The following is a 57671-nucleotide window of genomic DNA, read 5'->3' on the forward strand; positions in this document are numbered from 1 at the left end:
TCGGCTGCTAGCCGAGTGACTGCGGGGTTGGGTAGACCTCTGGTCCGATGTTAGACAAAAAGTCTTTGTCTGGGAAAGATATTCTATGATCAGCTACAAGTTTGTACCCTACTGACTAGAGGTGAGTCCCTTAAACTCCATATAAATTCTGCTCTAGAAACTCATTTCTGAACTTCCCTTCCGGGTCATATTCCTTGATTAATTTCTTGAAGTCATCCAGCTTTTTATATTGCGACTGAAGTCTGGATGGCGACATAGTAAATAACTTAGCCCAGTGTGGACGAGCGTTAAAGGGAGCCATTTTTTCTTCAATCAAAGGTAATACCTGCTTCACCGCCATCCAGTCCTGCTTCCAGGTAAAGTGAATGGCCACGCAATCCTGCTGGTAACAGGGACTCATCCAAAGATCATCGGCAGCGATGGTTCGTACTTCTGAGATTAATAAATGCGGTGTAATTTTTTCATGTAATTCGAAAACAGCAGCCAGAGCTTCAGCTCCATTTTTATACGGAACAAAAAATTCTGATTGTAATTCCTCCCCGCTACTTGGCGTGAAGTTCATTTTAAAGTGCGGTAATCGCTCATGCCAGGGACCGGGAACCCCCATCTGTTCGGTGCAGTTTTCCGCCGAAATTTCTTCGATGGGATGCAGGTTTTTAGTCGCCAGTTTTGATCCGAACCAGTCCGTAACCAGATTCAGTTTCACGTCTCCCTCAACCTTCCGCTTGACCCACACCTGATTAATATTCTCTTTGGCGTAATTAGTAAATAAACTCACGCTATAACCCGCCGACATTACTTCATCAAAGTGTTTTTTCACCTCCACCAGCGGCATATTCTGGTATACATCCTGTCGTACCTGAAAAGAAGGCTGGATCTTAAGTGTAACTTTCGTAATTGCCCCCAGTGCCCCCAGAGCAACCACCATTCCAGGAAAAGTTTCCGGGCTTAAGGTTCGGGAAGCCCGAAGGAGTCTACCGGCTGCCGTAATCATTTCCAGAGCGACCACTTCCGAAGACAAATTTGCATTCTTTACCCCCGAACCATGCGTCGCCGTTGCACAGGAACCGGCCACTGAGATATGCGGCAGCGAGGCCATGTTGTGCAGGGCGTATCCCTCTGAATGCAGGTATTCGGCCAGATCGCCGTATTTTACATTTCCATCTACGGTAACGGTCCTATTCTCTTTATCAATTACATAAACCGGCTTGATCTTTTGCAGGGAAACGATCTCCTGCGTGCTATCTGCAATGCGATTGAACGAATGCCGCGTACCAAGAATTCTCAGGCTTTTACTTCCCTTAATGAGGCCCTGAATGTCTCGGGCGTATTCGGGATATTGAAAATTCTCCGTACTATATTCAAGGTTACGGGCCCAATTGTACTGTTTGCCACTCTGGGTATTTTCCCTTGATTCGGTTTGCTTGGTTTGGTTACAGCTCGTCATAGGCGAGAAAAGCGAACCCGTCAGAAAGACGGAAGATAATTTGATGAAAGTGCGTTTTTCCATAAGTATCAGGCTGAGTATCAAACTTCACAGGCTATTTACTTAAAATATGGAGAATATCCACGTTTCGCTGGAAAATCTGATGAACTAGAAAATAAAAGAGGTCGTCTCTGCTATGAAACGACCTCTTTTCCAGATGATGAATGGACTAGAATTCTTCTTCTTCTTCCTCAACGATTAACTCGGCTGCTTTAGGGGCCGTTTTGTCCTTGAGTTTTTCCTTATATTTTTTCACCGTCGTTTTAGCGGCATTCAATACTAAATCTGTAGCCTCTTCGAAAGTGGTTCCGCTTTCTTTAATAAAGATGGAATCGCCGGGTAAATAGAGCTTTAACTCAACGATTTTATTTTGGACCTTGCTCGATTCGCCTTTGTCTAGTTTCAGATAGACTTCGCCATTGGTAATCCGATCATAAAATTGATCTAATTTGTTGAATTTGGCTTGCACAAAGTCGAGCAGTTTGCTATCTGCATCGAAATGAACTGTTTGCACTTGCAGTTTCATACGCACACTCATTTTTAGGGTTTGACCATATTGGCTTGCGTAAAAAAACCATTCTATTCTTCACTAATCGTAGAAAACAGAATAGCTCTTAGCAAGAGTGAACCTAATGACCTCAACCCATAAAGTCAAGCATAAAGTGATTTATTTCATCGCACTTTTTAACTAGCTTTTACGTTCATAGAGGTATAAACCCATGAACTTGAGACAAAAACCATCCCTTTGGGGGCTACTATTTTTTCTTGTCGGATTACTAAATTCGGCCCAGGCTCAACGAACGCTTGAGCTACGATCAGAGTCTATTTCGCAATTACCCCATTTATACACAATTCAGGACATTGTAGACGAACGGCCCAATCGGTCCGGTATTGGTTCAATCATTCTGCCCTCGGGTCAGAGCTCTTCTCTTCGCTTTGTGGGAAGTTTGCCCACTACCTTTCAGCGTTTACTGAAGCAGTCGCCTCGGCAGGAACGGGATTATCCGGTTCGAATACGAGTAAAGCAATTCTGGTTTGAGGAGAGACCATCCAGTCGGATGATTCGCGGTACGTTTCGGGTACAGTTGGCTTTTGAACGTGAAATAGAAGGGCGGTACATTTTATTGACGGAATGCCAGGCAGGGTCTGATTATAATCGCTCGGCTGGCATGGATGGAAATTACGAGATTCAGATCCGGCAAACATTGCAACGCTGTTTGCATGAGTTTGGTAACTGGGTGAAGACGCATGAACTGAAAACCGAGAAACTTGCCCGTCGTGTACAGATTCGGTTTAAGGAGTATGAACCTAAAGGTCGCCTGGGTGATACCGTGTTTTATAGTCCGCAACGAAAGCTAACCTGGAATGATTTCCGAGGTCCGATCCGGCGAGTTAATCCCCGAACGGGAGCTCTGATTTACACCAGTTTTGGCTATGAAGCGATGACAAAAGTTGAAAACGGAACCGTGTTTATTGACATGACGGTCAAGGCATTTATGCTTCAAAATTCGTCCTGGACGGCCGAACCAGCCACAAATATGTACGCTCTGGCTCACGAGCAGTTACATTTTGACATTACGCATCTCATTACGGAACGATTTAAGAAAGCCTTATTAGCGGAAGAGTTGCCGCTGGAAGATTATGATAGCCGGATTCAGTACATTTTTCTGGAGTCTTTCCGGGAAATGAATCGCTATCAGGAATTATACGACGCCGAAACCCGCCACAGCATTAACCACGCCGAACAAGCCCGCTGGGCAGAAAAAGTGGCAACGGAACTAAAAGAATTGTAGGTGTGGATTGTTAAATGCAGGTAGATACGTGACTTTATAGCATTTGGTGGGTAGATGAAAAGAACGGACTAGTCCTAAAAACCGCCTCTTACCCAGACGCAACTTCATTGCGTCTCTACAATACTAGTGCTAATTTTCCCACTATGGCTGGTGAGGACATCAACCATGGCGGATGAAACGATTTTGTTACCTCTATATATGCTCTCATCTCCTCATCTCCCTGACGCAGTCGCTCGGCTCTGCCGAGTGACAACATAGCACAGAGGCCTCTGGCCGAGGTTATGGAAGATACTTCAAAGTAGACACGCGTTTGAGTATTCATTATTTTACCCACAAGACGGCCAGAGGCCTACAGTCAGGTAAGTCACTCGGCAGAGCCAAGCGACTGCGTCACGTAAAGACGAGACTTCATTGCGTCTTTCTGAGAAATGAAAATAATCTGAAGGTAACCCTCCCATGCTGGTGTCCTCACCAGCCATTCATAAAGGCCATAGTGGTTGGTGAAGACACCAACCATGGCGGATAAGGCAAAGAAATGGAAATAAGGCAAAACCGTCTCTACTGATCATATCCCCAAACGACGCGTAATACTTTGGAACGGATGCCTGTGGTTTCGAAGAAGCGTAACCAGTATAACTGCTGCGGCGAAAGGTGATCGGTGGGAGATTTTACTTCGATGAAATCATAACTCGTTTCATCCCACACAAACAGGTCGGGAAAGCCCCGCGTATGTTCACGTACGTTGGTGGCCATTTCGATGAGTAACTTCTTCAATAATTCCGCTGGAATCTTTTCTACCGCAATTTTTACCAGTGTTAATAGCTCTGGGAACCAAACCACAAGCGGATTGCTGATACCGTATTTTTCTTCAAAAACGGCTTCCAGAAAATGGAAAGTATCGGCTTTGTTTTCCAGTAAATCCAGACGATCCAGTAAAGCGGGACGGCGTTTTTCGAAGAAGGTAGGTTTATAAATATCCGATGGAGACCGCTGTAAGGGGTGATGAATGGCTGAACTTCCGGCATCAAAAATGATATCCCAGAACAGAAGCCCAAACAGGCCATCAAACAGAAAGTTTTCGGTATGTACCGCCTGTTTTCCTTGTGCCCGAAAATATTCAGCAACGCCCTCCTCTACCCGATACCGCCAGCTAACGTCAATCGTCACACTTTCTGATTTCAACAACCATTCCGTGGTCGATTTACGAGCCCTTTTTTTCTGGCCCTGAGCCGCTTGCTGGTTTTGAAAATCAATTGCAAAAAACTGCTCGTCCGCATTGAAAGGGTTAATCAACATCTCCTCAGCCAGAGCCGTAGCTGCCTCCGGGTCTTTCAACTTCATCAATAACCGAACCTGCCGCTCCCGCGACGGCGGTGCGGTAGTCATCCGAAACAGCACCAGGGCTTCTTCCAGTTTTTTCTGGCGTTCCATGAAACCCGCGATCTTCAGCATCAGGCGATCCAGCGAAGGCTGAGCAATTTCAGCTAGGGGGACATGATTCTCATACCAATCCAGAAACCAAGTATTAATTGCCAAAGGATCTGTTTCGGCGGTTTTCATCAAATGGAAATCTTCCGCCGCCAATGAAACTTTTAGCCGATCTTCGACTTCTTCCCTGGAGGTAAAATGTGGGACAAACCGATCTTCATCAAAGCGTTCAAACCGAATATGGCCGAGATCCCGCACCACAAATTCACTCATATCCGCATGCCGATTTCCAAAAAACAGAAACTTGAAAAGCATCGTCTGAGCCTCGTAGTTAACCTTGACTACGGGTTCGCTTTGATCAATATAACTGGCTAAGTCTGGAAAAGGTACGGATTCTAACAACCAGTCGCTTACCTCGTCTTTTTTGAGACTGGCTTTGCCTTTGGTATCCAACGCCAGTTGTTTGGCAAAACCTAGTACTTCCGGCTTACTGAAAATGTCAAGAATCTCCCCCGCCCGATTCTGGTGATAGTCAGACAAACGGGCGACAAAACCTTTGTTTTCCAATTCAAGCAAAGCCTCTGCCCAGTTATCAATTTCGGGATACTTGATTTTTCGAACCCGAAAAAAGGCCACTCTTCGGTTGGTAAACCGAATAAAAAGGCACTGAGCGTTTTCGCTCAACTGATCGAAATCCTGAAGAAATTCTTTTTCATCGTCGGTTAATAAGTCCAGGTAAAACCGACGCACAAAGGCGAGTAAATAGGTAAAGTAATCGAGGTAATATTTCGGTGGAAGTTCCAGACGTTCAGACATAAATAGCTACGTGGCTTAGAGCTATGATAAGTCTTTTTCTCAGGAAAAAGTTTGATTTGCTATTAGTTTCTGAATATCGTGGCCCGCGTGAACCGACCGGCTTTTTCACTGGTAACAATCCGTTTGATAGTGCCTCACAGGTTGGGTTACCATTATTTCAACTAGTTGCTGCCAGCGAAAAAGCTGGCAGCGGCAGGGCCTTTTATTATTTTCATCTAACAATTTTAGTCATGTCTATTCATTTTCTTTATTACTGGCAACAATCTTTTTGATAGCACCCTAAAAGACTGGTTTATTGTTATCCTAACTGGTTGCTGCCAGCGAAAAAGCTGCCCGGGCCACATTGGCAGCGGCATGGCTAGGGCCTTACTTTTTTGTTTCTTTATTTAGTAAGCTTACTCTAATGCCCTTGCCTCCTGCTGTAAATCCTGCAAACAATTCAGACACAAACAGCCGCTGTCATAATCCATGATCGAAATATCGCGGATGTATTGCATTTCCGACGGCGTTAATACGATCTGATTGCAGTCGCATTTTAAGCTTGCATTGAGTTTGCAGGTAAATAACTGCCCACAACGCGGACAGCCTTCAAGGGCATGTTTATTCATATGTTTAGAGTTAGGAGTTTAGGGTTTTGAGTTAATACTTGCGACGTAAATTCTTTTCTTATCAAAATAACTTCCTAACACTAAACTCAAAACCCTAAACATTACTCCAAAATTCGAATTGGTTTTTTATTTGCGTCTATGGCTACGAAAGTGAAGGTGCCGTGGATGGCTAGTTCGCGTCCTTCGGCGTACATGCTTTCTACATAAATCTCCACGCTCACCCGCATGCTGGTGTTCCCCACGTGTACGACGTTCCCAATCAATTCAACCAGCATCCCCGCCTGAATGGCCTGCCGAAAATCAATACGGTCGCTGGAGACGGTTACCATGGGTTTTCGGGATAAACGGGTCGCGGTAATGAAGGCGATTTCGTCCATCCACTGCATGGCCATACCGCCGTATAAAGTATCGTAATGGTTGGTTGTGTGCGGGAAAACGGCCTTAAACACGCGGGTCTCCGCCGCCTTAATTTTTTCTTCGAGTGACATGGAAAATGGTTTTGAGTTTTGGGTTTAGCGTTTAGAGTTCAATGTAACATTAACTCTAAACGCCAAACCCAAAACGCTAAACTCCTACGCTTTCACGGTTTGCTGCAATTGTTTAGCGGCAGCGACCATGTGGCGTAGAGCCTGATCAGTTTCGACCCAATGGCGGGTTTTTAGTCCGCAATCGGGATTGACCCACAAGTTACGAGCTGGAATGGTTCGAAGTGCTTTTTCCAGCAAATGTGCCATTTCTTCCACGCTGGGTACACGGGGCGAATGAATGTCATACACCCCCGGTCCGATTTCATTTGGGTACTGGAAGTTCGAAAACGCATCGAGTAACTCCATCTGCGAACGCGACGTTTCGATGGTAATGACATCGGCATCCATGCGGGCGATAGCCTCGATAATGTCATTAAATTCCGAGTAGCACATGTGGGTATGAATCTGCGTTTGATCGGTAACGCCGGCGGCACTAAGTCGGAACGCATCCACGGCCCAGGTCAGGTAAGTGCCCCAGTCGGCTTTGCGTAAGGGTAAGCCTTCGCGAATGGCAGGTTCGTCAATCTGGATGACTTTGATTCCTGCTTTTTCCAGATCCAGCACTTCATCCCGAATAGCCAAAGCGATCTGAAAAGCTGTATCCCTACGCGGCTGGTCATCCCGCACAAACGACCATTGCAGAATCGTTACTGGTCCCGTCAGCATGCCTTTCATTAATTGAGCCGTTTTAGATTGAGCAAACGTCGTCCAGCGAACCGTCATGGCTTCAGGTCGTTCGACATCTCCGTAAATAATGGGCGGTTTTACGCAACGGCTTCCGTAACTCTGTACCCAGCCCAATTGAGTAAACACATAACCCGAAAGCTGTTCGCCAAAATATTCAACCATGTCGTTTCTCTCGAATTCACCATGAACCAATACATCAAGCCCGACTTCTTCCTGCCAACGAATGGATTTTTCGATCTCTTCCTCCACAAAAGCCTCATACTCTGCTTTGGTAACATCACCTTTTTTGTACTTCGCCCGCCACTGACGAACCTCTTCGGTTTGGGGGAAAGAGCCAATCGTGGTGGTGGGAAACAGCGGTAACTGAAGGCTTGCTTCCTGAATTTTCTGACGAATCGTAAAGGCTTGCTTCCGTTTGAAATCGCTGGGTTGAACCGCTTGCACGCGGGATTTTACAATTGGTTTATGAATCAGCGAGCTCGTCCTTCGGCTTTCTATAGCCTGCTGATTTTCTGCTAATAGCTCCAGATTTTCGCCTTCGATTAACTGACCCAGCGTGGTTACTTCCTGCAATTTCTGTTTAGCAAATGCCATCCAGTTTTTGATTTCCGGTGTCAGTACCGCTTCGTTTTTCTCTAAATCCAGATCGTAAGGAGCATGCAATAACGAACAGGACGGAGCCACCCAGACGCGGGCTTTGCCTAGCTTGGCAATGGCTTCATTCAGCAATTGCAACGACTGGCTGAAATCATTTTTCCAGACATTACGCCCATCCACTACGCCGAGCGAGAGGATTTTAGTGGAAGTAACGAATTCGTGATCCGCCAGAATGGGAGTTAACTGTCCCGATCCACGCACCAGGTCAATATGTAAAGCAGAAACGGGTAATTGCAGGGCCAAAGACTGATTATCACCTAGTTTTTCGAAGTAAGTCGCCACCAGAAGCTGAACCTGAGGTAATGCTTTTTGAATAGCCTGGTACGCCTGCTGAAAAGCGATTTTTTCATTAGCTGACAAATCGAGCGTCAGGCAAGGTTCGTCAAGCTGTATCCAGGTTGCCCCCCGGTAACTCAGTTCGCGTAATACGTCAATATAAACGGGTAATAACCGATTGAGCAGATCAATTCGGTGGAAACCTTCTTCTTTTTCCTTACCCAATAACAGAAATGAAACCGGCCCCAGAATGACGGGCTTGGTAAGAATACCCATCTGCTTGGCATCTTCGAAGTCGTGAATGACCTTATCGGAATACCGTTTAAACTGCTGATCTTTCAAAAATTCGGGAACGATGTAGTGGTAGTTGGTATCAAACCACTTCGTCATTTCCATCGCCTTTATGTCCAGCTCGGCCTTCTGGATTCCGCGGGCCATGGCGAAGTAAATCTCCAGTTCCCGATTGTTTTTTCCATCAATAACCGCCTGATACCTTTCGGGCACGGCTCCCACCATTAATGCAGTATCCAGCACCTGATCGTAATAGGAAAAGTCATTGGAAGGAATCCATTGCAGACCTGCCTGTAATTGCGTCTGCCAGTTTTGTCGGCGAATTTGCCGACCCGCCCACAGAAGTTCGTCTTTCGAAATCTTTCCTGCCCAAAATTGTTCGCAGGCCCATTTCAGTTCGCGTTTGCTGCCCACGCGGGGGTAGCCCAGGTTGTGAGTAACCATGTGTTTTTGTGTTAAAAAGGGTTTATCAAAACGCCTTCGAAACACCCAACCCGCCAAAAACGGTGAATTGTTACGAATTACTGATTCCGCATTAGTAACGTACGAGCCGTCATCCGTTCACGCGAATGACGGAGTTAATGCCTCTGCGATAAGGGTATAGCTTTCCCGGCCCGACTTCGTTGGTTTCGAAATCAGCACAATTCAGGCACAACCGCAAACCTGCCAGTTTCGGGACTAGCAGTGAGCAGAGTTGGGTAATCAGAAATTTGTAAAATCAATGCGTGAATCAGACCCTATGCGTGAAGGTATGACCATTGAGAAGGCTGGCAAGTCTCCTGGCTTGTATCATGCGACTCCCCCCTTCTCATTCCTCAGGGAACAATGGGAAATCTGGGATGCACTTGTTTCGAGGTTCGAAACAGATACTTACAGTAGCACGTCTGCTCGTGATTTTCACACGATTCCTTTTTCATTCCTTTAGCAGCGAAGATCTGCTAATGAAACCAACCATCCGATTGACGGGCGTTACAAAGAACGGGGCAAATATAAAGGATTAAACCCTTTTCCGGTTCTGCCGTTATAATAAAGATGAAGAGGAACAGAGCTTTTCTACTTGGCAAAAGATAAACTAAAGAAGCAAAAATATAACTTATCAAATCTAAATTATCACTTAAAGGCTAAAAAGAAGGGAAGTTTAGGGAAGTTTGGCCGAATGTATAATTTTGTTCCTTTCTCGACCGACTCATCAACACGTATAATAAGAGTTGTCAAATCATTACTCATTTAAACATCTGATTCTTACTGATGAAGACGCTGAACCAGTACAATTTCGCCGGAAAAAAGGCTCTTGTCCGCGTTGATTTCAACGTTCCCCTGAATGACCGTTACGAAATCACCGATGATACCCGTATCAAAGCAACCATTCCGACGATTCAAAAAATTCTTAACGACGGCGGTTCGGTTATCCTGATGTCTCACCTGGGCCGTCCGAAAGATGGACCTACTGAAAAGTATTCGCTTAAGCACTTAGTAAACGCCCTGTCTGTTATCTTCAACCGTCCCGTGAAATTTGCGGATGATGCCATTGGACAACAGGCCATTGACCTGGCAGCCTCTCTGCAACCCGGTGAAATTCTGTTACTCGAAAACCTTCGTTTCTACAAAGAAGAAGAAAAAGGGGACGTAGCTTTCGCCGAAAAATTATCTAAACTGGGTGACGTTTGGGTAAACGATGCCTTCGGAACGGCTCACCGTGCTCACGCTTCTACGGCGGTTATCGGTCAATTCTTCACGGATAAAGTAAGCGGTTATGTTATGCAGGCCGAGCTGGATAATGCTCAACGCATTCTGGATAACGTAGAGCGTCCTTACACGGCCATTATGGGTGGTGCTAAGATTTCCGATAAAATTCTGGTGATCGAAAAACTGCTCGATAAAGTTGATAACCTCATCTTAGGTGGCGGTATGACGTATACCTTCACGAAAGCTCTGGGTGGTCAGATTGGTAACTCCATTCACGAAGATGACAAAATGGAGCTGGCTTTGGAACTGATTGAGAAGGCGAAAGAAAAAGGTGTAAACCTAGTTATGCCTCTGGATACAGTTATGGCCGATAAATTCTCGAACGATGCTTCCAAAACGACGGTTCCTTCCGGTCAGATTCCTGAAGGCTGGGAAGGTCTGGACATTGGACATCAGTCGATTGCCGTGTTCACGGAAATTATAGAACAATCGAAAACAATCCTCTGGAATGGTCCGATGGGCGTATTCGAATTCTCGAACTTCGCCGTTGGAACGAACGCCATTGCAGAAGCCGTAGTGAAAGCAACGGAAGAAAACGGAGCCTTCTCCCTCATTGGTGGCGGTGATTCTGCCGCTGCGGTTAATAACGCGGGTTACGGTGATCGCGTGAGCTACGTTTCTACTGGTGGTGGTGCTCTGTTGGAATACATGGAAGGCAAAACGCTTCCCGGAGTAGCTGCTCTGGAAGCTTAAGAATAAATGCTTAGAAAAAGCCGACTCTGTAAAAAGGGTCGGCTTTTTCTATTTCACACCTTTAATAAAAATCGCGGCAAGCTTTATTCATTCACTTGGAATCACTGAATTGTGGTATTTCCTGAAATCCATTTTAGCTGAACCTTTGTCACACCTTACTAATCAGGTAAACGCTTGTTCAACCTAAACCAATTTCAGAAAATGGCTACTAAAAATGGCACCTCCATTCTTTCCAATGACCCTTTTCAGGGTGAAACACTCACGCTCGAAGCTCCTCAAGTAACTGAAGATACACTCGAAAAAGTAGAGGGTTACTTCCCCGGTCGCACAGCTCAGGATGATGACGAAACCGCCAGCCCCAATAATCTCAAAGAATCTGTCTTTAGTACGGAGGAATCCGGCAGCCTGACAGGTCAGCAGGAACCCCTGAAAGATGCCTATTATGCCAGTTACCCCGAAGAAGAACTGCTGTCGGAAGTAGTGATTTACCCGGATGAACGTGTACGAATCACAGCCACCACGACTTACCCCTGGCGAGCTATTGTGGCTTTACGAATGACCGCTCAGGATGGTAGCCGCTGGATTGGTTCGGGCTATCTGGTTGGTCCGCGAACAGTCATTACAGCAGGTCACTGCGTATTCATGCACGAGCATGGAGGCTGGGCGAAAAGTATTGAAGTAATAGCCGGATTAAATGATGCCTCCCGCCCCTATGGCTCAGTTATTGCTACTGATTTTAGAAGTGTGACGGGCTGGACGCAAAGCAAGAACCGTAATAACGATTACGGAGCCATTATCCTTCCTGCCAATGCCCGCCTTGGCGATACCGTTGGGTATTTTGGTTTTGCGGTACGAGATGATAATTATCTCAAAGCGAATGCTTTAAACGTTGGTGGTTACCCCGGTGACAAAGGAGGTAATCAGCTGTGGTGGATGGCTCAGAAAGCCTCGTCGGTTTCGGCCCGGGTCATTACTTATCAGATTGATACGGCGGGCGGACAAAGCGGTTGCCCCGTGTGGGTGAAAGTGGGCGAAAGTCGATATGCAGTGGGCATTCACACGAACGGGCACAGCTCGGGGAACTCAGCTACCCGCATTGTGCAGGCGGTTTATGATAACATTCAAAACTGGAAAGCCTTAGGTTCATGACCATTGAAGGACAGCTGGTAACTCGGCAAAATCAACCCATTTCGGACGCGACCATTCTGATTCAGTCAGGGCCGGGAGCGTTTGCCGAAGTGGCAGCCTTAACGGATGCGAACGGGAAGTTTAGCCTTTCAGGATTAAATCAACCCGGAGATTATCAGGTACTCGTTACTACAACGGTTCAGCAAAAAAGCTTTACCGTACACGTTCCGGCTACGAGTCAGACATTTGTTTTGTAAGGGAGGAAGGCCAACTAGCCCTGAAATAACTCAGGGCTAGTTTTTTTATTGTTCTCACAGTTCATAAGTAGAGACGCGACTTCACCGCGTCTGGCCGGGAGATGGAAGTTATACAGAGGTAACAAAAACTGCCTCTTACCCAGACGCGATAAAGTCGCGTCTCTACCCTTTCAAAACCCGAAAGAGCGTTTTTTTTATTACTCCTGTATTTTAAACTTCTTCGCCAGGGCAAAAACGTTCTTGAACGATTGCGTGGTTAGCTGAGCGTCTTCCAGGGCATTATGGAATTCTGCATCTTCGCGTTCCAGCCCAAAATAACCCGCAATGGCTTTCAAGCTTAGCGACTTGGGCGTGGGTTTTCCGTTGGCTTTCAGCACTTCGAACGTAAAGTAACCTAGTGTATGTAAATCCAGTAACTTATTGGAAAACGGCCATTTCAGCTTTTCCTCCCGATAGGCAAAACGCAGAAAGTTAATATCGTTGATTACCGACTGACCACTGATAATAACGTCCCGCAGGTATTGCGAATTATCAACCGTTTGCGTCCGTCCCCGCAAGCGGCCCAGCTTTTCCAGAATCCATTCTTCAAATTCGGGAATGACGTCGTAAATCATGGGAGCATCCTCCAGATCATCCAGACTCAGGCCGTGAATGCGAGCCGAATATTCCGAAAATGCTTCTTCATTTTCCGGGTAAACGTTCGTTAGATACGTTCCTAACTCATTCCACTGGTCGTCGCATAAAACGGCACCGATTTGAATAATCTCATTCCAGCCGGGTTCACCGCCGGTCATTTCAAGGTCTAATACTAAATAAGGCATGCGTTAATCATGAAGATGGCGGTCAAAGATAAGCGGCTGGCGGCGTTAAGCGAGGACGCAGATTCGTAAATTGCTGACAGGCTATTTTGTAAATCTATTTAAAAGATTGCGTAGATTATTAGAATAATACAAATTTATAGAAAACTGAATCGAGCTTTTCTGCGTTAATAATATACAAAGCCACGAAATACACTTCCCTTCAAAAGTTTATATGATTGCTATGATGTCAAGAACGTTGATCAACCCCAAACGCCGACTTATTGAAATAGAAAAAGCTATTATTGCCCAATTTGACCTGAAAAAGGTTGCTTTTTTATACGCTTCCCGGATTCTACTTGGGGCTGCTATTACCTGGATCCTGCTTGATCTACTGCATATTGAGAAAAAAGAATGGGCTTTGATCTCCGTTGCCATCGTTTCTGAACCCGATTTTGGCGATCTTCGCCGTAATACCATTTCTAGGATTATTAATACTATTAGCGGTTGTCTGATTGGTATTGTTTTTATTGTTCTGACGGGTGTCAATATCTACTCGCTTTTCCTCGCCATTGCCGTTGCGATCTTCATGAGTACGATTATCAAGAAATATCCTTCCAGTTGGAAACTGGCTCCGTCAACAGTTATTGCGGTCATGACGCCCGCCATCTTCCAGCAAGCCTCCTGGCAGGATGCTCTTCAAATTGCCTTATTACGCACCTCTGAAGTTATGCTGGGTTGCGTGGTCGCCTTTACGGTAGGCTGGTGTTTTTCCCTCTTCAAAAAGAAAGCCGAATAAAGTTTCCGCTTCTTTCCGGAAATACACGAAACTTGCAAAGTCATAACTTCAGACCGAAAAATCCAGTATTCATAGGGTATTAGCCCGGACGAAAGGGTCTTTAGGTAATAAAAAGCTAAGAAGGATGAGTGTATTTAGTCTTGCCGGAAAAACGGCGGTGATTACGGGCGGCGGCAGCGGCATTGGTCGGGCCATCAGTCTTTTATTTGGTAGCCAGGGAGCCCATGTGCATATTCTTGATTTAAGTGCGGAAGGTGCTCAGACCGTTGCTGATGAAATCACGCAGGCCGGTGGTGTGGCAGCCGTTCATGCCGTAAATGTGGCTAATCAGGAAGAAATGCTGGCCGTTTTTGCTCGCATTGGTGCCGTGGATATTCTGGTAAATAACGCTGGCATTGCTCACGTAGGTAACCTCGAAAAAACAACCGAAGCTGACCTTGATCGTATTTATAATGTAAACATCAAAGGAGCCTATAACAGTCTTTTCGCAGCCATTCCCCTAATGAAAGCTCAGGGTGGCGGAGTAATTCTGAACATGGCTTCGATTGCAGCTCTGGTGGGTATCCCGGATCGTTTTGCCTATAGCATGAGCAAGGGTGCCGTTCACGCCATGACTCTGTCGGTAGCAAAGGATTACATCAAGGATAACATCCGTTGCAATAGTATTTCTCCCGCCCGCGTTCACACGCCTTTTGTGGACGGCTTTATCGCTAAAAATTATCCCGGTAAAGAAGAAGAAATGTTCGCGAAGTTGTCGGCTACGCAGCCCATTGGCCGTATGGCGAAACCCGAAGAGATTGCTCAACTGGCTCTCTTCCTCTGCTCGGATGCTTCGGCCTTCATTACGGGTGTAGATTATCCCATTGACGGCGGTTTCACGACTTTAAATAATTAATACACTGGAATGGTTTGATGAAGATAGGGCTTCTGGTAAATCGCTTACTTTGCGGTTGACCTGGCTAGTTTCATCAAACCATTTTAGTAAATTCTTACCATTAGTTAACCATATAGGGTTCAGTTGTAAAACATTGGCTAGTAACCGCAGCCACTAAAAACAATCAATTACTTACCTCTAATACGCTCCAATGAAAAAAGTATTTGCTTTACTCTGTTTCACCACACTCCTCTTCGCTTTCCGGGCCGATAAGCCTAAAAAGATTATTTTCTTTGGCGACTCCATCACGCAGGCTGGGGTTAGTCCTACCGGATACATTACCAAACTGGGCACCTTACTCGACAAAAACAAGTACGAGTTAGTGGGCAAAGGCATTGGTGGGAATAAGGTCTATGATCTGTACCTGCGACTGGAAGATGATGTCCTTGCTCAAAAGCCCGATGTGGTAGTGATCTGGGTGGGCGTGAATGATGTGTGGCATAAAGCCAGCTCCGGTACGGGAACGGACCCTGATAAGTTCGTCAAGTTTTATCAGGCTTTGATTGATAAGATGAAAGCCCAAAATATCAAAGTGGTCTTAACAACTCCTTCCACCATTGGGGAGCGTTACGATAACACCAATCAGCAGGATGGTGACCTTAATAAATACAGTATGTTTATTCGCGAACTGGCCGCCAAGAATAACTTACCTCTGATTGATCTTCGCAAGGCATTCATGGACTACAGCCAGAAAAATAACCCTAAAAACGAAGAAAAAGGCATTCTCACGACGGATCGGGTCCACCTGAATGATACAGGTAATCAGTTCGTAGCAGAGCAGATGGCGAAAGTTTTGCAACAGTTTTAGCACTACCACGTCCCGAAAGACGGCGTGCCTCAGTTTAGGACTGGGGCGTGCTGCCTTTCGGGACGTTTTTATACCTCATCTCCTATGAAAAAACTATTTATTATCCTTTTCTCCTTGAGCACTCTTCTAGCTCAGGGGCAAGCCTACCAACCTACACCCGAGAATCTGGAAGCCCGAAAATGGTTTCAGGATGCCCGCTATGGTTTATTCATTCACTGGGGCGTGTACAGCGTTTTGGGTGACGGGGAATGGGTCATGAACAACCAGAACATTCCAGTCAAAGCTTACGAAAAGTTACCTAAGTTCTTTAACCCTACGGCGTTTGATGCCAAACGCTGGGTACAGATAGCCAAGAACGCAGGTATGAAATACATCACCTTTACCAGTAAGCACCACGACGGTTTTGCGATGTGGCATTCCAAAATTTCGCCCTACAACATCGTAGATGATACACCTTACCAAAAGGATGTTCTTAAAATGCTTGCGGATGAATGCGAAAAGGAAGGGATTAAGCTTTTCCTCTACCATTCTCATCTCGACTGGCACCATCCCGATTATTTTCCTCGTGGCAGAACGGGCAAGCAAACGGGCCGCCCTGAATCCGGCGATTTTGGCAAGTATCTAACCTATATGGATACGCAGCTAACGGAATTACTGAATGGCACCTATGGTAAAATCGGTGGGATCTGGTTTGATGGATGGTGGGATCAGTCGGCACACGATCCGAACAATCCTCAAAAAACGGTAGTGGACTGGCAATTACGCCGAACCTATGACCTGATTCATAAGCTTCAGCCTGCTGCCTTGGTTGGCAACAACCACCACGTAGCCCCTTTTGATGGGGAAGATTTCCAGATGTTTGAGCGGGACTTACCCGGTCAGAATCACGCTGGATTTAGCGGTACCAGCAAAATCAGCGAGTTACCCCTTGAAACCTGCGAAACCTTAAACGGTAGCTGGGGCTTTGAACTGAAAGACCAGAATTATAAATCGCCTGAACGACTCATTCATTACCTCGTAGGAGCCGCGGGTCGCAATGCCAATTTCCTGCTGAATGTCGGCCCCATGCCGAACGGAGAAATTCAGCCCGAATTTGTGGAAAGACTCGAATCGGTGGGTCAGTGGCTGAAAAAATACGGCGAGACCATTTATGGAACACGGGGCGGTATCGTTCCTCCTCAGGAATGGGGCGTTAGTACGAAAATAGGCGATTCCCGTCATTTTTTACACATCCTTACCGCTCCTCAAACCTCCTATTTATTTGTTCCTGACTTCAAACCAAAAGTCACTAGTGTTAGTCTCTTTGACGGACATAAAGCTCTGAAATTCAAACAACAACCCGAAGGACTTTTCATCTACCTCAATGGAGTAACGATGGATCCCCGGGATACAATTCTGGAAGTGCAGACCAAGTAATCGCAGATTTAAGCGATAAGCCTGCCGAAGAAAGTATACCTTTGAACGAGTATCAAAGCCCCGAGGGCGAATTCTATTTTAAGAAGTATTATCAAACTTGCATATTAACGAATGAAACTCTTTCGCTACGTTACTGACGAAGATGTCATTCCCGGCATTCTGATCGACGGGAAATCTTACAGCCTGGAACCCTTCTTCGAAGCTTTGGGAGAAGAAACCGGAGCCTATGACTTCGACGAAATCTTTTTCGAAGAAGAAGGTCTGGCCGTTCTGGAAGATTACCTGGATCAATACGGAACCTCTGAGTTACCAGAGTTAACGGGCCCCATCGAATACGCTTCCTGCGTGGCTCGCCCTTCCAAAATCATTTGCATTGGCCTGAACTATGCCGATCACGCGAAGGAAACCAACGCTCCCATTCCAGCCGAACCCATTGTTTTCTTCAAAGCAACGACGGCTCTTTGTGGTCCTAACGATGATGTGATCATTCCCCGTAACTCCGTAAAAACCGACTGGGAAGTGGAATTAGCCGTAGTGATCAGCTCCGAATGCCGTTACGTTTCAGAAGAAGAAGCGGAAGATTACATCGCGGGTTATGCCATTATGAATGACTATTCGGAACGCGAATTCCAGTTGGAACGCGGAGGTCAGTGGGATAAAGGTAAGGGTTGCGATAACTTCGGTCCGCTGGGTCCTTATCTGGTGACACCCGAAGAAATCGAAGACGTTACCAACCTGCCCATGTGGTTAAAGGTAAACGGCGAAACGTTACAAAATTCGTCTACAACTCAGATGATCTTCAACGTTCCCCAAATCATCAGTTACCTCAGCCAGTTCATGACTTTACTGCCCGGTGACGTCATCTCAACCGGCACACCTCCGGGCGTTGGCCTGGGCTTCAACCCTCCCCGTTACCTAAAGGCAGGTGACATCGTGGAGTTAGGTATCGAAGGCCTCGGCGAGCAACGGCAGGTAGCGATTTCCTGGGAAGATGCTTATTAATTTTCGAGGATAAGAATCTATTTTTGCGGGGACGTGTTCAGGCTGGACACGTCCCTCTTTTTCTTGACCAGATGACTATTCCATTTTACAAATACCAGGGCACGGGTAACGACTTCATTATGATTGATGATCGTGAAGGCCTTTTTCCCGTTGCTAAAGAAAAAATTGCTCAGCTCTGCCACCGCCGCTTTGGAATCGGTGCCGACGGGTTGATCTTACTTCAGAAGGATGAGGCGTATGATTTTCGCATGAAGTACTTTAACGCCGACGGTGGCGAAGGTTCCATGTGCGGAAACGGCGGGCGGGCGACCGTTCGCTTTGCCCACGACCTCGGCGTTATTGGCGACGAAACTCGCTTCATTGCCGTGGACGGCGAACACGAAGCCTCTGTTACTCCCGAACGCATCGCTCTAAAAATGAGTAATGTAAAAGGCCTGGAAGAACACGCTGATTATAGCTTTATGAATACAGGTTCTCCGCATGTCGTAGCGTTTACGGAAGATCTGGAAAATTACAAAGTGTACAACGAAGGTTACGCCATTCGCTACTCAGATGACTGGGTAAAACGCGGGGGCACGAATGTTAACTTCGTAGAGCAACTGGGTGAAGATCAACTGTTTGTTCGCACGTATGAACGCGGTGTAGAAGACGAAACGTATTCCTGCGGAACGGGTGTAACCGCTTGTGCCTTAACGGCTCACGTCAAACGTGGGGTAGCAAGTCCGGTAAAAGTGAAAGTTCTGGGGGGCAATCTGGAAGTGAGCTTCGAACAAACCGGAGCTGATTCCTTCGAAAATATCTACCTAATCGGCCCAGCCGAACGGGTATTTGAAGGAAGTGTTGAAGTTTGAAAGAGTTTGAGTCTGTTAGAGAAAGTTTGATTTAGTGTAAGGTTTTGATGCCTTTGAGAATCACTTTTCTCTTGATACTTAAAAGGTTTGAGGTTTGATTTAAAGTAGTATTCTGCTCTAAATCAAACCTTTTATCAAACAGACTCACACTAGATCAAACCTTCTCAAACCACTTTCACTAAATGGTTTTTCTTGCCTTTGGCAATCAGGAGATATTTACCCTGCAATAACTGAAAATCAACCGTCTGATTCGCATCGGTGATTTTGGCTTTGTTTACTGAAACAGCATTGCCCTGAATCGCTCTTCTAATTTCACCCTTCGAAGGATATACTTCAGCCGCGGCCAACAAGTCCGTTACGTTTGGAGCGGCTTCGTAATCAGCCAGTGAAATTTCCGTTTGAGGAACCCCTTCGAAAACCTGTACAAAGGTCTGCTCGTCGAGCGACTGTAAAGTTTCCAGCGTGCCTTTTCCGAATAACACTTCACTTGCCTGAACGGCCATTTCGTAGGCTTCCGCCGAGTGAACGCGAGTCGTTACGTCTTTGGCAATGGCTTTCTGTAGGATACGTAAATGGGGAGCTTCTGCGTGCTGGGCTTCAAGGGCTTCAATCTCTTCCTTGGAAAGTAAGGTAAATACCCGAATCAAACGACCACAATCGGCATCAGCGGCATTCAGCCAGAACTGATAAAACTGGTAAGGGCTGGTTCGTTCCGCATCCAGCCAAACATTCCCACTCTCCGACTTACCAAATTTCGTTCCGTCCGCTTTCGTTACCAGCGGCGTCGTTAAGGCGAAGGCACGGCGTTCGGCATCCTCTTCATTCCCCCCTTCTTTACGACGAATAATTTCGGTTCCTGTCGTAATGTTACCCCATTGATCCGAACCACCCATTTGCAGCTTTACCCCACGGGTTTTGTACAAATGATAGAAGTCGTACCCTTGTAACAACTGGTATGAAAACTCCGTGAAAGAAATACCCGTTTCCAGACGCTTCTTCACCGAATCCTTCGACATCATGTAATTCACGCTCAGGAATTTACCCGCTTCACGCAGAAAACCCAGGAATGAAAAATCCTTGAACCAGTCGTAGTTATTAACGATTTCAGCGGCATTACTTCCAGTAAAATCCAGAAATTGTTCCAGTTGCTTTTTAATACCAGCCTGATTAAGTGCCAGGGTTTCTTCGGATAAAAAGCTGCGTTCAGCGGCTTTAAACGAAGGATCGCCGATCATACCCGTAGCACCACCCACCAGTGCATAAGGCTTATGGCCGGCTCTTTGCAAGTGTACCAGCAACATAATGGTGGCGAGGTTACCAATATGCAGCGAAGAAGCCGTCGGATCGAAGCCAATGTAGGCTGATGTCTGTTCTTTTTCCAGTTGTTCCTCCGTTCCGGGCATCATGTCCTGCAACATGCCCCGCCAGCGGAGTTCTTCAATAAAATTGATTTTCATAAGTGCCAATTCTCGAAATAACTTCGACCAAGGTTTCCCTATAATCGATTCAAAACTTTATTGTATATCTTCTGCAATTTCCGCTTTCCTAACATTTTTGCTATCCGCAATTGCGTTGAAGCAGAATACTGATCCGCATGATAATGCTTGATCATATAGTCTCTGGCCTGTTGCTCAATGTCTTCATAAATGACCCGATTATTATCTGCATCATTCCCATTACTTACAGAACTGAAGGGGGCATGGTCTGCATAGTCTTCGTAATAAAGGTTTTCAAATCTTAGGCCATTTAAATACGAATCTCTAAACCAAGCAGCGGCTGTATCACTTCCATTCCAAACTCCACCAAAATAAGGCACTGGTCCATTGGGAATGGTCGTCTTTCGATATAAATCTACGTTAACTAAACAGGCATATTCATTAAGACGGCATTCTGGTAAAGGATGAACAAATCCTTCTGAAACCAATTCCCGACTCCTTTTATACCTGGGTGTTGGATATTGTTCCAGTTGTTCAAGTAACTCCTGTTGGCTAGGTTTATAGTCCTCAAATTTTTCAGGAGTACACAGCTTTGCATAAAACGCCGAGCAATTCCAACATTGCCCTATTCTCCCTACTCCTACCAGATTCTCACCTGGATTTCTTTCAAAAACCTGTATCATAGGATGTATTAGATCCTTATGATACAGCATATCATTATGGCAGATTAATAGGTATTTTTTATTCGTTTTTTCCAGAGCGTACTGATAACGTAGACTCAAACGCGTTGTTTCGTCCAATCCCTGAGGCGATACATTTGCCATCCAGGGTACGAATTTATCGAGATGAACGATAATTACTCCCCTCTTTTCAAAAATCTCCTTAATCTTAGGAATGCCCTGCCAGGCATCTTCGTAAGGTTGTTTTTTTTCTATGCAGAGGTATATCTTATCGATATAATTGTTGCTTTGCTCTAATAAACTAAACAGCGTCACCATGGTCTGGTAAGGTTTGCCATAGTAGCTAATTGCAACATCTATTTTTTGCATAGGACTTACGTATTATACTATTTCTTAAAAGTCTGAAGGTATCAACAGCGACGAGTCGCCATAGCTTAAAAATCGGTAATTATTAGTTAGAGCTTCGGCGTACATTCGTTTCCAATCATTACCAATTAAAGCAGCGATAAGTAACAATAAAGTAGAACCCGGCTGATGAAAATTGGTTACTAAACCCTGACAAACCCGAAATTGATACCCCGGAAAAATCATAATCTGGGTTTCGCCCACAATCTCCGTTCGGTTCTCTGCTTGCATCTGCTTCAAAATAGCCCAAAAAGCCTCTTCTTTGGTAGGTAAATCCGGGTCAGCGTACTCCTGATGAATAAACTGCGTAATGTAAAACCCATCAGAAAAAGAGGAGTACTTCCCCTGTATCACCTGAACGCCAAGCCAGTACATGGACTCCAGCGAACGCATGGACGTTGTCCCTACGGGTATGATACGACTGGTTTGTAATAAATGTTCGAGATTGGCCTGGGTAATAACCAGTTGCTCGCCATGCATTTTATGCTCCAGAGCATTTTCGGTTTTGACCGGCTGAAACGTTCCTGCTCCTACGTGTAAGGTCAGAAACTCTCGTTTAATACCCTTTTTATTCAGAGCTTCAAAAACGCGATCGGTGAAATGTAGTCCGGCAGTTGGGGCGGCCACGGCTCCCTGTTTTTCGGAATAAACCGTCTGATACGTTTCCAGGTCCGCTTCTTCGGCTTCGCGTTTGAGGTAAGGAGGTAAGGGGATTTTACCAATGGCCTGCACCACATCCACAAACCGAATTTCGTTCGTCCAGCTCAGTCGTACCAGCGATTCGTCGGCACTTACCAGCTCCGCAGAAAGGGTAACCGACTGTCCATCAATCGTCAGTTCTTTCTGCAAAACTTCACCTGACTTCCAGCGTTTCCGATTCCCAATCATACAATCCCAAACGCAGGCCTGTGATTCCTCCATCACTACCGGAATAACCGTACTCGGTTCGACCGGATGCAGGAGAAATAGCTCAATTTGGGCTCCGGTTACTCGCTGAAAATGCAGACGGGCCGGAATAACCCGGGTATTATTGAAAACTAGTAACGTATCTTCCGAAAGTTCACGCACAATCTCGGGGAATTGTGCATGGGTAATCTGTCCTTTCCGGTAGACCAGTAATTTCGAAGCGTCACGTTCGGTCAGCGGAAACCGGGCAATCTGTTCATCCGGTAACTCGTATTCAAAATCAGCAATGGGTAGATTTTGCATACGCTTTACTCTTTTACGGGGCCGGTTAACAGCAAACGCAAGGGGATATATACCATCCACATAATCATCAGGAAGGTTCCCGCACTAGTAACCCAACTGAATTGGGGTAATTGCACCGTTTCCTGGGGGTCATTAATGAGGGCCAGAATATATACCGATGCTCCTAATAATACATTCGTGAGGGTTGCTCCGAAGTTCATCCATTCGGTAATGATGTAATTCAGCTGCTTGCGGTAAAACATCCATTTTACCGCTCCAGGTAACTTAATAAATCCGTCGGGTAACTTGGGAAACAAGCGACTCATCCACAAAAACAGCATATTAAGGACCAGCATGGTACCACCCGTAATGTAGAAGATTAACTCCTTCGAGTACATTTCTGTAGCTTCTTTTGAAGGATCAAAGGAAAGTGGAACTTCGGTGGGAAGTTTTTGGTAAGCCATTAAAATAGCCACGATAAATCCGAGAATGGATACGTATCTGGTAATCTGGGAAATGAAATATGCGATAGTCATCTGCTCAATGTTCCTGACCACTTTACCTGTTGCTCGTATTGGCAGGCTGTGGTTTCGGGCCGCAAAGTTACGACGAACTCGTCGTTGAGATTGTGATTACTTCCGAAAACCTTTCATTTATTCCTTGCTTCTGGCTTCATAGGTCACTAAATTTTCCTCATTCCGTGTTATAACATTCATTTTCAAAGAACATCGGGCTAGTTATTAAATTAGTTGTCAAGACAATTAATTTTTAAATTCTACGGACGGGCTTTGCCGAAAACCTTTAGTTTTGCAGTTACTATAGCACGCGAAGGTCAGGCATGAAGATTTACACCAAAACCGGAGACACAGGTACTACCTCTTTAATCAGCGGTCGTCGTATTTCGAAGGCCGATTTACGCATTGAGGTGTTCGGCACTGTAGACGAACTGAACAGTTACGTAGGTCTGGTTCGGGATCAGTCGGTGAATGAAAACCGCCGTTCTCTTTTAAAGGAGATTCAAGATCGGCTTTTTACCATTGGCTCCCATCTGGCAGATGACCCGGAACGGCATTCCAGAAAACCGCTACCCGACTTACAGCGAGAAGACGTCACGTTAATTGAACTCGCCATCGACGCTATGGAACAGGAACTTCCCGCTCTGCGTCATTTTGTCCTACCCGGCGGCCATCCTTCCGTTTCTTTTGCTCACTTGGCCCGAACCGTTTGCCGGAGGGCTGAAAGACAGGTGGTTCTCCTCAGCGAGAAGGCTCAGGTAGAGGACATCATCATTCAATATTTAAACCGATTATCCGATTACTTTTTTGTACTTTCCCGAAAAATGGCTCAGGAATTACAGGTCGAAGAAGTAAAGTGGATTCCCAGAGTCTAATTTCGAAACCGATTCTGCAACAAAACATAACGCATTCCCATTCATTTTGTAAATTCTTTGCCCCATGATTGACACACTGCCCATAGACATCCAACAGACCAGTCAAAGCCGGATTGGCGAGTTAAATCTTGATCAACTGGTTTTTGGCCGCACTTTTGCCGATCATATGTTCGTCGCGGACTTTGATGGCAAAGAATGGACCGATCTACGTATCGTACCTTACGGCGACATGGCTTTCTCTCCGGCCCTGATGCCCTTACATTATGGTCAGGCTATTTTTGAAGGCATGAAAGCCTACAAATCAGCGGATGGCGAAGTATTAATTTTCCGTCCCCAGGAAAATGCGGCCCGCCTGAACAGATCGGCTCATCGCCTTTGCATGGCCGAGATTCCAGAAGATATTTTTCTGGCTGGGTTGTATGAGTTGTTAAAGCTCGATTCTCAGTGGGTACCCCAACGCGATAACTACTCGCTGTACATCCGTCCGTTCATGTTCGCTACGGATGAGTACATTGGCGTATCTCCTTCTAAAAAATACCGTTTCATCATTTTTAACTGTCCAGTAGGAGCTTACTACTCGAAACCCGTCAAGGTGAAAGTAGAAACGCAGTACGTTCGGGCGGCTCCCGGCGGAACGGGTGCTGCCAAATGTGCAGGTAACTACGCGGCTTCGCTTTATCCCGCTAAACTGGCTCAGGAAGAAGGCTACGATCAGTTGATCTGGACGGATGGTGCCGAGCACAAATACGTGGAAGAAGCCGGAACTATGAACTTTATGTTCGTGATTGACGGCAAACTGGTTACGCCTGCCGTAAGCGACAGTATTCTGGACGGCATTACCCGTAAATCCATCGTTCAGATCGCCAAAGATTGGGGTATGGAAGTGGAAGAACGTAAGGTTTCTATCGCTGAGTTAATCGAAAACCTCGAAAATGGCCGTCTGCAAGAGGCTTTTGGAGCGGGTACGGCAGCCGTGGTTTCGCCAATCTCGACGATTGGTTACGAAGGTAAAAACTTCGAACTTCCCGAAATTAAAGCTGATAGTTTCGCTAATCGCGTAAAAGCGTATCTGGACGATATCAAATACGGTCGTGTAGAAGATACGCACAACTGGATCGTTCGTCTCTAATTCTTTTTTGAGTAGTGACGCGTGCTCAGACTACTTTTTGATTTCATGGGAAAGCCCCGCCTAACGGTGGGCTTTTTTCGTATCTTTCTTGAGCCATACCTTACTTAGCTATGAAAACGATAGGATTATTTTTTCTGCTCTGGACCACCGCTCTGGCAGCCGAGGCCCAACATTTCCGGCTGGAATTATTGAAATGGTATAACCTCAGCGATTCCACCACTCTTCAGAACGATCCCTATTTTGGGGGCTTGTCGGGCATTGAATACGTCCCTAAACTTGGGAAATGGTATCTGGTAACGGATGGAGCCGATTCCACTCGCCAGAGTTACTTGTTTGAATTTGATTCCTTATTTAATACCTGGAATTACAAACGCTGGAAACTCAATAAAATCCATAGTGCCGAGTCGGTTAGATTTGACAAAGCAGATTCTTCGCTGTATTTCACTACTGAATTAGGAGCTGGAAAAACGTACGGGGAGTTTCTGAAATTGAAGAAAGACTCAACCGTTCATACGCTGGCCAGCTACCAGGATTTTGAAGACAATAAAGGCTTTGAAGCCATGGCTCTGGACAGCAACCGGGTTCTGTGGGGAGCCAGCGAATGGCCCCAAACACCCAATAATCCTTACTGTCAGGTAACCGGATATGGACTGAATCATGGGGATACTTTGGTTCGGGCCTTATATCCGCTGGACCGGAACGCTTGTGGTTATCCCGATAATGGCATTTCTGAAATGCTACTGGCTCGGGATGGGCAGTTATTATTTCTGGAAAGATGCTGGACGGGTGAACGCGATCAAAGTAACTATTCCATTCGTCTGTTCACGACTTACATTCCCAAAAACGGCTCTACCGTAGATTCACAGTCAACGAGTCTACTGGAAAAGAATCCGGTAGAGGTGAACTGGGGCGGTGTTCATCTGGATAATATTGAAGGGATGTCCTGGGGTCCGATTGTTAACGGAAACCGAACGCTGGTATTAATTTCGGATAATAATTTCAACAAGTTTGATCGGAATAAAACGCCAGAAAATCGCCAGAAATCTCAGCTAATCATCCTGAAAGTGTTACCCGATTAACTTAATAATTCATCGTTTGAGCGTTTGATTTGGGTTAAATGGGTGATAGCGAAGGGTAACTAGTAGCCTCGCTGTTCACTAACTCAACCGATGGATCAAACGCTCAAATCCAATTTTCAAACTATATTTCTTTCAAAGAAGCTTCACGTTCTACTCTTTGCCAAAAAGACTGAATGATTTCCAGACAGTCGTCAGGTTCTTCCGTCATCCCCATGTGACCCGCTTTTTCCAAAATCAACTGACTGCTATTAGGCGTTAACTGCACCTGTTCCATGGCCTCCTCAGGCTTCACGGCTTTGTCTTTCATGCCAATAATAAACAACACAGGATACGTCGCCTTCTCCAGCACCTGCCGCCGATCCGGGCGGTCTTTCATCGCCTGCATCCCGGCGATGAGGGCTTCTGGTGGCAGTTGAGAGACGTGTGTAATGTGCTCTTCCAGAATACCGGGGTTATTCTCCGCAAATGCATCGCTGTACATATTTTTCACAAATCCCTGAAGAAAACCTGCGGGTCCTTTTTCCTTAATTGCGGCTACATTTTTGTCGCGATTGGCTTTTTTTTCTTCCGTATCCGCATAAGCCGTAGAATGAAACAAGCCTAGTCCTTCTATAAACTCGGGATGTTTTTCGGCCAGAGCCAAGGCTATGTAGCCCCCCATCGAATGACCAATTACCACACCCCGCTCCACGCCCTGAGAGCGTAGGTCCTTATACACCACATCGGCATATTCGTCAATCGTCTTTAAATCGGATCGGGACGCATAACTGGGGGTTAGTACATTGGTGGCAGGCCAGAAAGCCGCTTTGATGGTGTCCCAGACTTTAGCATCTTCTCCGTATCCGTGTAATAAAATGAGTGGCGTTATCATATCTTTTCCTTATTAATAGGTTTGAACAAATTTCCGGAAAGTTGTAAAAAAAATACACCCGAAAAAAGATAGGCTCTTTCCCCGGGTGTACGTTGATGAAGTGTGACTGTTATTCCTATACGCTATCTAATAAACCGATCAGCAGGATTACTGCACCAATAACCATCATAATCAAACCAATGATCTGTACAACGTTCACTGGGATAATCAGGAAGATTACGCCGACTAATAACAGAATCAAACCCACTTTAACGTTCTGGCTTAGTGCGTTTGTTTTGTTAGCTTTTTTCGCTTTAGCCAGTTGCTTCTGCACTTTCTTAGTGACCAATTTGGTCATCATTTTATTAGCTACTACGCTTTTCTGAGCAGCATTCAGGTTATCTGAACTAGCTTTTTTCTGAATTTTAGCCAGTTTCTTCTGAATTACTAGTGCTTGTTTTTCGAACGCAGTACCCTTCGTCTGAGTTACCAGTCTTTCAGAAGCACTGGCAATCATTTCGGGAGTAACTTTAGGTAACGTAACAGGCTTTTCAGCAGAAGCGGGTTGATCTGTAGTTTTCGCTACCGCTACTGGAGCCTGCGTTTCTGGCGTTTGCACTGGCGTTACTTCCGTGGCAACCGCCTCTGAAGTGGCAGGGGTAGTAGTTTTTGCAGCTACCTGACGCTCGTAAGAAGGAGCGGTAGATTTTTGAAATCCTGTCGTTGCAGAGCGATTACAGGACGTCAACCATAACATCGACCCGACAGTCGATAACAGTAAGATTTTACGCATAGGGAAAGTTGATTTAAATAGAGTTAATACAGGAAATACAGGCACGGACCTAAAAAAACGAATGCCCTAGTCGAAACCAGAGCATTACATTTTAACCTACCTGAATTTTTGTTTATCGACTTTCCCAATATGAGGAATTTATTACTCCAAAAGACGGATCGTTAGTACACCCCGGTAGAAGCTATTACGCAACTTTCTTCATCATAAAGAAAGCCGACCGTTCGAATTTCTCACGGGCATAATTCAGCGAAATCGTGAATTCCTGTACGCCTTCTTCGGAGGGTAATTCAAACATGGCATCGGTCATGATGGCTTCGCAGATGGAACGCAGCCCCCGAGCTCCCAGTTTGTATTCATTGGCCTGATCAACGATGTATTCCAATACGTCGTCTTCAAACTGAAGCTGAATTCCCTCCATGTTGAAGAGCTTTTCGTATTGCTTCGTCAAAGCGTTTTTAGGCTCCGTCAGAATTTTACGAAGGGTAAATTTGTCCAATGGGTCCAGCGAAGTAATGACTGGCAAACGTCCCAGCAATTCAGGAATCAGGCCATAAGACTTCAAATCCTGGTGGTTAACCATCCGCAGTAATTGCTGAGATTCGAGCAAACGAGACGTATTGTCGTCTTTTGTGAATCCAATCGGGCGAGTATTCAGACGCTTCGAGATGTGACGTTGTACGCCGTCGAAAGCTCCACCGCAAATAAAGAGAATGTGTTCGGTATTAATCGGAACCAGTTTCTGTTCGGGGTGCTTGCGACCACCCTGAGGAGGAACGTTAACGATTGACCCTTCCAGTAACTTCAATAAAGCCTGTTGAACACCTTCGCCAGATACATCACGGGTAATGCTTGGGTTATCCGACTTACGGGCAATTTTATCGATTTCATCAATGTAGACAATACCGCGTTCGGCTGCTTCAACGTCGTAATCAGCAGCCTGAAGTAAACGGCTCAGAATGCTCTCCACGTCTTCGCCTACGTAACCAGCTTCGGTAATAACTGTGGCATCGGCTACGGCGAAAGGCACCTGAAGAATTTTAGCAATGGTACGAGCCAGGTACGTCTTACCCGTACCCGTCTCTCCTACCATGATGACATTGGATTTCTCAATGTAAATGTCATCGTTGGTTTTCTGTTGCTGTAAACGCTTGTAATGGTTATATACGGCTACACTCAGTACTTTCTTGGCATCGTCCTGACCAATCACGTACTGGTCCATGAACTTTTTGATTTCCTGCGGCTTGGGTACTTTTAGAATTTGAAACGCTGGTTGGGGTTCTTTTTTCTTCACGGGCTGTTTAACGCCCAGTTCCTCCTGCACCAATTCAAACCCCTGCTCAATACAGAAGTTACAAATCAGAGCGTCCATTCCTGATAATAATAAATCTACATCCTTCTTTTTTCGCCCACAAAACGAGCACGTACTTGCATCCATTCGCATGTCTTTCTCAGGTGATACTATCTATTTTTTTGCCGACTGTTTAGCACTCCCTCTGGACCATTTGACAATGGGCATCTCTACATTCTTGTGGATTTTCCAGCTTAGCCAGAAAATTAGTAACATAAGACCCATGTCTGCCATTCCGAGAGCCCAAACCGAAGAAAAGCCAGCCTTGAAAAGTAATTTATTCGCAAAAACAATGACGGGGAAGTGCATCAGATAAATCACGTAAGAAGCATCTCCCAGGTGAATCAGCAAATTTGGAACCCGATACGCGTGAGAACGATCGGCTTCCACAAATCCCCAAACTATCAATAGTGAAGGTATACCCAGATTCCAAACGCGAGTCATATCGCCTCCCGTTCGGGGTGCCAGATAAAAAGCTGCTAAAAGCCCAATCAAAATTACTAACCAAAACTGATTCAAGCGGAATCTTTTGTGGAGATAATAAACCGAAACTCCGAAAAGAAATTCCAAATTAATGGGACTTAATAAAAAAAATCTGACGATGCCACTGCCAAAAAGCCACCCGTGGGAAAAGATGTAAAAGGAATTAACAATGGTTCCCAGGGTTAAAGTTACTAAAATCCAGGCAGAATGCCGGGACACTAGTAATAAGGCAAATAACAGATAGAAATATATTTCGTGCGATAATGTCCAGGTAACGGCATCCAGTGCAATATGTTCTGGATATAAAGTCAACGTTTTTATTAAGTTAATCCAGTCAAACGGATAAGCATCGGCCACTAACGCGGGTTGTAATTTTTGAATGGCGAGCATTGCCAATAATAAAGGCACCACGAAAAACCAGTAAACGGGATATACCCGATAGAACCTTTTTTCAAGATAAGGAACCAGTTCACGAGGCTGATTAATGTATTTGGCACTGGTATGAGCAATGATGAAACCGCTAATGACAAAAAACAGATCGACGCCCGCATAACCAATGTTAAACCAGTCAAAAAGAAAGGTCTGCTGATAGGTACGGGAGATGTTTTCGGAAATATGATATAAAGTAACGGCGATGGCTGCTAAACCCCTCAGCATTTGAATAGAGTTATAACGAACGACAGCATTACTCAACGTTGAAGGGCTCAAGGGGACGGAACTCATGGGTTTGAAATAAACTAGAATTTGCGTGGGTTAAGGGCTTTTATATAAAGTCTATAGTATTCTACTTATTTCCTACTCATTTGTTTTTTTCACAAAGATATAAAAATCCCCCGACCTCTTCGAGAAGCCGGGGGATTCGTTTACCAGGGGTATTCACCTATTTTTCACGGTGTAGTACTTCATCAATTAAACCATAGGCTTTCGCTTCGTCAGCACGGAACCATTTATCACGATCTGAATCAACTTCGATTTGCTCCTTGGTTTGTCCGGTATGGTTCGCCAGGATCGTGTATAATTCATCCCGAAGTTTCACGATTTCGCGAGCCGTGATTTCAATATCTACCGACTGTCCCTGAGCACCACCACTGGGTTGGTGAATCATTACCCGGGCGTGGGGAAGAGCCGAGCGTTTGCCCGCTGCACCACCGGCCAGTAATACTGCTCCCATCGAAGCCGCTAAGCTCGTACAAATGGTTGCTACGTCAGGACGGATATACTGCATGGTGTCATAAATACCCAGACCGGCGTATACAGAACCACCGGGCGAGTTAATATACATCATAATATCCCGCTTGGAATCAGCTGATTCGAGGAATAGCATCTGAGCTACTACAATGTTAGCAATACTATCGTCTACGGGCGTTCCAAAAAAGATGATACGGTCGGCCATTAAGCGGGAAAATACGTCTACTTCACGGAAAGGCATGGGACGCTCTTCGATCACGGCACGGGTCATGTTTTCAATGTGATGGCTAGCTGCTCCTCCTACTTGTTGCAGGTAACGATCAACAGATAAGCCATTCAGACCACGGTGGTGTACGGCGTATTTACGGAATTCTTCAGCGTTCAACATGTAATTAGCGTTTGTATTAATTAGTTTCTGATTCTTTATATTGCCGAACCAGGAATGTACGAATCTGTTCACTGAAATCTAAAAAAACAAATCCAGCGAAAAAACAGACGATTTCTGGCCGAAATTCTGACATTCTGTCCGATCTTTTAACTGGTACAAAGTTGCTAGCATCCGCAACAATCTGTCGTTGAAATTTCCGGTAATTCATCGGAATAACTTGAGATCTCCATGAAAATTCACGAAAAAATACGGACACTTCGCCTTGAAAAAGGCTATTCCCAGGAAGCTATGGCCGAGGAATTACACATTTCAACTACGGCCTATGGAGATATGGAACGAGGGAAAACTGAACTGACGATCAGTCGGCTGGAGCAGGTATTACAGATTCTAGGAACCCAGACAGAAGTCTTTTTCAATCCAAATTCCAGCGAAAAAATTCTGCTGGAAAATGAGAAACTTCGGATAGAAAACGAAAAGCTAAAACAGGAGAATCGATACTTAAGGGAAAAATTTGAAGAACGTGTTTTGTCTGAGCTCTACCGAATCGGTGCTGCCACCCGCCGCGAACCCATTGGATTTAAATAAGTTTGAGGAAGTTTGACATGCGTTTGCTGTTTGAAAGTATGGATGACGGCGAGATTTAGCAACTGCTCTAATACTCAAACGATTTTTTATCAAACACTCAGTCGATACTCAAACCCAGTAACGAAAAAAGGTTTGAAGTGGTAACGTATCCTAACGTTCCAACTTCAAACCTTTTCAATCTATACTCAAACTTTCTAATGCTTACTCAGCTAAACCCGACTTTGCTTTGAAGCTTTCTACGTCGATGGGTTGTGCATTGGTTTTAACCTGAGTCAGGATGAAGTCCATCGTTTTGCCACCGTATACGCGGTTAAACACGTTCATGTAGTTCTGACCCTTGTTTTCCTGGAGGTAGTTCTGAGCAACTTTTTTGATTACATCGCCCATTCCGTTGTCATCACCGTAGATACCGAATTGCTGACGAACCATTGCTTCTGCGTACGTATTTACGTCTTCTGCTTCTACTTTGATATCAGCCGCTTCAGCAACTTTGTTACGGATCAGCGTCCAGCGAAGATCACTAGCGAATTTGTCGAAATCTTTCTCAACTTCTTCTTCCGTGATTTCACCCTGATTTGTTTCCAGTAACCACTGCTTCAGGAATTCGTTAGGCAGTTCGATCTGAACGTTTTCCAACAACATTTTTTGAATGTCGTCACGTAACAGGAACTCTGCTTCACGCTTGTAGTTTTCCTGAATAATCTTAGTCAGTTCCGTTTTGAATTCCTCTTCGGAAGAGACTTTTCCAGGGCCTAATACTTTATCAAAAAACTCCTGATTCAGTTCAGCTTCCTGATTACGGGTAATGTCTTCAATCGTGAACTCAAATTCACCAGAAAGATCCTCACGGCTCGTCGCCAGTTTCAGACCATTCGCATCGGCGAATAATTTTTGAATATCGAATGTCAGAACTTCGTCTTTTTTCTTACCTAAGAACCAACCTAATGCTTCTTCCGTCAATTTGTCCGTAGGGATGGCCGATTTCTCTGTGTACTCCCCTTGTTTGAACGTTCCGTATACGAGGTCGCCAGCGGCTACTTCTTCTACGTGAGCGTGTTCGCCCGTACGTTTTTTCAGGTCAGCCAAGGTATCTTCGTATTCTTTCTCACCCGCCTGGATTTCAAAGGCATTAACTTCAGGAAGTTTCGTAAAGTCAATGTCAAAATCAGAAGCCAGACCTAAGTTGTAAACAAATTCGAATTCTTTCTGCGTATCCCAATCGATTCCGTTAGCCTTCTCACGGTCGGGCATAGGATCACCTACTACTAATAACTTAGATTCACGCAGGTAATCATTTACTGCTTTGGAAAGCGTCTCGTTCACTTCATCTACGAGGATGCTTTTTCCGTATAAACGCTGAATAACCGAAGCAGGAACTTTACCAGGACGGAATCCTTTGATGTTCGCTTGTTTCGTATATTCTTTGATTTTCTTATCTACCTGAGGCTGATAGTCTGCGGGAGTTAACGCAATTTTCAGAGAAGCTTCGGTAGTGCTGCTTTTGTCGAGCGTAATGTTCATGTTGATCTAGAATCGAAATCCGTATCTGAGTCTATTTGCTCTTAAACGTAAGTCAGATATGAAATGAATACGGAAATTAAAGAATACAAATGGACTAAAAATTAAAAAAACCCTCAGAATCAGGGACTCTGAGGGCTAAATCACCTGCTGCACTCAGCATCGGTTTTTTCTACGTACGGACGGGGGGACTCGAACCCCCACGCCTTGCGACACTAGATCCTAAGTCTAGCACGTCTACCAATTCCGCCACGTCCGTATAACCTGGGATCTTCCGTTTCAAAGTCGAATCTGCAACAGACCTTCCTTTGATTTCGGAACGCAAAGGTAAGCTCTTATTTTACCTTTGTCAATACCTTTTCACACTTTCTTATAATTTTTATTTCAAGTCGCTAATGTTACCATTCTGTTATATATATTAGTTCTATGATGTTTTCTCCGTTAGAATACTTCACTACCTTAATCCCCAAAAACTGAAGAGTTGTTCTTCTTTGTAATAAAAGACTTAACCCTTCTTCAATCCCATTTGATAACAGGGTGCTAATGAGTACTGTGGAACTTACGATTGACCTAGAGGCGGAACGCCAGGAAATACTGAAACGCTACCGCAAACTTTTGCGGACAGCTAAACCTTTTTTGAAGGACAATGATGCCAAATTAATCAAGAAGGCATTTACGCTGGCCGCTGACGCCCATAAGGACATGCGACGCAAAACGGGGGAACCTTACATTTACCACCCCATTGCCGTTGCTCAGATTTGTGTGGAAGAAATCGGCTTAGGAACAACGGCCATCATCTGTGCTCTTATGCACGATGTGGTGGAAGATACCGACATTACACTGGATGATATTGAAGCCATGTTTGGGAACAAAGTGGCTAAGATCATTGATGGCTTAACTAAAATTGCTGGGATTTTTGAACAGGGAGCTTCGGCTCAGGCGGAAAACTTCCGCAAGCTGTTATTAACCCTTTCAGAAGATGTTCGGGTAATCCTCATCAAGCTCGCCGACCGTTTGCATAATATGCGGACACTCAGTTCGATGAGCCGGGATAAACAGCTAAAAATTGCTTCTGAGACTACGTATCTGTACGCTCCCCTCGCCCACCGGCTGGGTTTGTATACGATCAAAACGGAGCTGGAAGATTTATACCTGAAGTATGCAGAGCCCAAGATTTATAAAGAAATCGCGGCAAAACTGAAGTCAACCAAAACCCGGCGACAACAATTCATTCGGGAATTTATTCGGCCCATTGAGAAAGATCTTCGCAGTGAAAACATTCCCTTTATTATCAAAGGACGGCCCAAATCCATTCACTCGATCTGGAATAAAATTAAAAATCAGGGCAAAAGCTTCGAAGAGATTTATGATCTTTTTGCCATTCGGGTGATTATTGATTCTACCCCTGATCAGGAAAAGTCGCTTTGCTGGCGGGCTTATTCTATCGTAACGGATCATTATCGTCCTAACCCTGAGCGTCTCCGTGACTGGATTTCTAATCCACGGGCCAACGGTTATGAATCCTTGCATACCACCGTCATGAGTAGCTCTGGTCAGTGGGTGGAAGTGCAGGTTCGTTCCCGTCGGATGGATGAAATTGCCGAAAAAGGGTACGCCGCTCACTGGAAATACAAGGGGAACAACACTAACGTTAACGAAGGCATCGACGCCTGGCTGAATCAGGTTCGGGAAGTGCTGGAGCATAATGATAGCTCAGCCATCGAGTTTATTAATGATTTCCGGGGCCATTTATTTCAGGATGAAGTCTTTGTCTTTACTCCCAAAGGCGACCTGAAAGTATTGCAGGCCGGCTCGACTGCTTTGGATTTTGCGTATTCCATTCACTCTCAAATTGGGTCACGCTGTCTGGGAGCCAAGGTCAATGGCAAACTCGTTGAGATTAGTCATGTCCTGAAAAATGGCGATCAGGTAGAAATTTTAACTTCAACCAAGCAATCGCCCCGCGAGGATTGGCTGAAGTTTGTGATTACGACGAAAGCCCGGGCTAATATCAAAGAAGCCCTGAAGGAGATTAACCGTCAACATGTTAATGAAGGACGGGAAATGGTAAGCAAGAAGCTCAAAAACCTGGGTATTGACTTATCCTTTGACGTAACCAATCAGCTCCGGGCTTACTTCAACGCCCGCGACCCGAATGATTTATTCTACCGTTTCGGGAAAGGCTACCTGCATACAGATGATATTAAACGCTGGAAAATTGCCCGTGATACTCACAAGCGTGCTCTGGAAGCCAAAAACGTGCTTAACAATAGTAATGATGCTCAGGATAGCAAAACCATTGTTAAGGAATTAAAACGGGTACACGGCGACCGGCCCGATTCCGACATGCTGTTGATCGGCGAGGATATGGATAAGTTTGACTATACCCTTTCCGCCTGCTGTCACCCCATTCCCGGCGATGAAGTTTTCGGTTTTGTAACGGTAAATGAAGGCATTAAAATTCATAAAACTACCTGTAAAAACGCCCGTGAGTTACTTTCTACCCATGGCAACCGGGTGATTAAAGCCAAATGGTCAAGCCAGTTAGTAGCCTTTCTGGCGGGTATTCGCATTAAGGGAACCGATCGGGTGGGTCTGGTAAATGATGTGACCAAGGTCATTTCTAAAGAGCACAAAGTGAATATGCGGTCAATTATTGTGGATACTAACGAAGGTGGAATTTTTGACGGAAAAATTAAGTTATACGTCCACGACACCGAGCATTTGAATACGCTGATTTCGAAATTGAAAAAAGTAAAAGGCGTATTCGAGGTTTTGCGTTTTGAATATTCTGAAAATTAAGCAGCTATTCTAACCTCCTCACTACTGAATTATTCATCCAAACTACCACGGACAGGGCTATAATGAATCTAAATTCTTAAGGAGTTGACAATTCTCTGAGATAAAGTCCCAAAATGCCCTTTCTTTGCACTTTATTCTGAAAACAATGCCTCTTAACGAATCGAGTTTTACGACGGTGAGGCAGATCTTCACCGCGTTTCTGGAAAATAAAGGTCTTCGTAAAACCCCCGAACGTTTTGCGATTCTGGAGGAGATTTATTCTCGCGACGACCATTTTGACGTAGAAGAACTCTACGTTTCCATGAAGAACAAAAAGTACCAGGTTTCCAGGGCAACCGTCTACAATACCCTTGATGTATTGGTAGAATGTAACCTCGTAACCAAACACCAATTCGGTAAAAACCAGGCTCAGTACGAAAAATCATATGGCCGTCGCCAGCACGATCACCTGATCTGCACCGACTGTCACCACGTAACTGAATTCTGCGATCCTCGGGTGCAGAACATCCAGAACATGGTGGGTGATATGATGCAATCGAACATCATGCACCACAGCCTGATTTTCTACGGGTCTTGTACCAAGCAGAATTGCGAGAATCGTAAATCAATGCTCACAGGGCAGCCTTACGCCCTAACGAACGAATAATACGGGTCAGCACTACATCCGGCTTCACAAACGAAGCCGGATTTTTGTGTTTACTCTCTAAATTTCAAATTGTACAATGAAAGTTGACGTATTGCTGGGCCTTCAATGGGGCGACGAAGGCAAAGGGAAAATTGTGGATGTGTTAGCTCCACAATATCAGGTAGTAGCCCGTTTTCAGGGAGGTCCCAATGCTGGACACACACTGGAATTCGAAGGAAAGAAGCACGTATTGCACCAGATTCCTTCGGGTGTGTTCCGTTCCGAAGTTCTGAATATCATTGGAAACGGTCTGGTACTGGATCCTATCGTATTCAAGAAAGAAATTGAAGGTCTGAGCGAAAAGTTCGGTATGGATCTGACCAAGAACCTGCTGATTTCTAAAAAAACCGCCATTATTCTTCCTTCGCACCGCCTGTTGGACGCGGCTTACGAAAAAGCGAAGGGTGACTCTAAAATTGGTTCAACTCTGCGTGGCATTGGTCCTACTTATACGGACAAAGTATCTCGTCAGGGTCTACGCGTGGGTGACGTGCTTTCGCCAAACTTTCAGGAGAAATACAACCGCCTGGTAGACACGCATAAAATGATTCTGGGCTTCTATAATTTTGAATACGATCTTGCAGAAGCCGAACAGCAATTCTTTGACTCCATCGAATTCTTGAAGCAATTTAAACTGGAAGAAACAGAATACGTCATTAATCAGGCCATCTCTGAAGGTAAGACCATTCTGGCGGAAGGGGCTCAGGGTTCTCTATTAGATATTGATTTTGGTTCGTATCCTTTTGTAACGAGCTCTACGACAACGACTGCTGGGGTTTGCACCGGCTTGGGTGTTGCTCCTAAAAATGTAGGCGAAGTATACGGAATCTTTAAAGCTTACTGTACTCGCGTAGGAAGTGGTCCATTCCCTACGGAATTGAACGACGAAGTAGGCGAACGCATCCGTCAGGAAGGCCGTGAGTTTGGAGCTACTACGGGTCGTTCCCGCCGGACGGGCTGGCTGGATTTACCTGCCCTCAAGTACGCCATGATGATCAACGGGGTTACGCAATTGATCATGATGAAAGTAGACGTATTGAATATTTTCGACGAAATCAAGGTTTGTACGCATTACCAATTGCCTGACGGCACGGTAACTGAACAGATTCCTCATGATTTGAACGACATTGAAGTAACGCCCGTTTACAAAACCTTTAAAGGCTGGCAAACGGATCTGAGCAGTTACCACTGCTACGATGAGTTACCCGCCGAACTTTCAGCGTACATCAGCTTCCTGGAAGAGGATTTAAAATTACCCATTAGCTTTATCTCTACAGGCCCTGACCGTGAAGCCATTATTCACCGGGAATCTCAACTGAGTGCGTAAGCATCGTGAGTTTTGAGTTTAGGGTTTTGAGTTAAAAAGAGAAGCCCTTTCCTGAATGATTCAGGAAAGGGCTTCTCTTTTTGTATACACTCTTTTGAATCTACAATCCGAAAGCCATCTGTAAGGGATTTATAATCCCTAAAGTAACGCTGACCGCCTCTTACCTAGACGCGATTTCATCGCGTCTCTACTTGAAATGCTTGATTGTATCTTTTCGGATTGACAGCCATCCGCCCTGGTTGGTGTCCTCACCAAACACTATGCTTTTTATATTGATGGCTGGTGAGGACACCAGCAGGGTGGGAAAATCAAACAGAAACCCCGGATTAGCATCCGGGGCTATCCAGCCTGGGTCCATCCAGACCGGGGCTACCCATATTGAACCCCGCTGGGGTTATTATTCCCATTTCCAAACGTCTTACCTACCTTTATGGGTTTTCCCTTTCTAAACTGAAAACTGAAAACTGAAAACTGAAAACTGAAAACTGAAAACTGAAAACTGAAAACTGAAAACTCAAAACTCAAAACTCAAAACTCAAAACTCAAAACTCAAAACTGAAAACTCAAAACCGCAGCGGCGGCCGCTCAAAACTCAAAACCCATACAAACAAAAAACCTCAGCATTACCGAGGTCTTTCTGCCTAACCATTAAACATTTCAACTTAAACACTAAAGCCGGAAGGCCTCTTGCTTTTGAAGAGACGATCCGGCTTGGGTATTACTCTTAGTTCTGAAATAAAAAATATTTAATTTCGGGATAGTACAGGATACTAGATCACGACGTTAACGATTCGCTTTGGTACAACGACTACCTTTTTCGGAGTCTTCCCTTCGAGCCATCTGATCACCGTTTCATTCGCTAATACCTCAGCTTCAATCTCTTTCGGATTCGCGTCAGCGGGGAACGTTAAGGTTGTTCTTACTTTACCATTAATCTGAACGGGATATTCAAAGGAATTCTCTACCAGATACGAAGCATTGAATTCAGGGAAACTTTGCGTAGTTACCGTTCCGGGTTCATTACCTAAAGCCGCCCATAACTCTTCACTAATGTGCGGAGCAAAAGGAGCCAGAATGCGTACAAAGTCAGCCAGAATAGCTTTTTTGTGGCATTTCAGCGTGGTTAACTCATTGGCAAGTACCATGAAAGCCGGAACTGACGTATTGAATGAAAGTACTTCAATGTCCTCTCCTACTTTCTTAATGGCCTTGTGTAAAACCTTGAGTTCTTCCGCCGTAGGCTGGTCTTCCGTAACCAGATATTTACCCGTCTGATCTTCGTAGAATAAACGCCAAAGTTTACGCAGGAAATTGAACGTTCCACTGATTCCGTTGGTATTCCAGGGTTTGGAATCCGTCAGCGGGCCCAGGAACATTTCGTACAGACGTAAGGTATCAGCACCGTATTTCTCAACGATGTCATCCGGGTTTACTACGTTGAACTTCGACTTTGACATCTTTTCAACTTCCCAGCCACACACGTATTTGCCATCTTCCAGGATAAACACGGCATCGGCGGGAACATCCGTACGTGAAGACTTGAATTTCTCAATGTCCAGCACATCCTGATCTACGATATTTACGTCTACGTGCAATGGCGTTACTTCGTACTGATTTTTCAGGCCCGCACTCACAAACGTTACCGGATTTGATTCTTTCACCCGATACACAAAATTCGAGCGACCCTGAATCATGCCCTGATTCACCAGTTTCTTCGCAAATTCTTCCTGCTCGGCTACGCCAATATCTTTCAGGAATTTGTTCCAGAAACGAGAGTATAGCAAGTGGCCCGTGGCATGTTCCGAACCTCCCACGTATAAATCAACCCCTTTCCAGTATTGAATCGCTTCTTTCGACGCCAGTTCGTTCTCGTTTTTCGGATCCATATACCGGAACCAATACCAGGACGAACCCGCCCAACCGGGCATGGTGCTTAATTCATATTCGTATTCACCCTTATACTTCCAATCAGTAGCACGGCCCAGTGGCGGCTCACCCGTTTCGGTAGGCAGGTATTTGTCAACCGCGGGTAACTCCAGCGGCAGGTCATTTTCGTCCAACAGATAAGGCAATCCGTCCTTGAAGTAAACCGGAACCGGTTCCCCCCAATACCGCTGCCGACTAAACACGGCGTCACGCATTCGGTAATTGGTTTTGCCTTTACCTAATCCCCGTTCTTCCAGCCATGCGATTAAGGTTGCCGTAGCTTCCTTATATCCCATGCCGTTAATGATACCGGAATTAATATAGGATCCCTCTTTTGTAGCATCAGCCTGCTCACCGATCCCTTTCTGAGCATCCAGAATCGGTATAATCGGTAAGCCAAAATGGGTCGCGAAATTCCAGTCCCGCTGATCGCCGGAAGGAACGCCCATGACGGCTCCCGTTCCATAGCCTGCCAATACGTAATCGGCCAGATAAATAGGGACTTTCTCTTCGTTAAATGGATTAACAACGTAGCTACCCGTAAATACCCCAGAAACCTTCTTCACTTCCATCATCCGATCCAGTTCGGAACGGCGTTTGGTCGCATTTACATATTCTTCGACGGCTTCTTTTTGCTCAGGAGTAGTCAGCTCAGGCACTAATTCATGCTCGGGAGCGATTACCATGAAGCTTACGCCATAAATTGTATCTACGCGAGTGGTGAATACTTCGATGGTCTGATCTTTGCCTTCCACCTGAAACTTCACACTGGCTCCGTACGAACGTCCAATCCAGTTCCGCTGCTGTTCTTTGATAGACTCCGACCAATCGATGGTTTCCAATCCATCAATCAGGCGGTTGGCATACGCTGTAATTCGCATCATCCATTGACGCATCAGCTTCTTCTCGACGGGATAACCACCCCGTTCCGAAACACCGTCTTTTACTTCATCATTGGCCAGAACGGTTCCTAAGGCTGGGCACCAGTTTACCACGGCATCCGCCAAATACGTCAGGCGATATTTCAGAGTGATTTCGTATTGCTCCGTTTCGCTTTTGGCATTCCATTCTTCCGCCGTAAACGTTGGTACGTCTTCGTCGCAAACGGCATTCACCGCTTTCGAACCTCCTTCGGCAAACGCCTTTGTCAGCGAAGAAATAGGTAAAGCTTTGTCCGCGTCTTTATCGTAATAGTGATTGAACAACTGCATGAAAATCCACTGCGTCCATTTGTAATAATCAGCATTGGACGTGCGAACTTCCCGGCTCCAGTCAAAGCTGAAACCTACGTTTTTCAATTGCTCAATGTATCGGTTAATATTCTGTTCAGTCGTAATGGCAGGATGTTGCCCCGTCTGAATGGCGTACTGCTCGGCGGGAAGGCCAAAGCTGTCAAAACCCATCGGATGCAGCACGTTATATCCTTTCATCCGCTTGTAACGGCTGAAAATATCACTGGCGATGTATCCCAGCGGGTGACCTACGTGTAAGCCAGCCCCAGAAGGATACGGGAACATATCCAGAACGTAATACTTGGGTTTGTCGGTTTGATCTTCAACGCGGTAAGTCTGGTTTTTCTCCCAGAATTCCTGCCATTTTTTCTCGATATCGCGAAAAGCGTACTCCATTTGTTCAGTTATCAGTTGACGGTTACCTCTTCGGAAAGAGATAACGGTTTTCGAGCCGCAAAAGTAGGCAATTTTAAGGGGAGAACCGTGTCCCTCTGATGAATCTTAAGCGGACGTGAAAGTATTCCTTCAAAAGAGAAACTTGACTTTTAGGCAGCAGTATGCTCCAGATGGGTTAATACGCCCTTAATTTCCGCCATCGTTACCGTACCGCCCAATGCCTTTTGAATCTTCTTTAATGATCGCTGATTCGTTTCGGTTACATACTCCAAAATGAGGGTAATGTTCCGGCGGCTAAATACATCATAGATATCCAGTTTGCCCGTGCCAATGTATTCGATCAGATAGTCTTCAACGGTTTCTACCTCAAGACTTAGGGCAGTGGCTATCGCTTCGGTATTGATTCCATCCCGATAATAACGCAAAACTTCTGCTTTCGGATTTACCTTTTCGGCTGTAGCCGTTTCTTTAACGATCTCATTTTTAACACAATATTCTTGAATAATCGTAATAATTTCCTCCCCAAACTCTTTCACCTTAGCCTTTCCAATGCCTTTTATTTTACCTAACTCTTCCAAAGTTACCGGCAACTGTTCAGTAATATCAGTCAATGATTTATGAGCCAGGATTTGAAACTCCATCACGTCTTTTTCATACGCTTTATTATCCCGCCATTCTTTAAGCTGATAGTATAAGGCTTGATGGGTATAGCCTTTCACTGCCTCCTTCCCTTTCGGTAATTGAATCATTCCTTTGAATTCAATGTCAGCATTAGCCTTAATCTTCAATAATTCATTGATCTGAAGGTTACCCATGCCGGATTCCAACATCTTTTTCTTGATAAATAAAAGGCGTTGTAATTTTTCCAGGGCTTCATGAAAGGTCTTCTTAATGGACTGATTATCCGTTTTCACCTCCAGCTTTTGGCTTTCCAGAAATAACCCCGTCTCCAATTTATCGAAGAAATAAGTAGACGCTTTCTGAACCCGTTCAATAACCGCAGGTTCTTCTTCCGGCAGGTTCGTTTTTTTAGAGAACAAAGTGATTAACTGACGAATGAATTTTTCGGATACCTCCTGTATTTCAATCATCGTCTGCCCCATCTGCTGAACTACAGCGGCATCAAACCAGATTTCAGTGGTTAAAGCCTTCAAAGACTGATACGCGTAGATTAATTCGTTGAATGTGAACAGCTCTTTTATTACCTTTTCCTGAAAACTAATCTTCTCCGTTAACAACTGCTGAGCCGTTGGTTTATCTTTTTCCGCCTGCCGACTGTAAGCCGAAACTACCCCATCCGTCCGTACGCTTCGACTGCTAATGGGGCTACTTAAGACCATGCCTTCCAAACTTTTGCAGCGACTCAAAGCCACATACACCTGACCATGAGCGAAGGATAAATTTGCATCAATGATGGCTTTTTCGAAGGTTAAACCCTGACTTTTATGAATAGTAATAGCCCAGGCCAGCTTGAGAGGGTATTGGGTAAACGTACCAATGATCTGTTCTTCGATCTCCTTGGTTTTTTCGTTCAAAACGTATTTTACGTTCGTCCACTCGACAGGTTCTACGGCAATTTCGGCGTAATCGTCCTTGCCTTTGACGTAAATAATGTTGTCAACGATGCGGGTTACTTTACCGATTTTTCCGTTGAAGTATAACTTATCCCGGGAGGAATCATTCTTCACAAACATGACCTGAGCATTGATCTTCAAGCCTAGCTTCAACTCCGTAGGATACGCATTCGGAAATTCATCTTTTATCTCCGCATCAAAGGTTTTTAATGAACCCTGCAATTCATCCAGTTTCGTTCTATTAATCTTCTGAGCGGAAGCATTATGAGTCGATAAGGTGATGTAACCTTCCTCGTCGGCAGGTTTAAAATCCGGGATATACCGCTGATTTAAAAGATCTAAACTTTCACGATTCAGTCGATTTTCCCGAACCTGATTCAATAACTCTACAAAAACGGGTTCCGACTGACGATAGATATGCGTTAACTCAATCCGAACGGGATGGGTCTTCTGTAAAGCTTTGCTACCAAAGAAATAAATTGTCTGATAATGGGGTCGCAATAACTCCCATTCCTCGTCACTGATTACCGGAGATAACTGATGTAAATCCCCAATCATTACCAATTGGGTTCCGCCGAACGGAAGGCTCCGGTTTTTATACTTTCGCAGTACTTCATCGATCCCATCCAGTACATCTGCCCGCACCATGCTGATTTCGTCAATCACCAGCACATCCAGACTTTTAATCAGATTAATCCGCTCTTTGGTAAATCCCGTTTGCCGCTGATTTTTCCCATCGGGAATGTAAGGCGTAAAAGGTAACTGGAAGAAAGAGTGAATGGTCACACCACCCGCATTTATCGCAGCAACCCCTGTCGGAGCAACCACTACCATTCGCTTTAGTAAATTCTTTTTAAGGTTATGCAGAAACGTAGTTTTCCCGGTACCGGCTTTGCCCGTCAGAAAAACGTTTTTATTCGTAAAGTGTATAAACTCGGTGGCTAACTCCAGGGGATTGAGTTGTTCCATGTAATAGCAATCAGACTGATTTTTAAGTATAAAATACTAAATTGGTTCTTTCTAGGAGAATGTTCCAAACCGTTTATGAAGTCTTTGCGTTCGTTTGTTTTTTTCTTTTCATTCAAACGTACCTAAACTTCTATATTCCTTTATAATTCTGTAACTTACAGATACTCTCCCGCTTACCTGTCCATTTTCAGATCTATATCCATTTCGAAACTGCTACGCTTATGGGTAAAATGTGGACTTTCTTTTCGTTACTGGTATTGCTAAGCCCTTCGCTTCTGGCCAATTCTATCCTGATTCCAATGGATGTTCAGCAAACCAATCACCTCAAAGCGTACGGTCTGGCGTATCGGGAGTTGAAAGCCGACCGCGAAGTTGACTGGCTGGTGAATTATCGGGGCGGTAGTTTTCTGATGAAATACACCTCAGAACTGGAACTGGAATGCAAACTACGAAGTGTTTCCTACGAAGTCGTTACGGAGTCAGTAGAACAGTCCATGATTCAGTCTATAACGAATCCGGACGTGAACATGGACGTGGTCAAGTTATACAAAGCTGCAAAAATAGTGGTTTATAGCCCGATTAAGGTCAGTAAGGCCAGTTTTGAAGATACCGATGCGGTACTGCTGGTGCTGAATTACGCTGAAATCCCCTATGAAGTGGTGTACGACGAAGAAATTCTAAAGGGCGATTTACACCTCTACGATTGGCTTCATCTGCACCACGAGGACTTTACGGGCCAATTTGGTCGCAATCGCCGTCGCATGAGTGCGGCTGATCTGGAAGCTCAGAAAGCCATTGCAGAGAAGTATCACTTCAAAAAAGTATCGCAATTGAAACTCGAAGTGGCCCGTACGATTAAAGAATTCTGTGCGGGTGGAGGTTACCTTTTTGCGATGTGCTCTGGAACCGAATCGCTGGATGTGGCCCTGGCCGCTGAAGGTCTGGATATTGTCCCCAGCGTTTTCGACGGTGATGGCGTGGACCCTAAAGCTCAGCAAAAACTGGATTTCAGCAAAACCATTGCCTTTCAGGATTTTGAACTGGAGGTTTCAGATGAAGATTTTCCCGGCATGTCTTTCTCCAGCATTAATGCCTCATCGGGATACGGCTGGGGTGATGAGACCTATTTTTCGCTTTTCGATTTTTCGGCGAAATGGGATGTTATCCCTTCCCTACTGGTCCAGAATCATGAATCTACCATTCGGGAGTTTTTCGGTCAAACCAGTGCTTTTAACAAAAAAACGCTCAAGCCGGGAGTGCTGGTTTTGGGGCAGAGCCAGTCAACGTATCGTTACGTCTATGGAGAGTTAGGCAAAGGCCAGTTTACTTTTTACAGCGGGCACGACCCGGAAGGGCAACGCGGTTTCCATCGCATGCCTACCGATTTAAACCTTCATCCCAATTCGCCCGGTTACCGATTGATTTTGAATAATGTGCTTTTCCCTTCCGCCCGAAAAAAGAAACGGAAAACATAAACCAATGAGCCCGGCGAAATACTAGATTTCGCGCTCATTGGTTACTACGTTCAGCATTTGATGTATACTAAAAGATTAGTGTATTTCCGTAGTCTCTTTTTGATTATTTCGAAAAGCAAAGCTGGTTTTTTCGGTTAAACCACATTCCAACATTCGATTAGCCAGCAAATTACTAAACAGCTCCGTACCTGCCTGATTCAGGTGATTGGCATTGAAGAAATAGGCTCTGCTTTGGGCAATGGGATGATCATCAAATTTCCAATAAGGCACGTTTGCTTCCTGGCATAATGCGTCCAGTTTAGAAAGCAGTTGAGAGCGGTTGGTGTGTAAATCCGTATACTCTTTTAACAAAGGAGCTTCATAAACAATGAGTTCAATCCCTTCGGACTTAGCCAGATTAATAAACTCCCGATAAGCTTGTAGTTGTTTTCCTGATACCTTTAGAGCATAACCTTTAGGATTATGACTTTTTATTTCATCAAAGGTATGGTCAAATTTAGTATAGGGTGTGCGGATGTATCCGTTCTGGGCCTGCCATTCTCTTCCCCCACCACTCAGCCAAAGACCCAAGCCAACCATAGCTTCAGGCACTAGAATTGAATTGTAGTGAGCGTATTTCAGCAAAGGGATATATCTGGTATCTACAATTTTCTGATTCTTGTCTTTCAGAAGCGATTGTCCAATCACTTCATCCAGAAACGGCACAAATGAGAAATCATAATAGCCCCGCTTGGGAGTAGCCAGATACTCGGGTGTCGCTTCCAGAAAAACGTACTTGGGTTTCGGACTGTAATGTAACCACAATTTCAGCATGGCTAGCTGATGCTCAATGTTATTACCGTTAAGTCCAAAGTCATAACAGCTTAAATTGGTTTTCTTTTCGACAATGCTGGGATCCATCATGTAATCCACCCGTGAAGGGCCAATTACCAATACATCAAAGGGATTATTACCCGATGCAGCCATAGCCGGCTTGAAGTCGTAATTATGCCGGATACCAAAATCAAGAACTTTTTCAATCGCCCATCCTAATCCATACAAGGACACTAAAATGAAGCTGGCTTTAAGTAAGATTTTTCTGGTGGAGGTCTTCATAATACATTTAGTTAGGTGAGTATATGAATACTAGGCAATCTTAAAACTGAAAATAAATAAACTGCTTGGCAGTATCAAACAAGGCAAAAAGAAGAAAGAAAATAACCATTAAGGAATACAGTACCGGACGCATCATCCGTAAACCAGCTGTTGGCAGATAGTTCTTCCGGTATTCGATCAATAGATCTCCGATGCCTAAAACCAGTAGTACCAGTAAACTGACTATGATTCGTAAAGGAGGCTTGAAATCGCCTGTTCGCAGTATCCAATACCTGAATCCTTCCCATTCGATAGCCCAGCCTTGCCAGGTAAAAATGGTATCAATGATAGAAAAGGCGTTGGCAACTGAGCTGGCCCGAAAGAAAATCCAGGCAAAAGATACCAGACTAAACGTGGTGAGCATACCCAGCAAATTTACCCACCAGCGATTTGGTAATTGAATGAGTTTAAAATCCCGGCTAATCATGGTGCCCAGATTAAAAACCGAATGAAGAGCTCCCCAAATGAGGTAAGTCCAGTTGGCTCCGTGCCATAACCCACTTATAATAAATACGACAGTAACGTTAAAATATTTCCTGAGCAGTCCTTTTCGGTTACCCCCCATTGGAATATACAAGTAGTCTCTGAACCAGGTAGAAAGGGAAATATGCCAGCGTGACCAGAACATTTGGATGTTTGTAGCGATGTACGGACGCCTGAAGTTTTCCATCAGTTTGAAGCCCATTACTTTAGCTGTTCCAATGGCTACGTCCGAATATCCCGAGAAGTCGCAATAGATCTGAATGGAGAAAAAAGCGGTTGCTGCCATGGTGGCTAGAGCCCCGTATTGACTTGATCCGGGGTTGTCAAAAATCGGATCTACGTACATGCTAAGCCGATCGGCTACCACCATTTTTTTGAATAAGCCCCAGTAAATCCATCGTAATCCGTCTACAACGTCTGGGTAATTAAATCTATGTTTTTCGTGAAACTGGTGTAGTATATTCTGTGGCCGCTCAATGGGGCCAGCTACGAGCTGCGGAAAGAACATCACATACAAGGCATAAATCCCAAAATGCCGCTCTGCTTTCTGATTGCCCCGATACACTTCAATGGTGTAGCTCATGGCCTGAAAGGTATGAAACGATAAGCCTACGGGTAATAGAATTTGTAGTAAGGGGACATGCCGATGATTAGGCCCAATTAGGAAATTAATGTTATCAACGAAGAAATTGTAATATTTAAAAACGGCCAGAACACCGAGATTGGCGATTAAACTAAGAATAAGAAAAAGTCTTCGTTTTTGCCCGGAACTTTGCTCAATCCAGATGCCTGCGAAGTAGTCAACAACAATGGTAGCACCTAAGATGACAATGTAGATGGGAATGAATGCCATGTAGAAATAACAACTGGCGATCAGCAACATTAGCCACCGAAATCGATGGGGTAAGGTGTAATATAAAAATACGACTATAGGAAAGAAAATGAGAAATTCAATCGAATTAAAAATCATACCGCAAGGGTCTTCTTCAGGATACTAGGTTAGGCAATCATCACAAAAATATCTAAGTATTTAGAGATATTCCATTGATAAGTATTTTTTTATACTCCGTAAAGCGTAAACTACTAACAGAAAAGCAATTACAAAATTTTAAACTTCTTAACACACATAATCTATATAATTAATAGATATTAAAGTATCTTCGTCTCTCAAATCAAAATAGGTAGTCGCCCATGACTTATCGATCTATCATCGTTCTTTTCACTGTTCTGTCGCTGGCTTCATTTACGCCCGCTTCGGAAGACCCAGCTTATAAAGCTAAACTTGAAGCCTGGCATCAGAAACGGATTAACTCTTTGAAAGAGGAAAACGGCTGGCTGAATCTGGCCGGACTTTTCTGGCTCAAAGAGGGCGATAATACCGTGGGAAGTGTTTCGGATAATAAAATAGTTTTTCCTGCTGGAGATCAACACATTGGGAACTTCCAGTTGAAAAATGGAGAAGTCACGTTCACGCCTGATGGTCAGGCGGAGGTGCTAATGAATGGTGAAAAAATTACCGCAACTCAAACGATTTTTTCTGACCATTCCAGAAATGTGCCTACCCTTCAGCATCAATCGCTGCGTTGGGTGATTATCAAACGCGGCGATAAATACGGCGTTCGTCTGCGTGATCTGGAAAGCGAACAACTGAAAAATTTTCATGGCATTGAGCGTTACCCCGTCAATGAAACGTATCGGGTGAAAGCTCATCTTGAAAAACCGGCTACGCCAACCACCGTTTCTATCGTAAACATGATTGGTCAGACTTCAGAGCAACCACTAGCGGGCACGCTGGTATTCAAACTCAACGGAAAAACGTACCGTTTGGATGCTACGGGCAAAGGTGAGCTTTTCATTGTATTTGGTGACGCTACCAATAAAACCGAAACCTATGGATCAGGCCGCTTCATTTACGTGGAAGAGCCTGATGCGGAGGGCAATACCATTCTGGATTTTAATCAGGCTATCAATCCTCCCTGTGCGTTTACGCCATACGCTACCTGCCCTTTGCCACTCAAACAAAACAAACTGGCGGTGCGAATTCCCGCCGGAGAAAAACGTTTCGGCGATCACTAATTGCTGATTCCTAAGCATAAAAAATCCCGGTTCGTAAGTGCTACGAACGGATTTTTTATGCTATGCGACTAGGATTAATCGACTTGCGAAGGAAGTTTTTCTGAAGCCACACTATTGAGACGATAGTTTAGCGAAATGAAAACATTATTCTTTCCAGAATGGGCGATGGGCTTAAAGATGCCCTGATCAAACGTAGCCGGACTATAATTGGTCTGATTCACCCAGCCTAACTGAACCGTTACGTGCTTGTTCACCTGGTAACCTAGGCCCGCAAACAGACGATTTCGTTCAAAAGTTGGCCCAATGGGATTAAGGAATATCTCATCGAAGATGGAAATGAAATACGTTTTTTCTTTCAGACTTGAGTTATTAAGCGGAATAAACATATTGAGCCGATAACGTATCCGATTCCGATACGGATGTGTTCCGTCCCGAAAACTAAACCAGCGTTGTTCGACGCGATACCGATGTTCAAAACGAAGTCGGGATAGATACTGATTAATCGTGAATTGCTCCCACAAACGGCCTTCAATGTTGAGTGGCCCATCGGATAACTCCTTATAATCATACGTAGCATAACGTCCTCCAGCAATGGCGGCGGTGAAGTTTTTATTGATGTCGTAGGTAACTCCTCCTTTTAATTCGTTGTAGAAAACCTGCTGAAAAAGGGCGTTACTTCGAAACTGAACTTCCGCGAAACCGCCCCATTTTTTCTCACCGCCAGGAAGAACGACGGTTCCGATAAACCAGGAACCCCAGGGAGCCGGAGAGGTGAGGGAAGTTTGGGCGTGCGAAGCGAGTTGCACACTAATGAATAGACTGACGGTCAGTCCAATACGTACCAGTATCTTGTTCACTTATTGGGAATGTTGAAAACGCTGCAAAAGTACAGCACGTTATCAAATTGTTTTCTCATTCCTATTAATCTTAACAATTACATAATATTTAATAAAGCTTTATGTCATTGTCTTTCGTGTCTTACTCGCAATAGTTTACTCGTGGATTAGTCGTACGGCTACAGGGGAATTGGTATTTACTTTGCGGGTACTTAGCTACGGGGGAATCCGTTACTTCCAGTGGAGCCATTGTTTGTCCATGATAACTAGGCATGGTTATCTGAGCAAGGGAACCATTGCCTAAAGCAATCTTTTTACCCGCTGGGCTATGGTTGAAACTATAATCCATCATAGCGTCCAGCAAACGATAAACTCCGTAGTAATCCAAGGCATCAAAGGCTTTACGTGAACTAGGCATGACATGATCAGTAGTATACGTGTAGCCTGCTATAGTTGACGATCTGAAATAAATAAAATCCTTTTCACTTTCCTCAATACGGATATTCTTATAGATGTCAATGGCCATGCGATGATCGTTGATTATATCCTCATCGTACACCTGAGTAATCATTTGAGTATTAGCGGGAAAATTCAGTAATTGCTGTTGAGTAGTACGTTCACTATCCCAATTGAAACTATACCAGGGAGCCATAATAAATAAAAAACGGCCCTTTGTTCCCCAGTTTTTTTCCGTAAAAGCTTTATAGGCCAGGTCAATGCTGGCTCCGCCCCCAAAAGAATGCCCCATAAAACCCACTTTTTGCGTATCAATGATAGCTGGATAATCGGTCGCTGCCTTAACAAATCCCTCCCAAAGTGTCTGATAACGGTGCTCTTTACCCGTGTCTACGGTACGGTAGGGTACAAAAACCACTACGTACCCTTTTTTAGCAATGAATTTGAATAATTCTATATTGTATTTTTTATCCTCTCCCCCAAAAGGATGAGAAAAAAATATAGTGGCCCTAGGTGAGGTAATGCCCTGAGGATAAAAAATGGATACCTGAGTATCCGTATATTCAGGATTAGTGAAGGCTATTTCAGCAACCTTATAGGATCCCTCGGCACCGTATCCAGACGTAGGTTTTTGTATAGGCCCCCGCAAAGTGCTATCCGGCACATCAGATTGCGTATTTTTTCCTTCGCTATCCTTTGAGCAAGCTGTACTGGAAAGCCATATGGTAATCAGTGCAAAGACGACGATTCTCATTTTCAGTACTTTTTTTTCAGTTGATTTCTGCTTCTCAATTCTTCCTTTATTTCGCTCTGAATGGCTTGGTATTGTTTGAATTGTTCTTTGGAGAAAACCTTTCCCAGCTCCTTCTCTTTTTCCTTTTGTCCGGTTCTCCATTGCCTGAGTTTGGCTATTTTACTTTCCTCATTTTTTAACATGGAATCATTTTCTAGGGCGTATTTCAGATTAATTACCTGTATCTGACTGAATTGCTTTTCCGAGAGGTTCAGTTCTTTTTTCATCCATTCGGTCTGCCATTGGGCTTTTTCCTCAGGGGATTTATTTTTTAGTTTTGCAAAATCCTGTGCGGACCCTATGCCTCTGCTAATGACCCAAACCACCAGAAAGGCAGCTATCTTGCTTACATTTTTCACGTTGAGATTTGTTTAGGTGAGTAATGATGCAAAGATGGATCGTTATGATCTAGTTGTTTTTAATGATTCGGCCGAACCTGCTTAAAGAAGGGGCGAATGATCTTAATAACGTGGTGGACTCTGTGCGGAAAGAATGGAGAAACAGAAAAAAGCCCGATCTATAAATACCTTTGATAAGTCCGTTAATAATTCATCCAGTTTTTAAAACTCGTAGCCCGTGCCTTACTAATGAGCACGTGTTCTGGAGCGGAAGGCTCAAGTTTTACTAAAAGTCTTCCATTGAAATAATATTCGACTTCCTTTATGCTGCGGCGGTTAACGATGTATTGTCGATTGGCCCTAAAAAATAGCTCTGGGTCGAGTTGTTGTTCCAGTTGTTCCAACGTCTCTTCACTGGTAAACTGCTGATTATGCATCGTTTGTAGATAGACCACTTCGTTGGAAGTATAGAACCACGCTATTTGGGCTGACTCTATGGGAATAAGCTTGTTACGGTAATTAATCAGAAAAGATTTTCGGTAAAATTTTGCTGACTGATGGAATAGGTCCGATAGAACTGGCCGCTTCAATTGCCCGGCCATAGATTCCACCGCGTGAACGAGCTTGTAAAATTTACTGAGGGCCCGGCGAAGTTCCTCTTCATCAAAAGGTTTCAGGATATAATCAATACCCTGATTTTTAAAAGCTTCAATGGTATAATTGTCATAGGCCGTTACAAAAATAACGGGTCTGTCAATCGGGATTTGCTCAAAGATCGCAAAAGACGGTCCATCTGTTAGTCGTATATCAGAGAAGATCAGATCGTATTCAGCCGGGTTTTCTTTGAACCAATCTATAGCCTCATCTATACTCGGTAACAGAGCCATGATATGTACCTTGGCTTCTATGGCCCTTAGCAAGTGGGCTAAATTGCGTGCAGTAACTGCTTCGTCTTCTATTATCACGATTCGTAATCTGTTCATATCATCTTATCTGCTCATTTATGACTGATAGCTTTTAGTATTATTTTTCTTTGGCTAAACTCCGGGCTCCTTTTAGTAAAGGCAACCGAACGATGAACCATTCATTTGTACGCTCAATCTCGATTTCACGTTCTGTAAGTAAGCGAAAACGCTCATTTAGGTTTACCAATCCAGTACCCGTACTATAACCTGCATTGATTAAGGGCTGATGGTTATTACGGATGATCAGCCAGCCATCTTCATCGCAGAAAGTCACTACCAAAGGTTTTTTTCGGGTGGCTATATTATGTTTGGCTACGTTTTCCAGCAAAGGTTGTAAAGAAAGATGAGGCAACCAGGCATTCTGTGCCTCCAAACTAACCTCTATCTGTAGACAGAAAGCTTCTTCGAGTCGCATATAAATCAACTGAGCATACGAATGAATGATAGTCAGCTCATCAGAAACTCGAACCAATGCTGTTTCAGTATTGGTGATCGTATTGCGGTACACTTTGGACAGGTGTAGGATATACGATTGAGCAAGTACCGGATCTTCTCTCACTATCCCTGACAAAGTGCTTAGTGAATTGAACAGGAAATGCGGGTCAAGCTGTCCTTTCAGTAAGGCTAACTGAGCTTGGTAATACGCTTCTTTCAACTGTGCATTCGCATAGTCTTTCTTTTGGCTTTCGCGTATTAGTAATAACAAGCGTACACTAATAGCTACCAATATCGTACTTAACAGAAACCGTGTTATGTAGCCTTTCAACACCAAGCCATGTAAATGAGCATTTGGAAAGAGTATGCGTTGACTTATACTGCCTAAGCCAATCAAGAAAATAACGACAAGAGCATTGAAGAAGTAATACAAGCCTAATTGTCCCCTTTTTCGGTAGCCGGCCAGAAATTCTCTGTTTCCTAAATTGAGCGTGAATAATACGATACAGAACCCATAGTTGAACAGAAATTGGAAGCTGTATTCAGCTACGTTAAACTGCCAGTACCGGGCCATGATTCCATTCTCACGCAAAGCCAGTAATCGGGCTGAATTAATCACCAGCGTAATGAATAATGCCGAATACCAGCAGAGGTTCCGTTCGTTTTTGTCCATTTGACAAATTTGTAGAAACTACAAAAGCAGAATGCATAGACCGGAGGGCGAAACTGCCTTCAGATAGGTTGAACTGACTAAAACAGAAGGTAAAGTGCTATTGTATTTATCTGTAAATGGATCAACTCATCTTTTATAGGTCATATATAGTTGAAACTTTAATTTCGGCCATGACAAAGACACTCTGCGGCCCGCCAATATGGGCTAGAGCTGCCAGTTGCTCCACCACAAAACGACGGTAATCGTCCATGTCTTTTACCACCACTTTCAGTAGATAATCATATGGCCCGGCAATATTATAACACTCCATTACTTCCGGTAAACTACCGATTTTTGCCTCAAATTCCCGGATAAACTCCTGCGTATGTTCTTTTAGTGATACCTGACAAAAAGCCACCAGTTCCCGACCAATTTTCTTGCGGTCCACCAAGGCCACGTAACTCTTTAAATACCCATCCCGTTCCAGACGTTTGACCCGTTCGTGCACGGGAGTCAGGGATAAGCCTACCTGTTGCGAAAGTTCTTTGTTCGAGACAAAAGCATCCCTCTGAAGAATTGTCAGAAGCTGTCGATCAATTTCATCCAGATTTTCCATAGAATATTTTTCTAATAAGGATTTAAAAACTCATTACTCACCAAACATATCTACTGCTTATTACTCATTGTATAGATTTGTTTTCCAAATTAAAAGATAATTACCTGTTTTATATACTAAATCTCGAACTTTGCAGGCAGAAAATTGAATCCAACGAATTTCTTCGCATACATGGCATCTAAAGAAACGCTGGCGATTCGGGCACAGGCCGAACGCTCTCAAAATCGTGAACACTCTGTTCCTTTATACTTAACCTCCAGCTTTACCTTCGAGGACGCCGAAATGGGCCGGGCGATGTTTGCCGATGAAATATCGGGGAATGTGTACTCGCGTTATTCAAACCCTAACGTCGACGAATTCATTACTAAAGTTTGTCTGCTGGAAGGCGGAGAAGACGGCATTGCCTTTGCCTCTGGAATGGCGGCTATTTTCGCAACCTTTGCGGGAAGTCTGCAAGCAGGCGATCATGTCGTGGCTTCGAAAGCTCTGTTTGGTTCGGCCATTCAGATTTTGAACAAGATTATGCCCAAATGGGGTGTTACGACCACTTTCGTAGATGGCCATAATCTTGAACAATGGGAAGCTGCTACGCAGGAAAATACAAAATTCTACTTCTGCGAAAGTCCTTCAAACCCCGGTCTGGAGCTGACGGATTTACGGGCTCTTTCAGCCATCGCCAAAAAACAGAACGTAGCTCTGGCGGTAGACAACTGCTTTGCAACGCCCGTTATTCAGAACCCAATTGAGTTAGGGGCTGATCTGGTTATGCACTCGGCTACCAAATATATGGATGGTCAGGGTCGTGTACTGGGCGGTATTCTGGTAGGCCGTAAAGACCTGATTGAACCCATTCGCTTTTTTGCTCGTCATACCGGCCCTGCGATGTCACCCTTTAACGCCTGGGTTCTATCGAAAAGTCTGGAAACCTTATTCGTACGGATGCGTGCTCACAGCGAAAATGCTCTGACGCTGGCTCGTGCTCTGGAGGGTAACGCGGCATTAGCAGCAGTGCATTACCCCTTCCTCGAAAGCCACCCTCAGTATGACTTAGCCAAGCAGCAAATGAAGTACGGCGGAGCCATCCTGACTCTGGAAGTCAAAGGCGGTTTTGCGGCAGTAAACGCCCTTACGCAGCATTTGGAGATTGCTTCGATTTCTCCTAACCTTGGTGATACCCGTACAATTCTGACGCATCCTGCCAGCACAACGCACTCAAAATTGAGTAAGGAAGAACGAGCTGAGGTAGGCATTACCGACGGGTTGGTTCGGGTAGCCGTGGGGCTGGAAGCCATCGATGACCTGGTAGCTGACTTCAAGCAAGCTCTGGACAAAGTAGCGGCTCTGTAGTTTATAGGTATAGTAAAAAAGAAAGCGGCAGGAATCAAATTCCTGCCGCTTTCTTTTTTACCTCGGTCCTCTGGTTCTGGGCCCGCCACCCCGATTCCCCCGGAATGAATCATTTCTTCTTCCACCATTTGGTGCGGGTCGATAGTTATAATTCCGGTTCCAGTTTTTTCGGTATACCCGAGGAGCGGGAGCTCTATAAACCCGGGGCCGGTAATAAGGCCGGTATCCGTACGATGGGCCATAATAGGGACCGTAATATCCGCTATTGTATCCATATCCATCTGAATAAACCCGAGACGAACAGCCCGTCAGCAAACTGCCGAGAGCTAGTATTCCTATGATCAATAATTTTTTCATGGCTTCAGCTATTTTCTTCCTATGACTCAAATTTCGTGCCTGAGGTTTAAAGCTTTAATTATCTGCGTGTTAAAAAGAGTTAAGGCTTCGTTCTATACTAGAGGTACGAGTTTTTTGAGTCTAGCGTTTTAAAAAGAGAGCTATGGCTACAGCAACTACAAGACTTCCGAAGGTAACCCAGTCGATGAAAAAGCTGCTGGATTACGCTGAAGATATTCGTCAGAATCATCCCCAAATCTGGAAAAAAGGCGGCAATACGCAGGGGAACGACAGTTACGATACCCTCAAAGAAATTGTTAATCGCGGTCATTTTGAAGAGAAAGATCGTGCGTTTGTACAAACCTGGAATGCCTGGAAAGCCCGCCATCAGAACCACACCAACATTGCAGGTATGGTAGCCAGCTTGAAATGGCTGGCGGTGCCGGAAGTAGGCCTTCGGAAAATGAAGAAAGTGATTACCGAAGAAGTCAAAAAAGAAAAATAACCATCAACCCAGATTAATCTGCTTTTATGAAAAAACTAGAAAATCAAGTGGCTGTAATCACCGGAGGAGCCGGAAGCGTAGCTACAACCCTGGCAGAAATTCTTCGCGAACAGGGAGCAAAAATTCTTTTGGTCGATGAAGATAAAGAAGCTCTACAAACCGCTCTGCATCGACTCGGCGTGGGAAATGGCGATGATCTGGCCTATGAAGTAGGCTCTAACTCAGAAGAGCCTTCCCTTTATAAACAGAAAGCAATCGAGCGTTTCGGCCAGGTTAACCTGTTTATTACGCTTCACGATACCATCTGATTCTAAACAAAAAACGCTCAGTTGAGCGTTTTTTGTTTAGAAGTTTGCATACTGATTTGTATTCTTGGCAGGCCTGAATTCCTTACAGGTAATTCCCTTTTTCTGCATGGCCTGAATGATTTCCTGTGACTGTAAACTCTCCGTGTCGATGGTCAGTAGGTGATTCGCTTCCAACAGATCTACACTATAGCGGTAATAACGCCCCCGCAGACCATCCAGACCATACGAAGCCTGAGCCAATCGGGATGGACAATCAATGTTTGTCCGAAAAAGTAATGTTTTCATAAGGCTTATTAGGTTGTGTCTGAAATGTGGGATTGTCTTCCCCGCAACAAATGTAACAGAGTTATTTTATTTATAATCATTCTAAATAAAATAATTTGTGTTTTCTTTACTGCCTACTCATTTCCTGATACACATTCCTATTACTCTGGTTACTTTACTGATAATTAGCTATTTAATTAAAAAATCCATGGTACCGGGGTTACCCAAAGCACTTTTTCTAAAGTTTTAATGAAAAGAGCTTGCCAGAAAAAAAGTATCAT

Annotated in this window: 52 protein-coding genes, 1 tRNA gene and 1 riboswitch; of the genes, 23 read left to right on the top strand and 30 right to left on the bottom strand. The window is 44.6% G+C overall.

What is annotated here, in order from left to right:
* Nucleotides 1-130 precede the first annotated feature (130 nt).
* A complete protein-coding gene (locus tag BWI96_RS18580) occupies nucleotides 131-1510 on the bottom strand; it encodes a D-arabinono-1,4-lactone oxidase (RefSeq protein WP_106638026.1) in 1380 nt (459 codons plus the stop codon).
* A gap of 145 nt (nucleotides 1511-1655) precedes the next feature.
* The gene (locus BWI96_RS18585; protein WP_106638027.1) at nucleotides 1656-2012 is read right to left on the bottom strand and encodes an HPF/RaiA family ribosome-associated protein; all 357 of its coding nucleotides are present in this window, start codon (nucleotides 2010-2012) and stop codon (nucleotides 1656-1658) included.
* Nucleotides 2013-2205: 193 nt separating this feature from the next.
* Between BWI96_RS18585 and BWI96_RS18590 the strand changes: the two genes are divergently transcribed.
* Nucleotides 2206-3279, top strand: a complete 1074-nt coding sequence (locus BWI96_RS18590; protein ID WP_106638028.1) for a hypothetical protein — start codon at nucleotides 2206-2208, stop codon at nucleotides 3277-3279.
* 558 nt (nucleotides 3280-3837) lie between these two features.
* On the opposite strand, the gene BWI96_RS18595 is transcribed toward BWI96_RS18590, so the two are convergent.
* Nucleotides 3838-5523: a VRR-NUC domain-containing protein gene (locus BWI96_RS18595; RefSeq protein ID WP_106638029.1), complete on the bottom strand. Its 1686-nt coding sequence runs from the start codon at nucleotides 5521-5523 to the stop codon at nucleotides 3838-3840.
* A gap of 23 nt (nucleotides 5524-5546) precedes the next feature.
* On the opposite strand from BWI96_RS18595, the gene BWI96_RS22605 reads away from it, so the two are divergent.
* A complete protein-coding gene (locus BWI96_RS22605; protein WP_106638030.1) occupies nucleotides 5547-5795 on the top strand; it encodes a hypothetical protein in 249 nt (82 codons plus the stop codon).
* A gap of 123 nt (nucleotides 5796-5918) precedes the next feature.
* Here BWI96_RS22605 and BWI96_RS18605 read toward each other — a convergent pair whose 3' ends face one another.
* From BWI96_RS18605 to metE, 3 genes are all read right to left on the bottom strand, one after another.
* Nucleotides 5919-6131, bottom strand: a complete 213-nt coding sequence (locus tag BWI96_RS18605; protein ID WP_106638031.1) for a cysteine-rich CWC family protein — start codon at nucleotides 6129-6131, stop codon at nucleotides 5919-5921.
* Between the two features lie 101 nt (nucleotides 6132-6232).
* On the bottom strand, nucleotides 6233-6619 hold the full coding sequence (locus BWI96_RS18610; RefSeq protein ID WP_106638032.1) for an acyl-CoA thioesterase: 387 nt from the start codon (nucleotides 6617-6619) through the stop codon (nucleotides 6233-6235).
* Nucleotides 6620-6703: 84 nt separating this feature from the next.
* Nucleotides 6704-9013, bottom strand: a complete 2310-nt coding sequence (gene metE / locus BWI96_RS18615; protein WP_106638033.1) for a 5-methyltetrahydropteroyltriglutamate--homocysteine S-methyltransferase — start codon at nucleotides 9011-9013, stop codon at nucleotides 6704-6706.
* Between the two features lie 307 nt (nucleotides 9014-9320).
* A riboswitch (cobalamin riboswitch) is annotated at nucleotides 9321-9536 on the bottom strand.
* 281 nt (nucleotides 9537-9817) lie between these two features.
* Here metE and pgk point away from each other — a divergent pair.
* The 3 genes from pgk (at nucleotide 9818) to BWI96_RS18630 (ending at nucleotide 12393) form a co-directional block, all read left to right on the top strand.
* A complete protein-coding gene (pgk, locus tag BWI96_RS18620) occupies nucleotides 9818-11008 on the top strand; it encodes a phosphoglycerate kinase (protein ID WP_106638034.1) in 1191 nt (396 codons plus the stop codon).
* 201 nt (nucleotides 11009-11209) lie between these two features.
* Complete coding sequence (locus BWI96_RS18625) at nucleotides 11210-12157, top strand: serine protease (RefSeq protein ID WP_106638035.1); 948 nt, start codon at nucleotides 11210-11212, stop codon at nucleotides 12155-12157.
* On the top strand, nucleotides 12154-12393 hold the full coding sequence (locus tag BWI96_RS18630; RefSeq protein WP_106638036.1) for a carboxypeptidase-like regulatory domain-containing protein: 240 nt from the start codon (nucleotides 12154-12156) through the stop codon (nucleotides 12391-12393). The genes BWI96_RS18625 and BWI96_RS18630 overlap by 4 nt, the downstream gene beginning before the upstream one ends.
* A gap of 197 nt (nucleotides 12394-12590) precedes the next feature.
* Here BWI96_RS18630 and BWI96_RS18635 read toward each other — a convergent pair whose 3' ends face one another.
* Nucleotides 12591-13214, bottom strand: coding sequence for a PolC-type DNA polymerase III (locus BWI96_RS18635; protein WP_106638037.1), 624 nt, complete (start codon nucleotides 13212-13214; stop codon nucleotides 12591-12593).
* A 220-nt stretch (nucleotides 13215-13434) separates the two neighbouring features.
* On the opposite strand from BWI96_RS18635, the gene BWI96_RS18640 reads away from it, so the two are divergent.
* From BWI96_RS18640 to dapF, 6 genes are all read left to right on the top strand, one after another.
* Nucleotides 13435-13989 carry an FUSC family protein gene (locus BWI96_RS18640; protein ID WP_157830436.1) on the top strand — a complete coding sequence of 185 codons (555 nt, stop codon included), beginning with the start codon at nucleotides 13435-13437 and terminating at the stop codon, nucleotides 13987-13989.
* Between the two features lie 124 nt (nucleotides 13990-14113).
* On the top strand, nucleotides 14114-14884 hold the full coding sequence (locus BWI96_RS18645) for an SDR family NAD(P)-dependent oxidoreductase (RefSeq protein ID WP_106638039.1): 771 nt from the start codon (nucleotides 14114-14116) through the stop codon (nucleotides 14882-14884).
* 190 nt (nucleotides 14885-15074) lie between these two features.
* Entirely contained in the window at nucleotides 15075-15731 is a 657-nt protein-coding gene (locus BWI96_RS18650; RefSeq protein ID WP_106638040.1) for an SGNH/GDSL hydrolase family protein, read from the top strand.
* Nucleotides 15732-15815: 84 nt separating this feature from the next.
* Nucleotides 15816-17147, top strand: a complete 1332-nt coding sequence (locus tag BWI96_RS18655; protein ID WP_106638041.1) for an alpha-L-fucosidase — start codon at nucleotides 15816-15818, stop codon at nucleotides 17145-17147.
* A gap of 111 nt (nucleotides 17148-17258) precedes the next feature.
* Nucleotides 17259-18149 carry a fumarylacetoacetate hydrolase family protein gene (locus BWI96_RS18660; RefSeq protein ID WP_106638042.1) on the top strand — a complete coding sequence of 297 codons (891 nt, stop codon included), beginning with the start codon at nucleotides 17259-17261 and terminating at the stop codon, nucleotides 18147-18149.
* A 71-nt stretch (nucleotides 18150-18220) separates the two neighbouring features.
* Entirely contained in the window at nucleotides 18221-19000 is a 780-nt protein-coding gene (gene dapF, locus BWI96_RS18665) for a diaminopimelate epimerase (RefSeq protein ID WP_106638043.1), read from the top strand.
* 164 nt (nucleotides 19001-19164) lie between these two features.
* On the opposite strand, the gene tyrS is transcribed toward dapF, so the two are convergent.
* The 4 genes from tyrS to BWI96_RS18685 are packed head-to-tail and all read right to left on the bottom strand — an operon-like array spanning nucleotide 19165 to nucleotide 23245.
* Nucleotides 19165-20451, bottom strand: coding sequence for a tyrosine--tRNA ligase (gene tyrS / locus BWI96_RS18670; RefSeq protein WP_106638106.1), 1287 nt, complete (start codon nucleotides 20449-20451; stop codon nucleotides 19165-19167).
* Between the two features lie 44 nt (nucleotides 20452-20495).
* On the bottom strand, nucleotides 20496-21485 hold the full coding sequence (locus BWI96_RS18675) for a hypothetical protein (RefSeq protein ID WP_106638044.1): 990 nt from the start codon (nucleotides 21483-21485) through the stop codon (nucleotides 20496-20498).
* 24 nt (nucleotides 21486-21509) lie between these two features.
* On the bottom strand, nucleotides 21510-22730 hold the full coding sequence (locus tag BWI96_RS18680; RefSeq protein WP_106638045.1) for an S-adenosylmethionine:tRNA ribosyltransferase-isomerase: 1221 nt from the start codon (nucleotides 22728-22730) through the stop codon (nucleotides 21510-21512).
* A gap of 5 nt (nucleotides 22731-22735) precedes the next feature.
* Nucleotides 22736-23245 carry a hypothetical protein gene (locus BWI96_RS18685; RefSeq protein ID WP_106638046.1) on the bottom strand — a complete coding sequence of 170 codons (510 nt, stop codon included), beginning with the start codon at nucleotides 23243-23245 and terminating at the stop codon, nucleotides 22736-22738.
* Between the two features lie 302 nt (nucleotides 23246-23547).
* On the opposite strand from BWI96_RS18685, the gene BWI96_RS18690 reads away from it, so the two are divergent.
* The 3 genes from BWI96_RS18690 (at nucleotide 23548) to BWI96_RS18700 (ending at nucleotide 26307) form a co-directional block, all read left to right on the top strand.
* A complete protein-coding gene (locus BWI96_RS18690; RefSeq protein WP_106638047.1) occupies nucleotides 23548-24099 on the top strand; it encodes a cob(I)yrinic acid a,c-diamide adenosyltransferase in 552 nt (183 codons plus the stop codon).
* Between the two features lie 64 nt (nucleotides 24100-24163).
* Nucleotides 24164-25228, top strand: a complete 1065-nt coding sequence (locus BWI96_RS18695) for a branched-chain amino acid aminotransferase (protein WP_106638048.1) — start codon at nucleotides 24164-24166, stop codon at nucleotides 25226-25228.
* Between the two features lie 110 nt (nucleotides 25229-25338).
* Complete coding sequence (locus tag BWI96_RS18700) at nucleotides 25339-26307, top strand: esterase-like activity of phytase family protein (RefSeq protein WP_106638049.1); 969 nt, start codon at nucleotides 25339-25341, stop codon at nucleotides 26305-26307.
* A 121-nt stretch (nucleotides 26308-26428) separates the two neighbouring features.
* Here the strand turns inward: BWI96_RS18700 and BWI96_RS18705 are convergent, their stop codons facing one another.
* From BWI96_RS18705 to BWI96_RS18725, 5 genes are all read right to left on the bottom strand, one after another.
* Nucleotides 26429-27178, bottom strand: coding sequence for an alpha/beta fold hydrolase (locus BWI96_RS18705; protein ID WP_106638050.1), 750 nt, complete (start codon nucleotides 27176-27178; stop codon nucleotides 26429-26431).
* 115 nt (nucleotides 27179-27293) lie between these two features.
* Nucleotides 27294-27950, bottom strand: coding sequence for a hypothetical protein (locus BWI96_RS18710; protein ID WP_157830437.1), 657 nt, complete (start codon nucleotides 27948-27950; stop codon nucleotides 27294-27296).
* 184 nt (nucleotides 27951-28134) lie between these two features.
* A complete protein-coding gene (clpX, locus tag BWI96_RS18715; RefSeq protein ID WP_106638052.1) occupies nucleotides 28135-29385 on the bottom strand; it encodes an ATP-dependent Clp protease ATP-binding subunit ClpX in 1251 nt (416 codons plus the stop codon).
* A gap of 27 nt (nucleotides 29386-29412) precedes the next feature.
* A complete protein-coding gene (locus BWI96_RS18720) occupies nucleotides 29413-30504 on the bottom strand; it encodes an acyltransferase (RefSeq protein ID WP_106638053.1) in 1092 nt (363 codons plus the stop codon).
* A gap of 157 nt (nucleotides 30505-30661) precedes the next feature.
* Complete coding sequence (locus BWI96_RS18725) at nucleotides 30662-31357, bottom strand: ClpP family protease (protein WP_106638054.1); 696 nt, start codon at nucleotides 31355-31357, stop codon at nucleotides 30662-30664.
* A 228-nt stretch (nucleotides 31358-31585) separates the two neighbouring features.
* Between BWI96_RS18725 and BWI96_RS18730 the strand changes: the two genes are divergently transcribed.
* Entirely contained in the window at nucleotides 31586-31942 is a 357-nt protein-coding gene (locus tag BWI96_RS18730; protein WP_106638055.1) for a helix-turn-helix domain-containing protein, read from the top strand.
* A gap of 201 nt (nucleotides 31943-32143) precedes the next feature.
* Here the strand turns inward: BWI96_RS18730 and tig are convergent, their stop codons facing one another.
* Together tig and BWI96_RS18740 are read right to left on the bottom strand one after the other, a co-directional pair.
* On the bottom strand, nucleotides 32144-33463 hold the full coding sequence (gene tig / locus BWI96_RS18735) for a trigger factor (protein WP_106638056.1): 1320 nt from the start codon (nucleotides 33461-33463) through the stop codon (nucleotides 32144-32146).
* 174 nt (nucleotides 33464-33637) lie between these two features.
* A tRNA-Leu gene (locus BWI96_RS18740) sits at nucleotides 33638-33719 on the bottom strand.
* A gap of 284 nt (nucleotides 33720-34003) precedes the next feature.
* Between BWI96_RS18740 and BWI96_RS18745 the strand changes: the two genes are divergently transcribed.
* The 3 genes from BWI96_RS18745 to BWI96_RS18755 all read left to right on the top strand — a co-directional run bounded on the left by BWI96_RS18745 (nucleotide 34004) and on the right by BWI96_RS18755 (nucleotide 38274).
* Entirely contained in the window at nucleotides 34004-36262 is a 2259-nt protein-coding gene (locus tag BWI96_RS18745; RefSeq protein ID WP_106638057.1) for a bifunctional (p)ppGpp synthetase/guanosine-3',5'-bis(diphosphate) 3'-pyrophosphohydrolase, read from the top strand.
* Nucleotides 36263-36407: 145 nt separating this feature from the next.
* Nucleotides 36408-36908 carry a Fur family transcriptional regulator gene (locus tag BWI96_RS18750; RefSeq protein ID WP_106638058.1) on the top strand — a complete coding sequence of 167 codons (501 nt, stop codon included), beginning with the start codon at nucleotides 36408-36410 and terminating at the stop codon, nucleotides 36906-36908.
* Nucleotides 36909-36984: 76 nt separating this feature from the next.
* Nucleotides 36985-38274, top strand: coding sequence for an adenylosuccinate synthase (locus BWI96_RS18755; protein WP_106638059.1), 1290 nt, complete (start codon nucleotides 36985-36987; stop codon nucleotides 38272-38274).
* Between the two features lie 770 nt (nucleotides 38275-39044).
* Here the strand turns inward: BWI96_RS18755 and leuS are convergent.
* On the bottom strand, nucleotides 39045-41828 hold the full coding sequence (gene leuS / locus BWI96_RS18765; protein ID WP_106638060.1) for a leucine--tRNA ligase: 2784 nt from the start codon (nucleotides 41826-41828) through the stop codon (nucleotides 39045-39047).
* Nucleotides 41829-41977: 149 nt separating this feature from the next.
* The gene (locus BWI96_RS18770) at nucleotides 41978-44371 is read right to left on the bottom strand and encodes an HRDC domain-containing protein (protein ID WP_106638061.1); all 2394 of its coding nucleotides are present in this window, start codon (nucleotides 44369-44371) and stop codon (nucleotides 41978-41980) included.
* Between the two features lie 221 nt (nucleotides 44372-44592).
* Between BWI96_RS18770 and BWI96_RS18775 the strand changes: the two genes are divergently transcribed.
* Nucleotides 44593-45846: an asparagine synthetase B gene (locus tag BWI96_RS18775; protein ID WP_106638062.1), complete on the top strand. Its 1254-nt coding sequence runs from the start codon at nucleotides 44593-44595 to the stop codon at nucleotides 45844-45846.
* Between the two features lie 75 nt (nucleotides 45847-45921).
* On the opposite strand, the gene BWI96_RS18780 is transcribed toward BWI96_RS18775, so the two are convergent.
* The gene (locus BWI96_RS18780; RefSeq protein WP_106638063.1) at nucleotides 45922-46941 is read right to left on the bottom strand and encodes a hypothetical protein; all 1020 of its coding nucleotides are present in this window, start codon (nucleotides 46939-46941) and stop codon (nucleotides 45922-45924) included.
* 40 nt (nucleotides 46942-46981) lie between these two features.
* A complete protein-coding gene (locus tag BWI96_RS18785) occupies nucleotides 46982-48316 on the bottom strand; it encodes an MBOAT family protein (RefSeq protein WP_232793807.1) in 1335 nt (444 codons plus the stop codon).
* A gap of 338 nt (nucleotides 48317-48654) precedes the next feature.
* Here BWI96_RS18785 and BWI96_RS18790 point away from each other — a divergent pair, with 338 nt between their 5' ends.
* Nucleotides 48655-49539 (top strand): DUF1684 domain-containing protein, encoded by an 885-nt coding sequence (locus BWI96_RS18790; RefSeq protein ID WP_106638065.1) that lies wholly within the window; start codon nucleotides 48655-48657, stop codon nucleotides 49537-49539.
* 74 nt (nucleotides 49540-49613) lie between these two features.
* Here the strand turns inward: BWI96_RS18790 and BWI96_RS18795 are convergent, their stop codons facing one another.
* The 6 genes from BWI96_RS18795 to BWI96_RS18820 all read right to left on the bottom strand — a co-directional run bounded on the left by BWI96_RS18795 (nucleotide 49614) and on the right by BWI96_RS18820 (nucleotide 54630).
* Nucleotides 49614-50396: a DUF2490 domain-containing protein gene (locus tag BWI96_RS18795; protein WP_232793808.1), complete on the bottom strand. Its 783-nt coding sequence runs from the start codon at nucleotides 50394-50396 to the stop codon at nucleotides 49614-49616.
* A 121-nt stretch (nucleotides 50397-50517) separates the two neighbouring features.
* Nucleotides 50518-51585 carry a S9 family peptidase gene (locus BWI96_RS18800; RefSeq protein WP_106638066.1) on the bottom strand — a complete coding sequence of 356 codons (1068 nt, stop codon included), beginning with the start codon at nucleotides 51583-51585 and terminating at the stop codon, nucleotides 50518-50520.
* Between the two features lie 2 nt (nucleotides 51586-51587).
* Nucleotides 51588-51983, bottom strand: coding sequence for a hypothetical protein (locus BWI96_RS18805; RefSeq protein WP_106638067.1), 396 nt, complete (start codon nucleotides 51981-51983; stop codon nucleotides 51588-51590).
* Between the two features lie 182 nt (nucleotides 51984-52165).
* A complete protein-coding gene (locus tag BWI96_RS18810) occupies nucleotides 52166-52945 on the bottom strand; it encodes a LytTR family DNA-binding domain-containing protein (protein WP_106638068.1) in 780 nt (259 codons plus the stop codon).
* Between the two features lie 40 nt (nucleotides 52946-52985).
* Nucleotides 52986-54035, bottom strand: a complete 1050-nt coding sequence (locus BWI96_RS18815; protein ID WP_106638069.1) for a sensor histidine kinase — start codon at nucleotides 54033-54035, stop codon at nucleotides 52986-52988.
* 133 nt (nucleotides 54036-54168) lie between these two features.
* The gene (locus BWI96_RS18820; RefSeq protein ID WP_106638070.1) at nucleotides 54169-54630 is read right to left on the bottom strand and encodes an Lrp/AsnC family transcriptional regulator; all 462 of its coding nucleotides are present in this window, start codon (nucleotides 54628-54630) and stop codon (nucleotides 54169-54171) included.
* Nucleotides 54631-54801: 171 nt separating this feature from the next.
* On the opposite strand from BWI96_RS18820, the gene BWI96_RS18825 reads away from it, so the two are divergent.
* Nucleotides 54802-55977 carry a PLP-dependent aspartate aminotransferase family protein gene (locus BWI96_RS18825; protein ID WP_106638071.1) on the top strand — a complete coding sequence of 392 codons (1176 nt, stop codon included), beginning with the start codon at nucleotides 54802-54804 and terminating at the stop codon, nucleotides 55975-55977.
* A gap of 57 nt (nucleotides 55978-56034) precedes the next feature.
* Here the strand turns inward: BWI96_RS18825 and BWI96_RS21715 are convergent, their stop codons facing one another.
* Nucleotides 56035-56334 carry a hypothetical protein gene (locus BWI96_RS21715; protein ID WP_157830438.1) on the bottom strand — a complete coding sequence of 100 codons (300 nt, stop codon included), beginning with the start codon at nucleotides 56332-56334 and terminating at the stop codon, nucleotides 56035-56037.
* Between the two features lie 184 nt (nucleotides 56335-56518).
* On the opposite strand from BWI96_RS21715, the gene BWI96_RS18830 reads away from it, so the two are divergent.
* Nucleotides 56519-56818: a hypothetical protein gene (locus tag BWI96_RS18830; protein WP_106638072.1), complete on the top strand. Its 300-nt coding sequence runs from the start codon at nucleotides 56519-56521 to the stop codon at nucleotides 56816-56818.
* A gap of 26 nt (nucleotides 56819-56844) precedes the next feature.
* Entirely contained in the window at nucleotides 56845-57126 is a 282-nt protein-coding gene (locus BWI96_RS18835) for an SDR family NAD(P)-dependent oxidoreductase (protein WP_106638073.1), read from the top strand.
* A 36-nt stretch (nucleotides 57127-57162) separates the two neighbouring features.
* Here the strand turns inward: BWI96_RS18835 and BWI96_RS18840 are convergent, their stop codons facing one another.
* Nucleotides 57163-57411 (bottom strand): hypothetical protein, encoded by a 249-nt coding sequence (locus BWI96_RS18840; RefSeq protein WP_106638074.1) that lies wholly within the window; start codon nucleotides 57409-57411, stop codon nucleotides 57163-57165.
* Nucleotides 57412-57671: the final 260 nt, after the last annotated feature.

It is taken from the genome of Siphonobacter sp. SORGH_AS_0500 (genome assembly GCF_002838835.1).
In the GTDB taxonomy this organism is placed as follows: Bacteria; Bacteroidota; Bacteroidia; order Cytophagales; family Spirosomataceae; genus Siphonobacter.

Coding starts and splice junctions, on each gene's coding strand:
- BWI96_RS18610 (WP_106638032.1), bottom strand. CDS start 6,619: ATGTCACTCGAAGAAAAAATTAAGGCGGCGGAGACCCGCGTGTTTAAG.
- BWI96_RS18705 (WP_106638050.1), bottom strand. CDS start 27,178: ATGATAACGCCACTCATTTTATTACACGGATACGGAGAAGATGCTAAA.
- BWI96_RS18780 (WP_106638063.1), bottom strand. CDS start 46,941: ATGAAGACCTCCACCAGAAAAATCTTACTTAAAGCCAGCTTCATTTTA.
- BWI96_RS18830 (WP_106638072.1), top strand. CDS start 56,519: ATGAAAAAGCTGCTGGATTACGCTGAAGATATTCGTCAGAATCATCCC.
- BWI96_RS18680 (WP_106638045.1), bottom strand. CDS start 22,730: ATGCAAAATCTACCCATTGCTGATTTTGAATACGAGTTACCGGATGAA.
- BWI96_RS18785 (WP_232793807.1), bottom strand. CDS start 48,316: ATGGCATTCATTCCCATCTACATTGTCATCTTAGGTGCTACCATTGTT.
- BWI96_RS18590 (WP_106638028.1), top strand. CDS start 2,206: ATGAACTTGAGACAAAAACCATCCCTTTGGGGGCTACTATTTTTTCTT.
- BWI96_RS18835 (WP_106638073.1), top strand. CDS start 56,845: ATGAAAAAACTAGAAAATCAAGTGGCTGTAATCACCGGAGGAGCCGGA.
- BWI96_RS18840 (WP_106638074.1), bottom strand. CDS start 57,411: ATGAAAACATTACTTTTTCGGACAAACATTGATTGTCCATCCCGATTG.
- BWI96_RS18635 (WP_106638037.1), bottom strand. CDS start 13,214: ATGCCTTATTTAGTATTAGACCTTGAAATGACCGGCGGTGAACCCGGC.
- BWI96_RS18725 (WP_106638054.1), bottom strand. CDS start 31,357: ATGTTGAACGCTGAAGAATTCCGTAAATACGCCGTACACCACCGTGGT.
- BWI96_RS18640 (WP_157830436.1), top strand. CDS start 13,435: ATGATGTCAAGAACGTTGATCAACCCCAAACGCCGACTTATTGAAATA.
- BWI96_RS18625 (WP_106638035.1), top strand. CDS start 11,210: ATGGCTACTAAAAATGGCACCTCCATTCTTTCCAATGACCCTTTTCAG.
- BWI96_RS18700 (WP_106638049.1), top strand. CDS start 25,339: ATGAAAACGATAGGATTATTTTTTCTGCTCTGGACCACCGCTCTGGCA.
- BWI96_RS18630 (WP_106638036.1), top strand. CDS start 12,154: ATGACCATTGAAGGACAGCTGGTAACTCGGCAAAATCAACCCATTTCG.
- BWI96_RS18800 (WP_106638066.1), bottom strand. CDS start 51,585: ATGAGAATCGTCGTCTTTGCACTGATTACCATATGGCTTTCCAGTACA.
- BWI96_RS18810 (WP_106638068.1), bottom strand. CDS start 52,945: ATGAACAGATTACGAATCGTGATAATAGAAGACGAAGCAGTTACTGCA.
- BWI96_RS18585 (WP_106638027.1), bottom strand. CDS start 2,012: ATGAAACTGCAAGTGCAAACAGTTCATTTCGATGCAGATAGCAAACTG.
- BWI96_RS18750 (WP_106638058.1), top strand. CDS start 36,408: ATGCCTCTTAACGAATCGAGTTTTACGACGGTGAGGCAGATCTTCACC.
- leuS (WP_106638060.1), bottom strand. CDS start 41,828: ATGGAGTACGCTTTTCGCGATATCGAGAAAAAATGGCAGGAATTCTGG.
- BWI96_RS18825 (WP_106638071.1), top strand. CDS start 54,802: ATGGCATCTAAAGAAACGCTGGCGATTCGGGCACAGGCCGAACGCTCT.
- BWI96_RS18770 (WP_106638061.1), bottom strand. CDS start 44,371: ATGGAACAACTCAATCCCCTGGAGTTAGCCACCGAGTTTATACACTTT.
- BWI96_RS18710 (WP_157830437.1), bottom strand. CDS start 27,950: ATGCGTAAAATCTTACTGTTATCGACTGTCGGGTCGATGTTATGGTTG.
- BWI96_RS22605 (WP_106638030.1), top strand. CDS start 5,547: ATGATAAGTCTTTTTCTCAGGAAAAAGTTTGATTTGCTATTAGTTTCT.
- tig (WP_106638056.1), bottom strand. CDS start 33,463: ATGAACATTACGCTCGACAAAAGCAGCACTACCGAAGCTTCTCTGAAA.
- BWI96_RS18720 (WP_106638053.1), bottom strand. CDS start 30,504: ATGAGTTCCGTCCCCTTGAGCCCTTCAACGTTGAGTAATGCTGTCGTT.
- BWI96_RS18655 (WP_106638041.1), top strand. CDS start 15,816: ATGAAAAAACTATTTATTATCCTTTTCTCCTTGAGCACTCTTCTAGCT.
- BWI96_RS18645 (WP_106638039.1), top strand. CDS start 14,114: ATGAGTGTATTTAGTCTTGCCGGAAAAACGGCGGTGATTACGGGCGGC.
- dapF (WP_106638043.1), top strand. CDS start 18,221: ATGACTATTCCATTTTACAAATACCAGGGCACGGGTAACGACTTCATT.
- metE (WP_106638033.1), bottom strand. CDS start 9,013: ATGGTTACTCACAACCTGGGCTACCCCCGCGTGGGCAGCAAACGCGAA.
- pgk (WP_106638034.1), top strand. CDS start 9,818: ATGAAGACGCTGAACCAGTACAATTTCGCCGGAAAAAAGGCTCTTGTC.
- BWI96_RS18730 (WP_106638055.1), top strand. CDS start 31,586: ATGAAAATTCACGAAAAAATACGGACACTTCGCCTTGAAAAAGGCTAT.
- BWI96_RS18650 (WP_106638040.1), top strand. CDS start 15,075: ATGAAAAAAGTATTTGCTTTACTCTGTTTCACCACACTCCTCTTCGCT.
- BWI96_RS18755 (WP_106638059.1), top strand. CDS start 36,985: ATGAAAGTTGACGTATTGCTGGGCCTTCAATGGGGCGACGAAGGCAAA.
- BWI96_RS18790 (WP_106638065.1), top strand. CDS start 48,655: ATGACTTATCGATCTATCATCGTTCTTTTCACTGTTCTGTCGCTGGCT.
- BWI96_RS18595 (WP_106638029.1), bottom strand. CDS start 5,523: ATGTCTGAACGTCTGGAACTTCCACCGAAATATTACCTCGATTACTTT.
- BWI96_RS21715 (WP_157830438.1), bottom strand. CDS start 56,334: ATGAAAAAATTATTGATCATAGGAATACTAGCTCTCGGCAGTTTGCTG.
- BWI96_RS18685 (WP_106638046.1), bottom strand. CDS start 23,245: ATGACTATCGCATATTTCATTTCCCAGATTACCAGATACGTATCCATT.
- BWI96_RS18775 (WP_106638062.1), top strand. CDS start 44,593: ATGGGTAAAATGTGGACTTTCTTTTCGTTACTGGTATTGCTAAGCCCT.
- BWI96_RS18815 (WP_106638069.1), bottom strand. CDS start 54,035: ATGGACAAAAACGAACGGAACCTCTGCTGGTATTCGGCATTATTCATT.
- BWI96_RS18580 (WP_106638026.1), bottom strand. CDS start 1,510: ATGGAAAAACGCACTTTCATCAAATTATCTTCCGTCTTTCTGACGGGT.
- clpX (WP_106638052.1), bottom strand. CDS start 29,385: ATGGATGCAAGTACGTGCTCGTTTTGTGGGCGAAAAAAGAAGGATGTA.
- BWI96_RS18820 (WP_106638070.1), bottom strand. CDS start 54,630: ATGGAAAATCTGGATGAAATTGATCGACAGCTTCTGACAATTCTTCAG.
- BWI96_RS18745 (WP_106638057.1), top strand. CDS start 34,004: ATGAGTACTGTGGAACTTACGATTGACCTAGAGGCGGAACGCCAGGAA.
- BWI96_RS18660 (WP_106638042.1), top strand. CDS start 17,259: ATGAAACTCTTTCGCTACGTTACTGACGAAGATGTCATTCCCGGCATT.
- BWI96_RS18675 (WP_106638044.1), bottom strand. CDS start 21,485: ATGCAAAAAATAGATGTTGCAATTAGCTACTATGGCAAACCTTACCAG.
- BWI96_RS18695 (WP_106638048.1), top strand. CDS start 24,164: ATGATTGACACACTGCCCATAGACATCCAACAGACCAGTCAAAGCCGG.
- BWI96_RS18690 (WP_106638047.1), top strand. CDS start 23,548: ATGAAGATTTACACCAAAACCGGAGACACAGGTACTACCTCTTTAATC.
- BWI96_RS18605 (WP_106638031.1), bottom strand. CDS start 6,131: ATGAATAAACATGCCCTTGAAGGCTGTCCGCGTTGTGGGCAGTTATTT.